At 70.2% G+C, this 57671-nt stretch carries 53 protein-coding genes and 1 pseudogene (2 of these 54 only partly in view); 30 read left to right on the top strand and 24 right to left on the bottom strand.

Features of this window, described 5'->3' with window-relative positions; genetic code table 11:
* The 8 genes in view from ACH54P_RS26685 to nuoN are tightly spaced (at most 11 nt apart) and all read left to right on the top strand, a layout consistent with a single transcriptional unit that may run on beyond the window.
* A protein-coding gene (locus tag ACH54P_RS26685) for an NADH-quinone oxidoreductase subunit G (protein ID WP_489906089.1) crosses the window boundary here: on the top strand, nt 1-1690 show its 3' portion. Its footprint begins 782 nt before the window's first position; only the last 1690 of its 2472 coding nucleotides appear in the window; its start codon lies beyond the left edge, outside the window; the stop codon is at nt 1688-1690.
* The gene (gene nuoH / locus ACH54P_RS26680) at nt 1687-3036 is read left to right on the top strand and encodes an NADH-quinone oxidoreductase subunit NuoH (protein WP_489906088.1); all 1350 of its coding nucleotides are present in this window, start codon (nt 1687-1689) and stop codon (nt 3034-3036) included. The genes ACH54P_RS26685 and nuoH overlap by 4 nt, the downstream gene beginning before the upstream one ends.
* A complete protein-coding gene (nuoI, locus tag ACH54P_RS26675) occupies nt 3023-3589 on the top strand; it encodes an NADH-quinone oxidoreductase subunit NuoI (protein WP_489906087.1) in 567 nt (188 codons plus the stop codon). The genes nuoH and nuoI overlap by 14 nt, the downstream gene beginning before the upstream one ends.
* A complete protein-coding gene (locus ACH54P_RS26670) occupies nt 3586-4449 on the top strand; it encodes an NADH-quinone oxidoreductase subunit J (RefSeq protein WP_489906086.1) in 864 nt (287 codons plus the stop codon). Before nuoI ends, ACH54P_RS26670 begins: the two co-directional genes overlap by 4 nt.
* Entirely contained in the window at nt 4446-4745 is a 300-nt protein-coding gene (nuoK, locus tag ACH54P_RS26665; RefSeq protein ID WP_003081840.1) for an NADH-quinone oxidoreductase subunit NuoK, read from the top strand. The genes ACH54P_RS26670 and nuoK overlap by 4 nt, the downstream gene beginning before the upstream one ends.
* 11 nt (nt 4746-4756) lie before the next feature.
* A complete protein-coding gene (nuoL, locus tag ACH54P_RS26660) occupies nt 4757-6655 on the top strand; it encodes an NADH-quinone oxidoreductase subunit L (protein WP_489906085.1) in 1899 nt (632 codons plus the stop codon).
* A complete protein-coding gene (locus tag ACH54P_RS26655) occupies nt 6655-8205 on the top strand; it encodes an NADH-quinone oxidoreductase subunit M (RefSeq protein WP_489906084.1) in 1551 nt (516 codons plus the stop codon). The genes nuoL and ACH54P_RS26655 overlap by 1 nt, the downstream gene beginning before the upstream one ends.
* 2 nt (nt 8206-8207) lie before the next feature.
* A complete protein-coding gene (gene nuoN, locus ACH54P_RS26650) occupies nt 8208-9779 on the top strand; it encodes an NADH-quinone oxidoreductase subunit NuoN (protein ID WP_489906083.1) in 1572 nt (523 codons plus the stop codon).
* 45 nt (nt 9780-9824) lie between these two features.
* Here nuoN and ACH54P_RS26645 read toward each other — a convergent pair whose 3' ends face one another.
* The 5 genes from ACH54P_RS26645 to ACH54P_RS26625 all read right to left on the bottom strand — a co-directional run bounded on the left by ACH54P_RS26645 (nt 9825) and on the right by ACH54P_RS26625 (nt 13583).
* Entirely contained in the window at nt 9825-10490 is a 666-nt protein-coding gene (locus ACH54P_RS26645; RefSeq protein WP_489906082.1) for an ESX secretion-associated protein EspG, read from the bottom strand.
* Nucleotides 10491-11810: a PPE domain-containing protein gene (locus tag ACH54P_RS26640; protein WP_489906081.1), complete on the bottom strand. Its 1320-nt coding sequence runs from the start codon at nt 11808-11810 to the stop codon at nt 10491-10493.
* Complete coding sequence (locus ACH54P_RS26635) at nt 11810-12400, bottom strand: DUF3558 domain-containing protein (RefSeq protein ID WP_489906080.1); 591 nt, start codon at nt 12398-12400, stop codon at nt 11810-11812. The genes ACH54P_RS26640 and ACH54P_RS26635 overlap by 1 nt, the downstream gene beginning before the upstream one ends.
* Before the next feature lie 32 nt (nt 12401-12432).
* The gene (locus ACH54P_RS26630) at nt 12433-12726 is read right to left on the bottom strand and encodes a hypothetical protein (RefSeq protein ID WP_489906079.1); all 294 of its coding nucleotides are present in this window, start codon (nt 12724-12726) and stop codon (nt 12433-12435) included.
* 221 nt (nt 12727-12947) lie between these two features.
* On the bottom strand, nt 12948-13583 hold the full coding sequence (locus tag ACH54P_RS26625) for a hypothetical protein (RefSeq protein WP_489906078.1): 636 nt from the start codon (nt 13581-13583) through the stop codon (nt 12948-12950).
* A 167-nt stretch (nt 13584-13750) separates the two neighbouring features.
* Here ACH54P_RS26625 and ACH54P_RS26620 point away from each other — a divergent pair, with 167 nt between their 5' ends.
* From ACH54P_RS26620 to ACH54P_RS26610, 3 genes and pseudogenes are all read left to right on the top strand, one after another.
* Nucleotides 13751-14074, top strand: coding sequence for a DUF6204 family protein (locus ACH54P_RS26620; protein ID WP_489906077.1), 324 nt, complete (start codon nt 13751-13753; stop codon nt 14072-14074).
* Between the two features lie 116 nt (nt 14075-14190).
* Nucleotides 14191-15242: pseudogene (locus ACH54P_RS26615) on the top strand (polyprenyl synthetase family protein).
* Nucleotides 15243-15258: 16 nt separating this feature from the next.
* Nucleotides 15259-16521 carry a sunset domain-containing protein gene (locus ACH54P_RS26610; RefSeq protein ID WP_489906076.1) on the top strand — a complete coding sequence of 421 codons (1263 nt, stop codon included), beginning with the start codon at nt 15259-15261 and terminating at the stop codon, nt 16519-16521.
* A gap of 10 nt (nt 16522-16531) precedes the next feature.
* On the opposite strand, the gene ACH54P_RS26605 is transcribed toward ACH54P_RS26610, so the two are convergent.
* From ACH54P_RS26605 to ACH54P_RS26590, 4 genes are all read right to left on the bottom strand, one after another.
* Entirely contained in the window at nt 16532-16870 is a 339-nt protein-coding gene (locus tag ACH54P_RS26605; RefSeq protein ID WP_489906075.1) for a VOC family protein, read from the bottom strand.
* Between the two features lie 93 nt (nt 16871-16963).
* Nucleotides 16964-18028 carry a 2-oxoacid:ferredoxin oxidoreductase subunit beta gene (locus ACH54P_RS26600; RefSeq protein ID WP_489906074.1) on the bottom strand — a complete coding sequence of 355 codons (1065 nt, stop codon included), beginning with the start codon at nt 18026-18028 and terminating at the stop codon, nt 16964-16966.
* Nucleotides 18025-19950 (bottom strand): 2-oxoacid:acceptor oxidoreductase subunit alpha, encoded by a 1926-nt coding sequence (locus ACH54P_RS26595; protein ID WP_489906073.1) that lies wholly within the window; start codon nt 19948-19950, stop codon nt 18025-18027. The genes ACH54P_RS26600 and ACH54P_RS26595 overlap by 4 nt, the downstream gene beginning before the upstream one ends.
* Before the next feature lie 275 nt (nt 19951-20225).
* Nucleotides 20226-20990 carry an enoyl-CoA hydratase gene (locus ACH54P_RS26590; RefSeq protein ID WP_489906072.1) on the bottom strand — a complete coding sequence of 255 codons (765 nt, stop codon included), beginning with the start codon at nt 20988-20990 and terminating at the stop codon, nt 20226-20228.
* Between the two features lie 23 nt (nt 20991-21013).
* Between ACH54P_RS26590 and ACH54P_RS26585 the strand changes: the two genes are divergently transcribed.
* The gene (locus tag ACH54P_RS26585) at nt 21014-21403 is read left to right on the top strand and encodes a hypothetical protein (RefSeq protein WP_489906071.1); all 390 of its coding nucleotides are present in this window, start codon (nt 21014-21016) and stop codon (nt 21401-21403) included.
* An 80-nt stretch (nt 21404-21483) separates the two neighbouring features.
* Here ACH54P_RS26585 and ACH54P_RS26580 read toward each other — a convergent pair whose 3' ends face one another.
* Complete coding sequence (locus ACH54P_RS26580) at nt 21484-21930, bottom strand: Lrp/AsnC family transcriptional regulator (protein WP_026468878.1); 447 nt, start codon at nt 21928-21930, stop codon at nt 21484-21486.
* 74 nt (nt 21931-22004) lie between these two features.
* Between ACH54P_RS26580 and ddaH the strand changes: the two genes are divergently transcribed.
* From ddaH to ACH54P_RS26500, 16 genes are all read left to right on the top strand, one after another.
* The gene (ddaH, locus tag ACH54P_RS26575) at nt 22005-22850 is read left to right on the top strand and encodes a dimethylargininase (protein ID WP_489906070.1); all 846 of its coding nucleotides are present in this window, start codon (nt 22005-22007) and stop codon (nt 22848-22850) included.
* A 79-nt stretch (nt 22851-22929) separates the two neighbouring features.
* Nucleotides 22930-23598, top strand: a complete 669-nt coding sequence (locus ACH54P_RS26570) for a polysaccharide deacetylase family protein (protein WP_489906069.1) — start codon at nt 22930-22932, stop codon at nt 23596-23598.
* Nucleotides 23599-23732: 134 nt separating this feature from the next.
* A complete protein-coding gene (locus ACH54P_RS26565; protein WP_489906068.1) occupies nt 23733-24416 on the top strand; it encodes a glycoside hydrolase family 75 protein in 684 nt (227 codons plus the stop codon).
* Between the two features lie 63 nt (nt 24417-24479).
* Nucleotides 24480-24743, top strand: a complete 264-nt coding sequence (locus ACH54P_RS26560) for a helix-hairpin-helix domain-containing protein (protein ID WP_489906067.1) — start codon at nt 24480-24482, stop codon at nt 24741-24743.
* 174 nt (nt 24744-24917) lie between these two features.
* Nucleotides 24918-26234 (top strand): nucleotide sugar dehydrogenase, encoded by a 1317-nt coding sequence (locus ACH54P_RS26555; RefSeq protein WP_489906066.1) that lies wholly within the window; start codon nt 24918-24920, stop codon nt 26232-26234.
* On the top strand, nt 26224-27405 hold the full coding sequence (locus ACH54P_RS26550) for a glycosyltransferase family 4 protein (RefSeq protein ID WP_489906065.1): 1182 nt from the start codon (nt 26224-26226) through the stop codon (nt 27403-27405). The genes ACH54P_RS26555 and ACH54P_RS26550 overlap by 11 nt, the downstream gene beginning before the upstream one ends.
* A gap of 109 nt (nt 27406-27514) precedes the next feature.
* Nucleotides 27515-28870 (top strand): exopolysaccharide biosynthesis protein, encoded by a 1356-nt coding sequence (locus ACH54P_RS26545; RefSeq protein WP_489906064.1) that lies wholly within the window; start codon nt 27515-27517, stop codon nt 28868-28870.
* Nucleotides 28867-30627 (top strand): Wzz/FepE/Etk N-terminal domain-containing protein, encoded by a 1761-nt coding sequence (locus tag ACH54P_RS26540; protein WP_489906063.1) that lies wholly within the window; start codon nt 28867-28869, stop codon nt 30625-30627. The genes ACH54P_RS26545 and ACH54P_RS26540 overlap by 4 nt, the downstream gene beginning before the upstream one ends.
* A gap of 33 nt (nt 30628-30660) precedes the next feature.
* A complete protein-coding gene (gene asnB / locus ACH54P_RS26535; RefSeq protein ID WP_489906062.1) occupies nt 30661-32571 on the top strand; it encodes an asparagine synthase (glutamine-hydrolyzing) in 1911 nt (636 codons plus the stop codon).
* Nucleotides 32568-34748 (top strand): bi-domain-containing oxidoreductase, encoded by a 2181-nt coding sequence (locus ACH54P_RS26530; protein WP_489906061.1) that lies wholly within the window; start codon nt 32568-32570, stop codon nt 34746-34748. The genes asnB and ACH54P_RS26530 overlap by 4 nt, the downstream gene beginning before the upstream one ends.
* A 103-nt stretch (nt 34749-34851) precedes the next feature.
* The gene (locus tag ACH54P_RS26525) at nt 34852-36912 is read left to right on the top strand and encodes a heparinase II/III family protein (protein WP_489906060.1); all 2061 of its coding nucleotides are present in this window, start codon (nt 34852-34854) and stop codon (nt 36910-36912) included.
* 9 nt (nt 36913-36921) lie between these two features.
* The gene (locus ACH54P_RS26520) at nt 36922-38448 is read left to right on the top strand and encodes a right-handed parallel beta-helix repeat-containing protein (RefSeq protein WP_489906059.1); all 1527 of its coding nucleotides are present in this window, start codon (nt 36922-36924) and stop codon (nt 38446-38448) included.
* 1 nt (nt 38449) lies between these two features.
* Entirely contained in the window at nt 38450-39706 is a 1257-nt protein-coding gene (locus tag ACH54P_RS26515; RefSeq protein ID WP_489906058.1) for an O-antigen ligase domain-containing protein, read from the top strand.
* Nucleotides 39703-40878: a glycosyltransferase gene (locus ACH54P_RS26510; RefSeq protein WP_489906057.1), complete on the top strand. Its 1176-nt coding sequence runs from the start codon at nt 39703-39705 to the stop codon at nt 40876-40878. The genes ACH54P_RS26515 and ACH54P_RS26510 overlap by 4 nt, the downstream gene beginning before the upstream one ends.
* Nucleotides 40875-41522: a phosphatase PAP2 family protein gene (locus ACH54P_RS26505; protein WP_489906056.1), complete on the top strand. Its 648-nt coding sequence runs from the start codon at nt 40875-40877 to the stop codon at nt 41520-41522. Before ACH54P_RS26510 ends, ACH54P_RS26505 begins: the two co-directional genes overlap by 4 nt.
* Nucleotides 41523-41658: 136 nt before the next feature.
* A complete protein-coding gene (locus ACH54P_RS26500; RefSeq protein ID WP_489906055.1) occupies nt 41659-42273 on the top strand; it encodes a maleylpyruvate isomerase family mycothiol-dependent enzyme in 615 nt (204 codons plus the stop codon).
* Here ACH54P_RS26500 and ACH54P_RS26495 read toward each other — a convergent pair.
* The 12 genes from ACH54P_RS26495 to ACH54P_RS26440 form a co-directional block, all read right to left on the bottom strand.
* A complete protein-coding gene (locus ACH54P_RS26495; protein WP_489906054.1) occupies nt 42260-42874 on the bottom strand; it encodes an HAD family hydrolase in 615 nt (204 codons plus the stop codon). The two genes, ACH54P_RS26500 and ACH54P_RS26495, sit on opposite strands and share 14 nt — an antisense overlap.
* A gap of 166 nt (nt 42875-43040) precedes the next feature.
* Nucleotides 43041-44522 carry a right-handed parallel beta-helix repeat-containing protein gene (locus ACH54P_RS26490; RefSeq protein ID WP_489906053.1) on the bottom strand — a complete coding sequence of 494 codons (1482 nt, stop codon included), beginning with the start codon at nt 44520-44522 and terminating at the stop codon, nt 43041-43043.
* 93 nt (nt 44523-44615) lie between these two features.
* Entirely contained in the window at nt 44616-45932 is a 1317-nt protein-coding gene (locus tag ACH54P_RS26485; RefSeq protein ID WP_489906052.1) for a glutamate-1-semialdehyde 2,1-aminomutase, read from the bottom strand.
* Nucleotides 45933-45940: 8 nt separating this feature from the next.
* Complete coding sequence (locus tag ACH54P_RS26480; RefSeq protein ID WP_489906051.1) at nt 45941-46489, bottom strand: dTDP-4-dehydrorhamnose 3,5-epimerase family protein; 549 nt, start codon at nt 46487-46489, stop codon at nt 45941-45943.
* Nucleotides 46486-47670, bottom strand: coding sequence for a polysaccharide pyruvyl transferase family protein (locus ACH54P_RS26475; protein ID WP_489906050.1), 1185 nt, complete (start codon nt 47668-47670; stop codon nt 46486-46488). The genes ACH54P_RS26480 and ACH54P_RS26475 overlap by 4 nt, the downstream gene beginning before the upstream one ends.
* Nucleotides 47667-48611 carry a glycosyltransferase family 2 protein gene (locus ACH54P_RS26470; RefSeq protein ID WP_489906049.1) on the bottom strand — a complete coding sequence of 315 codons (945 nt, stop codon included), beginning with the start codon at nt 48609-48611 and terminating at the stop codon, nt 47667-47669. The genes ACH54P_RS26475 and ACH54P_RS26470 overlap by 4 nt, the downstream gene beginning before the upstream one ends.
* A gap of 7 nt (nt 48612-48618) precedes the next feature.
* Entirely contained in the window at nt 48619-49944 is a 1326-nt protein-coding gene (locus ACH54P_RS26465; protein WP_489906048.1) for a hypothetical protein, read from the bottom strand.
* A 5-nt stretch (nt 49945-49949) separates the two neighbouring features.
* A complete protein-coding gene (locus ACH54P_RS26460) occupies nt 49950-51224 on the bottom strand; it encodes a DUF4910 domain-containing protein (RefSeq protein WP_489906047.1) in 1275 nt (424 codons plus the stop codon).
* A complete protein-coding gene (locus ACH54P_RS26455) occupies nt 51224-52243 on the bottom strand; it encodes an NAD-dependent epimerase/dehydratase family protein (protein WP_489906046.1) in 1020 nt (339 codons plus the stop codon). Before ACH54P_RS26455 ends, ACH54P_RS26460 begins: the two co-directional genes overlap by 1 nt.
* Before the next feature lie 5 nt (nt 52244-52248).
* On the bottom strand, nt 52249-52896 hold the full coding sequence (locus ACH54P_RS26450; protein ID WP_489906045.1) for a PIG-L deacetylase family protein: 648 nt from the start codon (nt 52894-52896) through the stop codon (nt 52249-52251).
* The gene (locus ACH54P_RS26445) at nt 52893-53687 is read right to left on the bottom strand and encodes a sugar phosphate nucleotidyltransferase (RefSeq protein ID WP_489906044.1); all 795 of its coding nucleotides are present in this window, start codon (nt 53685-53687) and stop codon (nt 52893-52895) included. Before ACH54P_RS26445 ends, ACH54P_RS26450 begins: the two co-directional genes overlap by 4 nt.
* 1 nt (nt 53688) lies before the next feature.
* Complete coding sequence (locus ACH54P_RS26440) at nt 53689-54978, bottom strand: class I SAM-dependent methyltransferase (RefSeq protein ID WP_489906043.1); 1290 nt, start codon at nt 54976-54978, stop codon at nt 53689-53691.
* A 197-nt stretch (nt 54979-55175) separates the two neighbouring features.
* On the opposite strand from ACH54P_RS26440, the gene ACH54P_RS26435 reads away from it, so the two are divergent.
* Entirely contained in the window at nt 55176-55544 is a 369-nt protein-coding gene (locus ACH54P_RS26435) for a YrdB family protein (RefSeq protein WP_489906042.1), read from the top strand.
* 42 nt (nt 55545-55586) lie between these two features.
* On the opposite strand, the gene ACH54P_RS26430 is transcribed toward ACH54P_RS26435, so the two are convergent.
* The gene (locus tag ACH54P_RS26430) at nt 55587-56459 is read right to left on the bottom strand and encodes an LLM class F420-dependent oxidoreductase (protein WP_489906041.1); all 873 of its coding nucleotides are present in this window, start codon (nt 56457-56459) and stop codon (nt 55587-55589) included.
* Between the two features lie 40 nt (nt 56460-56499).
* Nucleotides 56500-57468: a YncE family protein gene (locus tag ACH54P_RS26425; protein WP_489906040.1), complete on the bottom strand. Its 969-nt coding sequence runs from the start codon at nt 57466-57468 to the stop codon at nt 56500-56502.
* A 134-nt stretch (nt 57469-57602) separates the two neighbouring features.
* Here ACH54P_RS26425 and htpX point away from each other — a divergent pair, with 134 nt between their 5' ends.
* Nucleotides 57603-57671: the 5' end (the start) of a zinc metalloprotease HtpX gene (gene htpX, locus ACH54P_RS26420; protein ID WP_489906039.1), read on the top strand. 783 nt of this gene lie beyond the right edge of the window; only the first 69 of its 852 coding nucleotides appear in the window; it begins with the start codon at nt 57603-57605; its stop codon lies beyond the right edge, outside the window.

Raw genomic sequence — 57671 nt, 5'->3', positions numbered from 1 at the left:
GCACTGCTCGTCCGGCTGCGCCGAGCGGACCGACTTCCGGCGCGGCAAGGTCCAGCGCAAGCTGGCCGGCGACGACCCCGAGGTCAACGAGGAGTGGATCTGCGACAAGGGCCGCTTCGCCTTCCGCTACACGACGGCCGAAGACCGCATCCGCCGCCCGCTGGTCCGCAACCGCGACACCGGTGAGCTGGAGGAGGCGTCCTGGACCGACGCGCTGCGCATCGCGGCGGCCGGTCTCACCGAAGCCCGCTCGAGCGGCGGCGTCGGTGTCCTGCCCGGTGGCCGGCTGACCGTCGAGGACGCCTACGCGTACTCGAAGTTCGCCCGGGTCGCCCTGCAGACCAACGACGTCGACTTCCGCGCCCGCCCGCATTCGGCCGAGGAGCTCGCGTTCCTCACCTCGCACGTCGTGGGCGTGACGCCGGAGTCCGGCGTCACCTTCGGCGAGATCGAGCGGGCCCGCACGGTGCTGTGCGTGGCGTTCGAGCCCGAGGACGAGGCGCCGATCGTGTTCCTTCGGCTGCGCAAGGCGGCCCGCCGGAACCGCACCCGGGTCGTCCACTTGGGACAGTGGACGACGTCGTCGGTGCGCAAGACGTTCGGCGAGCTGCTCGCCTGCGTCCCCGGCCAGGAGGCCGCGGCCGTCGAGGGCATCGCCAAGCACGCGCCGGACCTCGACGAGGCCCTGCGCGGTGAAGGCGCCGTCGTCCTGGTCGGCGAGCGCGTCGCCGCGATCCCCGGCCTGTTCTCGGCCCTGCACGACCTGGTGGAGCGCACCGGCGTCCGGCTCGCGTGGATCCCGCGCCGCGCCGGTGACCGGGGCGCGCTGGAGACCGGCTGCGTGCCGTCGCTGCTGCCCGGCGGCCGCCGGGTGGGTGACGACGCCGCCCGCGTCGCCGTCGAAAACGCCTGGGGCGTCCCGATCCCGGCCGCGCCGGGCCGCGACGCGACCGACATCCTGCTGGCCGCGTCGGCGGGTGAGCTCGGCGGCCTGGTTGTCGGCGGTGTCGACCCGTTCGACCTGCCGGACCCGGCCCTCGCGCTGCGCGCGTTGACCAGCGCCGGGTTCGTCGTCAGCCTCGAGCTGCGGCACAGCGCGGTGACCGAGCGCGCGGACGTCGTGCTCCCGGTGGCCGCGTCGGACGAGAAGGCCGGCAGCTACCTCAACTGGGAGGGCCGCACCCGCCCGTTCGACGTCACCCTCGAAGGCACCGGCGCCCTGCCGGACTGCCGGGTGCTCGACACCCTCGCCGTCGAGATGGACGCGGACCTGTTCACGCAGACGCCGTCCGCCGCGCGGGCCGACTTCGAGAAGCTCGGCCCGGCCTCGGCGCTGCGCTGGGGTCACGTCCCGGCCGAGGTCGCGGCACCCGCGACCCCGGGTGCCGGGCAGGCGGTTCTGTCGACCTGGCGCCAGCTGATCGACAACGGGTCGCTGCAGGACGGTGAGCCGCACCTGAAGGGCACCCAGCGCACGCCGGTCGCGCGGCTGTCCGCGAAGACCGCCGAAGGGCTCGGCACCACCGTGAAGGTGAGCACCGAACGCGGCTCGATCACGTTGCCGGTCGAGGTCGCCGACCTGCCCGACGGCGTGGTCTGGCTGCCCGGCAACTCCGACGGCTCCGCCGTGGGCAAGACGCTCGGCGCCGGTCACGGCGCCGTGGTGAACCTCGCTGGGGGTGGACAGTGACACCGTTGCTGACTGAGGCGGCCGTCGGGAGCGTGCCCGATGCGGCGACCCGCGCGGCGCTGCTGGCGGACGACCCGTTCTGGCTGATCCTGCTGAAGTCCGTGGTCATCCTGCTGATCGGGCCGATCATGACGATCTTCCTGATCGTCTGGGAGCGCAAGGCGGTCGGCCGGATGCAGAACCGGCCCGGCCCCAACCGGGTCGGCCCGGGCGGCTACCTGCAGTCCCTGGCGGACGCGATCAAGCTGCCGTTCAAGGAACAGATCATCCCGGACACCGCCGACCGCAAGGTGTACTTCCTCGCGCCGGTGCTCTCCGCGGTCCCCGCGCTGATCGCGCTGTCGGCCATCCCGTTCGGGCCGGTCGTGTCGATCTTCGGCGAGCGGACCGTGCTGCAGCTGCTCGACCTGCCGGTCAGCGCGCTGGTGATCCTGGCCTGCTCCTCGATCGGCGTCTACGGCATCGTGCTCGCCGGCTGGTCGTCCGGCTCGCCGTACCCGCTGCTCGGCGGCCTCCGCAGCGCCGCGCAGGTGATCTCCTACGAGATCGCGATGGGCCTGTCGATCGTCGCGGTGATCCTGCAGGCCGGTTCGCTGGACCTGGCCGACATCGTCGCCAAGCAGCAGCCGGTGTGGTTCCTCTACCTGGTCCCGAGCTTCGTGATCTACCTGATCTCGATGGTCGGCGAGACCAACCGCGCCCCGTTCGACCTCCCCGAGGCCGAGTCGGAGCTGGTCGGCGGTTTCCACACCGAGTACAGCTCGATGAAGTTCGCGATGTTCTTCCTCGCCGAGTACGTCAACATGGTGATCGTTTCGGCGTTCGCCACCACGCTGTTCCTCGGCGGCTGGATGGCCCCGTGGCCGCTGTCGCTGATCGGGAACAACGTGCTCAACACCGGCTGGTGGCCGGTGCTGTGGTTCTTCGCGAAGATGTTCGTCCTGCTGTTCGGGTTCATCTGGCTGCGCGGCACGCTTCCCCGCCTGCGCTACGACCAGTTCATGCGCCTGGGCTGGAAGGTCCTGGTCCCGCTGAACCTGGTGTGGATCGTCATGGTGACCTTCGCGAAGGTCATCACCTGGAACACCGCGTCCGTCATCATCGCCGCGGTCGCGATCTTCATCGTCGTCGCCCTGTTCTTCTACGTCCGCGCCGCGGGCCGCGAGGAGGAGAGCGAAAGCGTGCCGGTGACCGGTGGCGGTTTCCCGGTCCCGCCGCTGGACCTCAAGGTCCCGCAGACCACCCCGCGTCAGAAGGCTTTGGCCAAGGCCGAGGCCAAGGCGGCCCGCCGCAAGCCGGCGGCCGTCGGTACCGCAAAGGAAGGAGCGCAAGATGGGGTTTCTTGATCCCGTCAAGGGCTTCGGCGTCACCTTCGGGATGATGTTCAAGAAGGTCGCCACCGAGGAGTACCCGGAGGCCGGCGCACCCGCCGCTCCGCGCTACCACGGCCGGCACCAGCTGAACCGCCACCCGGACGGCCTCGAGAAGTGCGTCGGCTGCGAGCTGTGCGCGTGGGCGTGCCCGGCGGACGCGATCTTCGTCGAGGGCGGTGACAACACCGAGGAGGCCCGGTACTCGCCGGGCGAGCGGTACGGCGCGGACTACCAGATCAACTACCTGCGCTGCATCGGCTGCGGCCTCTGCATCGAGGCGTGCCCGACGCGGTCGCTGACGATGATCAACTTCTACGAGCTGGCCGACGACGACCGTCAGCGGCTGATCTACACGAAGGAAGATCTGCTCGCCCCGCTGCTGCCCGGCATGGAGCAGCCGCCGCACCCGATGCGGCTCGGCGACAACGAGCAGGACTACTACGTGAACGGTCCACAGCTCGAAGCACGCTTCTCAGCTGAGAGCTCATCGACACAGCCGGCTCGCGGCGGGGAGGCGACGAAGTGATCGCCGCACTCCTGGCCCAGACCCCGACCGGGGCCGCCGCGGGCGTCACCACCGGCGAGGCCGTCGCGTTCTGGATCCTCGGCCCGGTCGCCCTGCTCGGCGCGCTCGGCATGATCTTCTCCCGCAACGCCGTCCACTCGGCGCTGTGGCTGGTGCTGACCATGCTGAGCCTGGGCGCGCTGTACATGATCCAGTCGGCGCCGTTCCTCGGCTTCACGCAGATCATCGTCTACACCGGCGCGATCATGATGCTGTTCCTGTTCGTGCTGATGCTGGTCGGCCGGGAGAGCTCCGACTCGGTGGTCGAAGTCCTGCGTGGACAGCGGCTGGCCGCGACCGTGCTCGGCATCGGCCTGGCCGCGCTGCTGGCGACCGGCATCTACCGGGCGCTGGACAACGTCACCCCGGCCACCCCGCTCGACTCGGCCACCCCGGCGGGCGGCGGGCCGAAGGGCCTGGGCCGGCTGATCTTCACCGACTACCTCTTCCCGTTCGAGCTGACGTCGGCGCTGCTCATCACCGCCGCGGTCGGCGCGATGGTGCTGGCCTTCACCGACCGGCACGGCAAGGGCGGGAAGCAGACGCAGAAGGAACTGGTCGTCGCCCGCTTCCGCGGCGAGCACGACCGGCCGTCGCCGCTGCCCGGCCCGGGTGTCTTCGCCACGGCGAACTCGGTGGCCACCCCGGCGCTGCTGCCGGACGGCTCGGTCGCGCCGGAGTCGCTGTCGGTGCTCATCGAGTCCACCTCGGCGATCGAGCTGGCGAAGGAACGCAAGCTCGTCGCCGACGACACGCCGCACCCGGACGCGCACGCGCTGGTCGGCTCCGACTCTTCGGAAACCGAGGGGGAGAAGGCATGACCCCGACGTACTACCTGCTGCTTTCGGCGCTGCTGTTCGCGCTCGGCGCGGTCGGCGTGCTGGTGCGGCGCAACGCGATCGTCGTGTTCATGTGCATCGAGCTGATGCTCAACGCGGTGAACCTGTCGCTGGTCACCTTCGCCCGGATCAACGGCGGGCTCGACGGCCAGATCATGGCGTTCTTCGTCATGGTCGTCGCGGCCGCCGAGGTCGTGGTCGGCCTGGCGATCATCATGGCCATCTTCCGCACCCGGCGCTCGGCCTCGGTCGACGACACCAACCTGCTGAAGTACTAGGAGACCCCCGAGTGACCGCATCATCGTGGCTGCTGGTGGCCCTGCCCGGCCTCGGCGCGCTCATCTTGCTGCTCGCGGGCAAGCGAGCCAAGGCCTGGGGGCACCTGCTCGGCTGTGCCACCGTCACGCTCGCCTTCGTCTACGGGCTGATCCTGTTCTTCACGGCCGACGGCAAGGCCACTGTGGACACGAAGGTCTACTCGTGGATCCCGGTCGGCGCGCTGCAGATCGACTTCGGCCTGCGGATCGACGCGCTGTCGCTGACGTTCGTGCTGCTCATCACCGGCGTCGGCATGCTGATCCACTACTACTCGATCGGCTACATGGCCGACGACGAGGGCCGGTACCGCTTCTTCGCGTACCTGAACCTCTTCGTCGCGTCGATGCTGGTCCTGGTGCTGGGCAACAGCTTCGTGACGCTGTACCTCGGCTGGGAGGGCGTGGGTCTCGCGTCCTACCTGCTCATCGGCTGGTACCAGGGCCGCCCGTCCGCCGCGACCGCGGCGAAGAAGGCGTTCCTGATGAACCGCGTCGGGGACGTCGGGCTCGCGCTGGCGATCTTCATCATGTTCAAGTACGCGGGCTCCACCGGGTACGCGCAGGTCTTCCAGGCGGTCGCCGACGGCAAGTTCTCGCCGGGCGCGATCACCGCGATGGCGGTCCTGCTCCTGCTGGGCGCCTGCGGTAAGTCCGGCCAGTTCCCGCTGCAGGCCTGGCTCCCGGACGCGATGGAGGGCCCGACCCCCGTGTCGGCCCTGATCCACGCCGCAACGATGGTGACGGCGGGCGTCTACCTGGTGGCCCGCTCGAAGGACATCTTCAACGCCACCGAGGACGGCAGGCTGATCGTCACGCTGGTCGGCACGGTGACGCTGCTGCTCGGGTGCGTCATCGGCTGCGCGTACGACGACATCAAGAAGGTGCTCGCGTACTCCACGGTCAGCCAGATCGGCTACATGATGCTGGCCGTCGGGCTCGGGCCCGTCGCGTACGCGCTGGGCATCATGCACCTGGTTGCGCACGGCTTCTTCAAGGCCGGGCTGTTCCTCGGGGCCGGGTCGGTCATGCACGCCATGAACGACGAGGTCGACATGCGGAAGTTCGGCGGCCTCTGGCGGAAGATGCCGATCACCTTCGCCACCTTCGGGCTCGGCTACCTCGCCCTGGTCGGCTTCCCGCTCCTGTCCGGCTTCTGGACCAAGGACGCGATCATCGAAGCGGCGTTCGGCCAGGAAGGCTGGCGCGGCTGGGTCATGGGTGGCGCCGCACTGCTGGGTGCCGGGCTCACGGCCTTCTACATGACCCGCCTGATGATGATGACGTTCTTCGGCAAGGCCCGCTGGAAGGAACTCAAGTCGGCCGACGGCCACGAGTTCCACCCGCACGAGGCCAAGCCGGTCATGTGGGTGCCGATGGTGATCCTGGCGATCGGCTCGGTGTTCGCCGGCGGGCTCTTCACGCTCAACAAGTCCTTCGTGACCTGGCTGGCCCCGGCGGTCGGCGAGGCACCGGAGGAGCACTTCGGGATCAACAAGTGGCTCATGTCCGCGATCGTCGTCGCGATCTCCCTGGTGGGGGCGCTGATCGCGTGGGCGATCTTCCGCCGTGACGTTCCGGTCGAGCAGCCGCAGCGGGTCTCGTTCGTCACCCGCGCGGCGCGGAAGGACCTGTACGGCAACGCCCTCAACGAGACGCTGGTCGCCCGTCCGGGCACCTGGCTTTCGCGGGCGCTGGTGTTCGTCGACAACCGCGGTGTCGACGGCGCGGTCAACGGCCTGGCCGCCGGCCTCGGTGGCGGCTCCGGCCGGCTGAGGCGGCTCCAGACCGGGTTCGTCCGGTCCTACGCGCTGTCGATGCTCGGCGGCACGTTCCTGCTTCTGGCGGCTCTCCTGCTGGTGAGGTTCTCCTGATGACCTGGTTGCTCATCCTCATCCTGGTGCCGCTCGCCGGTTCCCTGGTGCTGGCGTTCCTCAAGGGGAACGACCGTGCCGCGGTGCTGGCCGCGCTGGGCTTCTCGATCCTCGAGTTCCTGCTGATCATCCCGTTCTGGGCGAGCTACTCGCCGTCCGGCGCGCGGCTGCAGATGACGTCGAGCTTCGACTGGATCCCCAGCTTCGGGGTGCACATCGCGTTCGGCACCGACGGCATCTCGCTGATCATGATCGCGGTGATCGCGCTGCTGGTGCCGATCGTCGTCGGCGGGCTCGGCACGCTGGACAAGCTCCCGGCGGGCCGCAGCGCGGGCGGGTTCCTGTCGCTGATCCTGCTGCAGGAGGCGCTCACGATCGGCGTGTTCGCCGCGACCGACGTCTTCCTGTTCTACGTGCTGTTCGAGATCATGCTGATCCCGATGTACTTCCTGATCGGCGGCTACGGCGGCGCGAACCGGCAGTACGCGGCGGTGAAGTTCTTCCTCTACTCGTTCCTCGGCGGCCTGATCATGCTGGCGTCGGCGATCGGGGCGTACTCGCTGGCGAAGGACAAGCTCGGGCACGGCACCTTCGACTGGGCCACGCTGGTCACGGTCGTCCGCGACGCGCCGCTGTCCACGCAGATCTGGCTGTTCCTCGGCTTCTTCCTGGCGTTCGCGATCAAGGCGCCGCTCGTGCCGTTCCACACCTGGCTGCCGGACGCGGCGGGGGAGGCGCCGATCGGCGTCGCCGTCCTGCTGGTCGGCGTGCTCGACAAGGTCGGCACGTTCGGCTTCCTGCGCTACTGCCTGCCGATGTTCCCGGACGCGAGCAAGACGCTGGCGCCGCTGGTGCTGGTGCTCTCGGTGATCGGTGTCCTCTACGGCTCGATCCTCGCGGCGGGCCAGCGGGACATGAAGCGGTTCATCGCCTACGTCTCGATCGCGCACTTCGGCTTCATCTCGCTCGGCATCTTCGCGTTCAACGAGCAGGCGATGGTCGGCTCGGCGACGTACATGCTGAACCACAGCCTCGCGACCGGCATGCTGATCGTGGTGATCGGCCTGGTCGTCGCGCGCGGCGGGTCGACGCGCATTTCGGACTACGGCGGCATGGCGAAGGTGACCCCGCTGCTGGCGGGCATGTTCCTCCTCGCCGGCCTGTCGACGCTTTCGCTGCCGGGCACCAACTCGTTCGTCTCCGAGTTCCTCGTGCTCATCGGGTCCTTTGTGGACCAGCCGGTGTACACGATCCTCGCGACGGTCGGCATGGTCCTGGCCGCGGCGTACGTCCTCTGGCTCTACCAGCGCGTCATGCAGGGCCCGGTCCGCGGTGACGCGCTGATCGGCGTCGGCGGGGGCCCGGGCACGGCGATGGCGCCGGAGCTGGGCGCGAAGAAGGCCATCACGGACCTGAACGGCCGCGAGATCGCGATCCTGGCGCCGCTGGTCGTGCTGATCCTCGTCCTCGGCTTCTACCCGAAGCCGGTGCTCGACACAGTCACCCCGACGGTGCAGCAGACGCTGTCCGCGGTCCAGGGAGGCAAGTAACCGTGCTCGACATCCTCCTGACGCAGGCACCGGAACCGCCGGTGCAGGTGCCGTCGGTCGACTACCCGGCCGTGCTGCCGGTGCTGATCATCTTCGGTGCGGCGTGCGTGAGCGTGCTGGTCGAGGCGTTCGCCCCGAAGCGGTCCCGGTTCGGCACCCAGGTGGGGCTGAGCCTGCTGGCGATCGTCGGCGCGGGCGTCGCGCTGATCGTGTACGCGACCGGCAACGCGCCCGCGGGCGGCGTGAAGACGTTCAGCGGCGCGATCTCGATCGACCGGCCGGCGTTGTTCCTCTGGGGCACACTGCTCGCCCTCGCGGTCGGCGCGGTGCTGCTGATCTCCGATCGCGTCGTCGAGCCGGGCGGCGCGCTGGTCGCGCAGGCCGGCATCCGCCCGGGCACCGTGCAGGACCGGGCGCAGACGGCGACGGTCATGCAGACCGAGGTGTTCCCGCTGACGCTGTTCGCGCTCGGCGGCATGATGGCGTTCTGCGCGTCGAACGACCTGCTGACCATGTTCATCGCGCTGGAAGTGCTTTCGCTGCCGCTGTACCTCATGTGCGGCCTGGCCCGGCGTCGTCGTCTCCTTTCGCAGGAGGCGGCGGTCAAGTACTTCCTGCTCGGCGCGTTCTCGTCGGCGTTCTTCCTCTACGGCCTCGCGCTGCTGTACGGCTACGCGAACTCCGTGAAGCTGGGCGACATCGCCGCCGCGGCGGCCGGCTCGGACCGTTCGGACACACTGCTGTTCGCCGGCCTCGGCCTGCTGGTGGTCGGCCTGCTGTTCAAGGGCTCGGTCGGCCCGTTCCACACCTGGACGCCGGACGTCTACCAGGGCGCGCCGACGCCGGTGACGGCGTTCATGGCGGCGTGCACGAAGGTCGCCGCGTTCGGCGGGATCCTGCGGGTGCTGTCGGTGGCGTTCGGCTCGACCAGCTGGGAGTGGCGCGGCGTCCTCTGGGGCGTGGCGATCATCTCGATGGTGATCGGCGCGGTGCTCGGCCTGACGCAGACCGACGTCAAGCGCATGATCGCGTACTCGTCGATCGCGCACGCGGGCTTCCTGCTCATCGGCGCGATCGCGATGACCGAGGACGGGCTGTCGAGCACGTTGTTCTACCTGCTGTCGTACGGCTTCACGACGCTGGCGGCGTTCGGCGTGATCAGCCTGGTCCGCGACTCTTCGGGCGAGGCGACGCACCTCTCGGCGTGGGCGGGCCTGGCGAAACGCTCGCCGCTGGTGGCCGCGGTGTTCACGTTCCTGCTGCTGGCGCTGGCGGGCATCCCGTTGACGTCCGGGTTCGTCGGCAAGTTCGTGGTGTTCTCGGCGGCGCTGTCCGACGGAATGGCCCCGCTGGTGGTGATCGCGCTGGTGTTCAGCGCGGTGGCGGCGTTCTTCTACCTGCGGGTGATCGTGCTGATGTACTTCTCGGAGCCGGCCGCGGACGGCCCGTCGGTGTCGGTCCCGGGCTTCGGCACGGGAACGGCGATCTTCCTGGGCACGGCGGTCACGCTGGTGCTGGGCTTGGTCCCGGCGTTCGCTCTCTCGTGGGCGGGCTCGGGCGGGTTCGCTTTCTGAGTTCCTGTTGAGGCCGCCACCCCTTTGGCTGGGGTGGCGGCCTTTTTATTTGAGCTTTCGGCCCAGCAGGTCCCCGGGAAGGACGCTGATGTAGCCGTCGGCGAGCGCGATGCCGACGCGTCCGGCGTCGAGATCGAGGTAGCTGACGGTCTTGTCCCCGGCGTAGAGCTGCCCGACGCCGTAGTGGGGCTGCTGGAAGAGGGCATCGAGCTCTTGGGCTTCCCGGCTGCGCTCGGGGGTGTCGTCGAAGATGTCACTGACGTCCCGGGGCGGCTGGAAGTCCTCCTGCGGCAGCGAGAACGGCTTGATGTCCGCGGCCCGGCCCGGCGGAAGGCGCGAGACGAGGGCGTCGGCGGGATGGGTGTCCGGGGAAACACTCTCGAGCTGAACACCATCCCCCCGGCAGACGACAGCGACGGCGGTCCGTCCCCGAACGGCGACGAGGATCCCGATCTGCTCGGTCATGTCCCGGGCGTAGCCGAAGTACTCGGTGGCCGGCTGGTCGAGCAGCTGCAGGACGTCTTCGAACTCGGGCGTGAAGCCGTTTCCCTGGACGAAGCCGTGTTCGCTGAGCTCTTCGAAAGCTTCTCGGTGGACCCGGTTCCGAGCGGACGGCGGGATGTAGCGGAGCCCTTTCGCCAGGACGGGGTGCGGATCGCCGCAACCGACGTCACGCATGGCGGTGAGCAGGGTGTTCAGCGAGATCAGCATCTACTTCTTGGTCCGGTTTTCGCCGATCACCGGCGGCATCGGCTTTTCGATGAAGCCGCCGAAGGTGCCGTCGGGGTCGGGGTTTTGGAGGTAGGGCGCCTTTTTCTTTTCGCGGTCTTCTTCTTTGCCACCGCGTCCGCCGGCGGGGCCGCCCATGGGCATGCCATTGGCGCCTCGAGCGCCGGCGGGGCCGCGGGACTGGCCGGTCAGGCGTTCCTCGGGGAGGTGGGCTCCGGAGCTGTTGCCGGGGGAGCGCAGGCCGGGCTGGTTGGGGCCTCGGGTACCGGGCTGGTCGGTTCCGCTTCCTGGCCGGTACCCGGTTCCCGGCCCGCTTGAGCCGCCCGGTCCGTTCGATCCGCCTGGCCCGTTCGGCCCGTTGGGCCCGCTTGGCCCGAATCCGCTCGAGTAGCCCCCGGTACCGGGCCCGAAGCCGCCGTAGAGGTTGGTCCCGCCCCCGAGATTGTTGATGGGCTGCCCAGTGGGCCCGAACTGATAGCCCCCTTGAGCCGCGGGCGGCATGACGGGCTTGGGGACGTAGCTGTTGGCGTGGGTGCCGTCCGTGTTCCCAGGCGCCTGGACCTGGTTCTGGAGCTGGTTCTGGAATTGGTTCTGCTGGTTCTGCTGGTTTTGCGTCTGACCCGGGATTTGGTCCCGCCCGGATTGAACGGTCTGCCGGTTTTGCGAGGGAATCTGCGTCTGCCGAGGATCCCGCGCCCACTCGCCGGTATCGGTAGGCCCAGCCTTGCTTTGCGCCTTGTCTTGGGTGCTGTCCCGCGATTCGGTCATGGCAATGGGCGCCCCGGAGTCGGCGAGCTGCGCGTACTGGGCGGGCATCTGAACACCATTGCTGGTACTGGCGGAGTGGTAGGCGCCGAAGGCATCGATATTCGCTTGGCTGTCGGCCTGCCAGCTGGTGACCTTGGTGTGGTAGGACCCAGTCCCTTCCCCATTGAGAGCCCGAAGAAGATCATCAGGCTCAATTTCTGGAGGCTGAGCAGGAACCGGCTTGACGGAGTTCTTGGCGGTACCGAAGGCGTCCATCTGAGCGCCGACAGCAGTCTGGGCATTCCGCAGATGAACAGCATCATCAGCAGCAGCCCGAACCAGAGGAGCCGTCGCATCAGCGGCCGAGTCCCCAGCACCCCCCTGCCAACCGGACATGGTCTTGGCCCGAAGAGCACTGATCCGCTGAGCCCGATCAATCATCCGCTGAGTCAACTGATCGGCACTCTCCTGAGCCGCCCCCAGAGACTGAGTGCCCTTACCGCCCGTGATCTGTTCATAGATCTGAGCGGCAGTAAGCGGTCCTTCGGTGACCATCACTTCACCTCGCGAAGATTGCCCAGTACGGAAGCCGCGACATCGTGCGCCGCCACGCAGGGATCCTTTTTGCCCACATTGCCCTCGGAGAGGGCCACCGACACATCGACGATGTCTTGGTTGCTGGTTCCCAGAGCGATCGCGCAGCTACCCTTGGACCGCAGATCGGATTGCCCGTACGCCACGGTCGGGTAGCCGCCGATCGGATCCATGGGAACGAACAAGGGGAACTTCGTTCCTTGCTGCTGGTAGATCGAAGTGAGGCCACGTCGGTTATTGGTGGCGAAAATAACGGAAACGGTGGCCTGACTGACCGATGTGGGATGCCAAAAGCAGCTGGGGCCTGCCGGGTCGTTCGGATCTTCCTTCGGCTCCACACCTGAACCGAGAAGCGCGGCGATCTGTGCGTCGGTGAGCGTCGTACAGGGCCTTTGCTGAAATTTCGTGGTGTCGATCGGTTCGGCGACGCCGGGCACGCCTGCGCCGGGTAATTGCGTGTCCGGGGCGTCGGTCGGAGACGTGCTCGTGTCGGTGGACGAAGGCGTGGCTGTGCCGTTCTGAGTCGTGGTGCAAGCAGCCGTGATCAGCATGATCGCGCCCAGGACAACCAATGAGGGCCGTTTCACAGACTGCCTCCGGCCTGTTTGATCTCTGTCGAGTGTGTGTCTTCGGCGGCAGCGTATTTACCCAGCGCCGCCTGGAACTTCGCAGCCATCGCCCGGCAGTAGGACGCACGCTCATCGAGCGTGTTCGTCAGTGCCGAGCCGGACTGGCGAATCAGTTCCGCGTTGCCGCCGCTGGCGTAGTCAAGACCGGGGCCTTCGGCGGTGGCGATCACACGCGCCCGGCTCAAGTCGTCTTGGAACTCATGTGCCAGGTCGTTCCATTCGCGGACGAGTTCGTGCAGGGTCTCCACGTCGTACTGGAACCCCGCACCGCCCGTACTCTCCCCGTACGAACCCGCCCGTGGCGTGATCCGGTGCGCTGGTGCCCGCCGTGTCCCCGGGTCGTAAACCGGTGGCTCAGACATGAGTCGTCATCAGCTCTCCCCTAGCTTGCAGTGTGCTCCGCCCCGGGCACTCTGCGTATCCGACGGCGAAAACCCTACCAGGGTTCCCGCCGCCGGAAAGGGAACTCCTAGGGCGTCGGGGAGCAGGATGTGTGGCCCAGGATCACCTTGCCGCTGATGCCTGATTCCGGCAGGAAGTCGATGCGGAGCATGGTCAGTCCGATGCTTCCGTCGCCCGGGAGGTTCTGAATGTTGAACACCGCGTTCGCCAGGACCGTTCCGTTCGACTTCTTGATCGGGGACACGTAGCCGACCGGAACGGGGCTCGGCGGGTTCGGCACACCCGACAGGCCGCCGAACGTCCAGTTCGCGTTCGTCTGCGTCTGGGTCGCCGTGCAGGTCACCGTGAACGTCGACAGCTTGACGCGCGGCCCGCCGGCGCTCACCAGTGCCGACAGCTCGAAGTTCTTGCCCGTCGCCGTCGAGGTGGTCGTGGTGGCGTCCGTGTTCGTGCAGGATGACGTGCCGCCGCCGAAGGTGATGCCTGTCTTCGAGACCGGTTGGGCCGTTGCGCTCGTGGGGCCGCTGAGCGAACAGTGACCCTGCGTAGGCACCTTGATCGTCGAGCTGGCCTTCGTGAACTCGGCCGAGCCGATGTTCGCCACGCCCGGTTGCGGGGCGGCCTGTGCCGGCCCGGCCACGGCGAGTCCGGCCACCAGCAGCGTTCCGGCCAGCCCGGCCCGCCTCGCGATGGTGCTGCGCATTTCGCTCTCCTCCTTGCCTGCCGGGAGAGGGTTCTCCCACGCCGTGAATATCCGCCTGCCGGAGACGTCCGTTGCCGCGAAAACCGCAGATCACTCCTTCGAGGATCACGAACCACCCGGTAGTTAATCCCTTCGGTATCCGGATCCGGCGCTATAGGTTCACGCGCATGCCGACCTACCGTGTCCTCGTCCGCGGCAAGTTCGACCGGCCCACCCAGGTCACCCGCGAAAAGCTCCTGGCCGCGGCGACCCCGGACGACCTCGCCGGCCAGCTCTTCAGCGAAGACGGCACGCTCACCTACAGTCACCACCTCGGCGGCTTCAGCTTCCGCGTCGCCGTCGACGTCGCGCCGGGTGACGACGCCACGCAGCGGGCCCACGACCAGGCCGAGCTCATGGCCATGGAACTGCTGGAGCGCGAGGGCTACCCGTACCGCGACCTCACCGTCAGCTCGACCTGCATGGACGACATCCGCGTCAAGCGCCGCTGAGGGTGTCATGTTCATCACCGTTTCCGCTGGACAGCGGGTAAACGACGGCGACGGGTAGCCACTACGCTCAAGGGGCAACCCGACCGGTGCACGAGTAGAGCGGAGCCGACGTGTCTGTGCCTTCCCCAGCCCCCGGGGCGGGATCCCTCCCCGCTGCGCCGGGTGGCGCCCTCGAGGACCTGCGCGCGTCGGTCGGCCTGCAGATCGCCGACGAAGCCCTGCTGCGCGCGATCGCCGGTGGGCTGGCCGAGGTCGAGAAGCTGCTTCGCGAGGTCGTCCGCAGCGACGTCCAGGCCGTCAACGACGCCGCGTTGCACCTGGTCGAGGCGGGGGCAAACGCTTCCGTCCGCTGTTCACGTTGCTGGCCGCGCAGTTCGGCCCCAAGCAGGACGACCACGTCGTGATCGCCGCCGCCGCGGTCGAGCTCGTGCACCTCGCCACGCTCTACCACGACGACGTCATGGACGAGGCCGACATGCGGCGCGGCGCCGAGAGCGTCAACGCCCGCTGGGACAACACCATCGCCATCCTCACCGGCGACTTCCTCTTCGCGCACGCCTCGCGCCTGGTCGCCGACCTCGGCACGGACGCCGCGCGGATCATCGCCGAGACCTTCGGCGAGCTGGTCACCGGCCAGATGCGCGAAACCGTCGGCCCCGGCCCGGGTGACGACGCCGTCGCGCACTACCTCACCGTGATCGCGCAGAAGACCGGCTCGCTGATCGCCACGTCCGGCCGGTTCGGCGGGATGATGTCCGGCGCCGCCGAGGAGCACATCGAGGCGCTGCGCCGGTTCGGCGACATCATCGGCACCGCGTTCCAGATCTCCGACGACATCATCGACATCGCCTCGCCGTCCGACGAGCTCGGCAAGGCGCAGGGCACCGACCTGCGCGAAGGCGTCCGGACGCTGCCCATGCTGTACGCGCTCGCCGACCCCGGGACCGACCCCCGGCTGGTCGAGCTGCTGTCCGGCCCGATCGCCGACGACGCCCTCGTCCAGGAGGCGCTCGAGCTGCTGCGCGCGAGTACCGGACTCGAACGCGCACGCGTCACCCTTTCCGACTACGCTCAGCGCGCGCGAGCCGAGCTCACCGCGCTCCCCGCGTCACCCGCCCGGGACGCGTGCGAGTCGGTCGCCGACTACCTGGTCGCGCGCACGCACTAAACAGGGGCAGGGATAGATGTCCATATTCGGACAGGTTTGGCTGTGGAGCCTCGCCGCGTTCTTCGTCGGGGTTCTCCTCACCTGGCTGGTGCTCGTGCTGCCGCTCCGCAAGAGCGTCCGCAAACTGGAGAGCGCGCTGGCGCAGGCCCACGCCGACGCCGCGCGCACGCCCGCGAACGCCGCCGGGCTGGCCGCGCCGGGGACCGAGGTCTTCGCGCGCCCGGAGCCGCGGCCCGAGCCCGAGTCGTCCCGCCAGGAGACGTCCTACCCGGGCACGCTGGTCGCCGCGCCGCCGATCCACCGCGACGGCGTCCACGACGACATCGACCAGGACTTCGCCGAGCTGGATTCCCAGGTGCCGTCACGGATGCCGCCGGCGCCCGAGACCGAGCCCGTCTACCGGCCGGAGCCGGAGCCGGAGCCGGAGTCCACGGACGACAACCCGTACCGGGCCGCGGCCACGCAGTTCCTGACCCCGGTGGGCGAAGCCGAGCCGGAGGACGCCTTCCGCGCCGGCCCGGCGGAGTACCTGGACCCGGACGAGGAAGCCGAGCCCGAGGTGCCGGCGTTCTCGCGCCTGGAACAGAAGGCCGAACCGGACACCGGCGGTTCGCTGTTCCAGCCCCCGGCCGAGGCCCACGCGCCCGCGCCGGACTGGTTCGACCACGAGCCGCCGGCCGAGCGGTCGGCGTTCGAGGAGCCGGTCGAGCGCACGCGCTACATCGGCGAACACCCCGGCTCGGTGCGGAACGAAGAGCCCGAAGAGGTCGAGGCACCGGCCTACGCGTTCGGCGGTGACGACGCCGGGGCCAACGGCGAGCTGGACGTGCCGCCGGAGACCCCGGCCGAGGCGACGCAGGTACTGCCGAAGCGGCAGCCGCGCGAGGGCGTGCGGGGCGGATTCGAGGCCCCGCAGCCGATCCAGCCGTCGATGCGCACGGTCGAGCGCCGCGAGCCCGACCTGTCCGGCGCGCACAGCGGCTCGCTGTTCGAGCCGTCGGTGCAGCCGAACAAGGCGGCCGCCGCGGTTTCGGCCCCCGAGCCGCCGCCCGCGCGTCAGGTGGCGGGCGACTCGGTCCCGCCCGGCCCGTTCGGCCCCGGTTCGGCGATGCCGCGCCCGGGTGGCGGGGCGCCCAGTGACGGCTTCGCGGTGAAGGCGAGCGTCACGGCTTTGCGGTACTGCACGGAGGAATCGGCGCAGTTCCCGAAGATGGTGGCCGAGGTCTGGTTCCGCACCGCGGAGGACGCCGAGCGCGTCGGGTTCCGGCCGCTCACCTGAGTTCCACCGGTCAACCGGCCTGGAACAGGACCAGCGCGGCGCCGCCGGGATCGGTGACCACCACCAGGGAGCCGAACGGCAGATCGGTGCGCTCGCGCACCAGGGTTCCGCCCAGCTCCACCGCCTTCGCGGCCGCGACGTCCACATCGGACACCGGTGCGTAGGGGAGCCACTGCGGCGCGCGGTTGTCGTCCGGGGCCAGTTCCGTGAGGCCGCCCCAGGGCGTGCCGTCCGCCGTCAGCAGGGTTCCGGACGCCTGCCAGCCGAGCAGTTCCGCGAAGAACCGCCTGCTGCCGTCCACATCGGACGTCCGGACGTCGAAGAACACGAAAGGTGATTCAGGTCGCATGTACTAGAACTTAGGACATCTGTCCCAACTCTGGCAACCCCAAAAGAGAAGGCCGCCATGCACCGGGCATGGCGGCCTTCGAGGAGCGAAAAACTACGCGACCGTCCAGGTGTCCTTGCCGCGCAGGAGGCCCTGCAGGTCGGGCTGGCGGGCTTCGCGGGCCTGCTCGACCTGGGCGCGGGCGCCGTCGTCGTACGTCGGGCGCTCGACCTGGCGGAGGATGCCCGTCGGGACGTGGTTGAGGTTCTGGTCGCCGAGCCGCGACAGCGCGAACGCGTACGACGTGTCGGTGATCGACGGGTCGTGCACCACCACGTTGTCCTCGCCGATGTCCGCGACCTTGGCGACGTCCAGGCCGCCCCAGTCACCGCGCTTGACGCCGAACTCCTGGTTCGGGCCGAAGCGGATCGGCTCGCCGGCGCGCAGCGGGATCAGCCGGGCGGCGGCCTCGTCGGCGTCCTTGAGGACGTCGAACGCGCCGTCGTTGAAGATCGGGCAGTTCTGGTAGATCTCCACCAGCGCCGACCCGCGGTGCTCCGCCGCGGCCTGCAGGACCTCGGTGAGGCCCTTGCGGTCGGAGTCCATGGCCCGGCCCACGAACGACGCCTCCGCGCCGATCGCCAGCGACAGCGGGTTGAACGGCGTGTCCACCGAACCCATCGGTGTCGACTTCGTGACCATGCCCTGCCCGGACGTCGGCGAGTACTGGCCCTTGGTCAGCCCGTAGATCCGGTTGTTGAACAGCAGGATCTTGATGTTCACGTTGCGCCGCAGCGCGTGGATCAGGTGGTTGCCACCGATGGACAGCGCGTCGCCGTCCCCGGTGACGACCCACACCGACAGGTCCGGCCGCGTGGTGGCCAGCCCGGTCGCGATCGACGGCGCGCGGCCGTGGATCGAGTGCATGCCGTAGGTGTTCAGGTAGTACGGGAAGCGCGACGAGCAGCCGATGCCCGAGACGAACACGATGTTCTCGCGCTTGAGGCCGAGCGTCGGCAGGAACGACTGGACCGAGTTCAGCACGACGTAGTCGCCGCACCCGGGGCACCAGCGGACCTCCTGGTCCGACTTGTAGTCCTTGGCCTTCTGCGGCTCGTCGGTGGTGGGCACGAGGTCCAGGCCACCGAGAGTGGGGAGCCCGATATCGATTGCGGTCACTTCGCCGCCTCCGTAGCAATGCCGGTGATGATCTCCGAGAACAGGTTCTGCAGCTCTTCCGCCTTGAACGCCATCCCGGCGACCTTGGTGTGCGAGTGGACGTCCACCAGGTACTTCGCCCGCAGCAGCAGGGACAGCTGGCCGAGGTTCATCTCCGGCACCACGACCTTGTCGTAGCTGCGCAGCACGTCGCCGAGGTTGGCCGGCAGCGGGTTGAGGTGCCGCAGGTGCGCCTGCGCGATCGGCATGCCGAGCTTGCGCACGCGGCGGCAGGCCGCACCGATCGGGCCGAACGACGAGCCCCAGCCGAGCGCGAGCACCCGGGCCCTGCCGCCGCTCGGGTCGTCGACGACGAGGTCGGGGACGTCGATGCCGTCGATCTTGGCCTGCCGCAGCCGGACCATCTTGTCGTGGTTGGCCGGGTCGTAGGAGATGTGGCCGGTCCGGTCGGCCTTCTCCAGCCCGCCGATGCGGTGCTGCAGGCCGGGCGTGCCCGGGATCGCCCAGGCGCGGGCGAGGGTCTCGGGGTCGCGGACGTACGGCCAGAACTCGCCGGAGTCGTTGTCGGAATTGGGCTCCGACGCGAACTCGACCCGCAGGTCCGGCAGCGTCCCGACGTCCGGGATCAGCCACGGCTCGGAGCCGTTGGCGATCGCGCCGTCCGACAGCAGCAGCACCGGCGTGCGGTACTTCAGCGCGATCCGGGTCGCCTCGAGCGCGGCGTCGAAGCAGTCCGCCGGCGACAGCGGCGCGACGATCGGCACCGGCGACTCGCCGTTGCGGCCGAACATCGCCTGCAGCAGGTCGGCCTGCTCGGTCTTGGTCGGCAGCCCGGTCGACGGGCCACCGCGCTGGACGTCGATGACGACCAGCGGCAGTTCCATCATCACGCCGAGGCCGATGGTCTCGGACTTCAGCGCGACACCCGGCCCGGACGTCGAGGTGACGCCGAGCGCGCCGCCGTAGGACGCGCCGAGCGCGGCGCCGATGCCGGCGATCTCGTCTTCGGCCTGGAAGGTGATGATGCCGAAGTTCTTGTGCTTGGACAGCTCGTGGAGGATGTCCGACGCCGGGGTGATCGGGTACGTGCCGAGCAGGATCTGCAGCCCGGACTGCTGGCCGGCGGCCACGATGCCGTAGGCGAGCGCGGTGTTGCCGGTGATCTGCCGGTAGGTGCCCTGCGCGAGCTTCGCCGGCGCGACCTCGAACGTCGTCGCGAACGACTCGGTGGTCTCGCCGTAGTTCCAGCCCGCGCGGAAGGCGAGGATGTTGGCCTCGGCGATCTCCGGCTTCTTCGCGAACTTCTCGCGCAGGAACCGCTCGGTGCCCTCGGTGGGCCGGTGGTACATCCACGACAGCAGGCCGAGCGCGAACATGTTCTTGCAGCGCTCGGCGTCCTTCTTGCCGAGGCCGGTGTCGGCGAGCGCGCCCTGGGTCAGCGTCGACATGGCGACCCGGTGGACCTGGTAGGCCTCGAGCGTGTCGTCTTCGAGGGGGTCGGTCGCGTAGCCGACCTTCGTCAGGTTCCGCTTGATGAAGTCGTCGGTGTTGAGGATGATCGTCCCGCCGTGCGGGACGTCGCCGAGGTTCGCCTTGAGCGCGGCGGGGTTCATCGCCACCAGCACGTCCGGCCGGTCGCCGGGGGTGAGGATGTCGTAGTCGGCGAAGTGCACCTGGAACGACGAGACGCCGGGGATCGTGCCCTGTGGTGCGCGGATCTCGGCGGGGAAGTTCGGCATCGTCGACAGGTCGTTGCCGAACGCGGCGGCCTCGGACGTGAAGCGGTCACCGGTCAGCTGCATGCCGTCACCCGAGTCGCCCGCGAACCGGATGACCACCCGGTCCAGCTTGCTGACCTCGGTCGGCCTGGTCGCGGCGAGCGAGCCGTGACCAGCGCCGTTGCCGTTCGCACTCGTGCTCATGGGTCAGGGATTCCCTCTCTCCCGACGTTGCGGCCTTCGGTTCGCCTGCCCGGTGCCGTGACAGGCGGATCACCAGGCCCTACCACGAGGTTAGCTCGCGGCTGACGTCCATGTTCCCGCGCGTCCCGGCTCGCGGACGACCTCAGTGCTGCGCTACCGGACCCCTGCGGAGTCCCCCGTGCTGGTCGGGCAAATACGTGTTACCGATGGTAACGGTTAACGCGCGGCCCCTGTTGTGATGCGCGTCTCCCCGTGGTGACGTCCACCTGCTGGGATCAGGAACGCGAGCGGATCCGCGCCCGCATCGCCTCGAGCCGTTCGGCGAACGCCGGCGACGCCAGGGACGCCAGCTGCGGCTCGATCTCGACGTCGACGGCGTCGGCGTGCGCGGCCAGCGACGCGGTCGTGCGGAGGCTGCGCTTGGTGGCCAGCAGCGCTTCGCGCGGCGCGGCGACCGCGGGCGCCGCCAGCTCGCGGGCCGCGGCCAGCAGGTCGTCGTGGTCGCCGTCGACCACCCGCAGGGCCAGCCCGGCGCGTACGGCCGCTTCGGCGTCCAGGGGCTGCCCGAACAACGTCATGGCGGCGGCTTGCTGCGGCCCGGCCAGCCGCTGCGTCATCCACGTCATGCCGCCGCCCGGGTGCAGCCCGAGCTCGAGGAAGCGGGCGACGAACTTCGCCCGCGGCCCGGCCAGCCGGACGTCGGCGGCGAGGGCGAGGTTCAGCCCGGCGCCGACGGCCGCGCCGCCGACCGCCGCGATGGTCGGGAGCGCGCACCGGGCCACGGCGAGGAAGCCTTCGTAGATGGCCCGCAGACCGCGTTCGTCGGCCTGACCCAGCGCGGTCAGGTCGGCGCCGGCGCAGAACGCCGGCGGCGTACCGGTGACGACGACGGCGTGCACGGACTCGTCCCGCTCCGCCGCATCGACGGCGGCCGCGAGCTGCGCGGACCGGTCGAGGGTGAGCGCGTTGCGGCTGCCGGGCGCGTCGACGGTCAGCAGCGCGATGCCGCCGGAGTGCTCGCTGACGATGCTGTCGGTCATCGGTTCAGGGTATTAGTGGAGTCATGGGGGAACTGCTCGGAGTGCTGGTCAAGGGAACCATCGTGCTGCTCGGGAACCTGCTGACGATGATCGACATGGCCGAGCTGTTCGGCGGCCGGCGCCGCAAGGCCCGGCAGGCGGCCCTGGCCCGCGGCGAGCGGGTGGCGTTCCCGTGCGTGCTGCGCGACGAACAACTGACGGACGGCCGCGAGCGGCGCGGACGGCTGGTCGTGGGCGACGGGCCGGTGCGGTGGGTGGCGCCGGGGGAGGACCCGGCGGTGTTCGACCCGGGCGAGCTGACGATGCAGGCGGTCGACCAGCAGTCGGTGACGTTCCACGCGGCGGGTGGGCGGACCGAGCTGCGGCTGCACCCGGACGAGGCCCCCGCGGTCCTGAAGGCACTGGGCGGCTGAAGGGGCTGGGCGGCTGAAGGCGCCGGAACTGTCGGTCCCCGCGGATACGCTGGAAGACGGGGGCCAGAGGCCCGCCCACGTCACTCTTCCGGCGTCGGCGGCCGTTCCAGCAGGCGGGACAGCACGACCGTCGACACCGTCCGGTCCACGATCTCGAGCCCGCGCAACCGCTCCAACGCCGTCTCCAGGTGGTGGATGTCCGCGGCCCGCAGGTGGACGATGGCGTCCGCCGCGCCCGAGACCGTGTACGCCGCCACCACCTCCGGCAGCGGCTCCAGCCGCGCGCGGATCCGGGCCGGGGTGATGTTGCCCTGGCACGTGACCTCGACGAACGCCTCCGTGCCCCAACCCAGCGCCTCCGGGTCGACCACCGCCGTGAAGCCGCGGAGGATGCCCGTTTCGAGGAGGCGGTCGACCCGCCGCTTCACCGCCGGCGCGGACAGGCCGACGACCTTCCCGATCTCCGCGTAGCTGGAGCGCGCGTTCGCCACGAGACACGAAACGATTCGCTGGTCGATGGTGTTCACACGCAACATCTAGCACAGATATGCGCAGCGAACAGCGATTGATTGCGATATTAGGCGCCCCTTACCCTGCAATCATGCAGGGATCATCACCGATGCGCGTACCGACCACTCGCCGATACCTGATGTGCCCGCCGCGCTTCTTCGCGGTGGACTACGTGATCAACCCCTGGATGGACCCGACCCAGCCGGTCAGCGCCGACGTCGCCGTCGCGCAGTGGACCGAGCTGCGCGACACCTACCGCCGCCTCGGCCACACCGTCGAGGAGATCGACCCCCAGCCCGGCCTGCCCGACATGGTCTTCGCCGCCAACTCCGGCACCGTCGTCGACGGCCGCGTGCTCGGCTCGCGGTTCCGCGCCCCGCAGCGCGCCGCCGAGGCCGAGCACTTCCGCCGCTGGTTCGTCGAGCACGGCTACCGCGACATCACCATGCCGGAGAAGGTCAACGAAGCCGAGGGCGACTTCGCCTGGACCGGCGCCCTGCTGCTCGCCGGCACCGGCTTCCGCACCGACCCGGCCGCGCACGCCGAGGCCCAGGAGGTCCTCGGCGTCCCGGTCGTCTCGCTGCACCTGGTCGACCCGCGCTACTACCACCTCGACACGGCGCTCTTCGTGCTCGCCGAGGCGACCGACACCCAGCGCGCGCAGATCGTCTACTACCCCGAGGCGTTCTCGGCGGGCTCGCGCCGCGTGCTGGAGCGGCTCTTCCCGGACGCCGTGCTCGCCACGAAGGAAGACGCCGAGTGCTTCGGCCTCAACGGCGTGTCCGACGGCCGGAACGTCGTCCTGCCCGTCGAGGCGACCCGGCTGGGTGCGCTGCTCGAGGCGCGCGGGTACGAGCCGGTCTACGTCGACATCTCCGAGCTGCGGAAGGCCGGCGGCGGCCCGAAGTGCTGCACGCTGGAAATCCGGAAGGGCTGAATTCCGCCGAAACCTGTAACTCACCCGTTTGCCACCGCGATTGACCGGGCGACAACCCGACTACTCGCGGTGGCAGGCGGTGGGAGTGGTGACGGTGATCCTCGCCGTGCACGGGATAGGCCGCCCGGCTCGCCAGCTCGAGCCCGGCGAGGACGAGCACTGGCTGACGCTCGAGCAGTTCGAGCGCGTGCTCGAGGTCGCCGGCGAGCGCGAAGACGTCCACCTGACCTTCGACGACGGCAACGAGTCCGACGTCGAGCTCGCGCTGCCGCGGCTCGTCGAGCGCGGGCTGACGGCGGAGTTCTTCCCGCTCGCCGGCCGCCTCGGGCAGCGCGGCTACCTCGATCGCGACGGCCTGCGCGAGCTCGCGCGGGCCGGGATGGAGATCGGCTCGCACGGCTGGGAGCCCCGCGACTGGCGGCGGCTCGACGACCGCCACGCCCGCCGGGAGCTGACCGACGCGCCGAAGCTGCTCGGCGACCTGTGCGGCCGGCCGGTGCGGCGGTACTCGCTGCCGTTCGGCGCCTACGACCGGCGCGTGCTCGCGCGGCTGCGGCAGGCCGGCGCCACCCGCGTCTACACGAGCGACGGCGGCGCGGCCCGCCGGGACGGCTGGCTGCAGGCGCGCACCGAGCTCCGGCACGACGTCGACGAGGTCTGGCTCGACAGCGTCCTGACGGCGTCGCCGGGGGTGTACCGCCGAGCGGGAAGCTGGGCGAGGCGGTTGTTCCGCCGCGGCGACCGTTGAGCAGCCTTTTCGTCAAATCCGCGGCGATGATGGGAAATTCCCCGACCGGGAGGTCTTGAACGCGCTCCCGCGCGGGTGCATCCTGGTGCCCCGCCGCCGTAAGGAAAGTTTCCTAACTAAAGGGAGCACCAGGAATGCGGAAGCTGATCCTGCTCGCGACACTGGCGCTGACCGCGGCCGTGATGCCTTCGGCCCTCGCGTCGGCGTCACCGGCACCGGCCACCGTCGAAGCCGGCCCGACCGCGGCGCAACTGCTGTCCAAGACCACCGGCTGCAAGCAGATTTCGAACGGCAAGTACAAGACCGACGAAGACGCCTCGGGCAAGACGGTCGCCGTCTGCGACGCCAACGGCGCGGTGTTCTGGAAAGCCGACATGGACATCGACTGCGACGGCCAGCGCACCACGCAGTGCAACGAGAACACCGACTGCTGCTTCCAGGACGACACGGCGTTCCACCAGTCCGACGGCAAGCCGCTCAACGCCGCCAAGCTGCCCTACATCGTGGTGCCCAGCTCCAGCAGCATCTGGAAGTACACGTCGTCCGGCCTGAAGGGCGGCGGCTCCTGCGCGGTCGTCTACAACGGCAAGGTCGAGTACGCGGTCATCGGCGACACCGGGCCGTCGCAGATCATCGGTGAGGCCTCCTACGCGACGGCGAAGGACCTCGGCATCAACCCGGACCCCTCCAACGGCGGCACCGACTCCGGGGTGACGTACATCTGCTTCAAGAACTCGACGGTCTCGCCGATCGAGAACCACGGCAACGCGGTGAGCAAGGGGCAAAGCCTCGCCAGCACCTTCGTGAACAACAACTGATCCGCGCGGTCCGGGGCCGATCCGTTCAAGACCGGATCGGCCCCGGACTGCTGTGCTGGGGTCATGAGCCGAGAACTGCTGAAGCTGGCCAACATCGGCCCGGCGATGGTCCGCGACCTCGCCCGGCTCGGGATCACCGAGCCGGCGCACCTGGCCGGGCGCGACCCCGTCGAGCTGTACGAACGCCTCTGCGCGACCGACGGGCACCGGCACGACCCGTGCGTGCTCGACACCTTCATGTCGGCGGTCGACCAGGCCGATGGGGCGCCGCCCCGGCCGTGGTGGACCTACACCGCGGAACGGAAACGCCTGCTGGCGACCCGCTGACCGGAACCGCGTGAACCGCGTTGCCCGGCCACGCTTTTCGAGACGCGATTCTTACCGGAAAACCGTTGCGCCTCACGGCCGTCTCACGCTTTCCCCCGTTCGCCGTCCCGGCGGTAACGATCCAGGGGTGGCCGCCGACCAACGAGAGGGTCGCGCGGAAAGCGGAGGTTTGGCGTGAAGATCAGCGTCTTCGGGCTCGGTTACGTGGGCTGTGTCTCCGCCGCGTGCCTGGCGGGGCAAGGACACCGGGTGGTCGGCGTGGACGTCAACCCGGTCAAGATCGAGCTGATCACCCAGGGCAACGCCCCGGTGGTCGAGGAGCGGATCGGCGAACTGACCGCCGAAGTCGTCGCGAGCGGGGCACTGAGAGCCACGACCGACGTCGCGGAAGCCGTCGCCGACAGTGAGATTTCGCTGATCTGCGTCGGCACGCCGTCGGCGCCGAACGGCAGTCTCTCCACCGTCTACCTCGAGCGCGTCGCCGAGGAAATCGGCGAGGCGCTCGCGAAGAAGAGCGAGCGGCACACCGTCGTCTTCCGCAGCACGATGCTGCCCGGCACCTGCCTCGACCTGCTGGTTCCCATCCTGGAGAAGGCGTCGGGCCGGACCGCGGGCGTCGACTTCGGCGTCGCGGTGAACCCGGAGTTCCTGCGCGAGGGCAGCAGCGTCCGCGACTTCTTCGACCCGCCGAAGACCGTGATCGGCGAGATCGACACGGCCAGCGGTGACGCCGTCGCGGCGCTCTACGAAGGCCTGCCCGGCGCCGTCTTCCGCGTGCCGATCCCGGTCGCGGAGATGACGAAGTACGCCGACAACTCCTTCCACGGCCTGAAGATCGGCTTCGCGAACGAGCTCGGCTCGATCTGCCGCGCGCTCGGCCTCGACTCGCACCAGGTGATCGACGTCTTCCTCGCCGACACCAAGCTCAACATCAGCCCGGCCTACCTCAAGCCCGGGTTCGCGTTCGGCGGCTCGTGCCTGCCGAAGGACCTGCGCGGGCTGGTCTACGCCGCGCACCGCGCCGACGTCAACGTGCCGATCCTGTCGCACGTGCTCGCGTCCAACGACGAGCACCTGCAGCGGGCGTTCGACCTGGTCGCGCGCACCGGCAAGCGCAAGGTCGGGCTGTTCGGGCTGTCGTTCAAGCCGGGCACCGACGACCTGCGTGAGTCCCCGCTGGTCGAGCTGGCCGAGAAGCTGCTCGGCAAGGGCTACGACCTGAAGATCTACGACGCGAACGTCAGCCTTTCGCGGCTGATGGGCGCGAACCGCGAGTACATCGAGGGCCGGCTGCCGCACCTCGGCCAGTTGCTGGCCGGGTCCGTCGAAGAAGTCATGGACCACGCCGACGTCGTCGTCGTCGGCTGCAAGGACCCGGACGTGCTGGCGGCCCTGCCGCACGGCGGCGACCGCGTCCTCATCGACCTCGTCCGCCTGCCCGACGCCGCGACGCGTCGCCTTGAAGAGGGATACGCCGGCCTTGCCTGGTAAAGCGCTCATCCTCGTCGAAAACCTCTCCGTTCCCTTCGACCGGCGGGTCTGGCAGGAGTCCACGACCCTGCGCGACGCCGGGTGGGAAGTCCACGTGATCTGCCCGCAGGGCACGAAACGCGACACCGAGGCCGAGGCCGTCGTCGACGGCGTCCACATCCACCGGTACCCCCTGAAGGCGGCGACCGGCGGCCCCGCCGGCTACCTGCAGGAGTACGGCAGCGCGCTGTGGCACACCCTGCGGCTGGCCCGCAAGGTCGGGCCGGTCGACGTCGTGCACGCCTGCAACCCGCCGGACCTGCTCTACCTGGTCGCGAAGTACCTCAAGCGGCAGGGCGCGAAGTTCATCTTCGACCAGCACGACCTGTGCCCCGAGCTGTACCTGTCGCGCTTCGACCGCGGGCAGGACCTCCTCTACCGCGGGGTCTGCGCGCTCGAGCGCGCCACATACCGCGCCGCCGACGTCGTCATCTCGACGAACGAGAGCTACAAGCAGGTCGCCCGGATCCGTGGTGGCAAGAAGCCCGAGGACGTCTTCGTGGTGCGCAGCGCCCCGGTTGTCGAGCGGTTCCACGAGGTGCCGGCCGAGCCCGGGCTGAAGAAGGGCAAGCCCTACCTGCTCGCCTACCTCGGCGTGATGGGCCCGCAGGACGGCGTCGACTACGCCCTGCGCGCACTGGCGAAGCTGCGTGACGAGGTCGGGCGCACCGACTGGCACGCGGTGTTCGTCGGCTCCGGCGACGCCTTCGACGACATGGTCGCGCTCTCGGCGAAGCTCGGGCTGGCCAACCAGGTCGAGTTCACCGGCCGGATTTCCGACGAGGACCTCGTCCGCTACCTGTCCTCCGCCGACGTCTGCCTGTCGCCGGACCCGCTGAACCCGCTCAACGACGTCTCCACGATGAACAAGGTCATGGAGTACATGGCGATGAGCAAGCCGATCGTCTCGTTCGAGCTGCGCGAGGCGCGGGTTTCGGCGGGCGACGCGGCCGTCTACGCCCCGGCGAACGACGAGTCGGCGTTCGCGAAGCTCGTGGCCCAGCTGCTCGACGACCCGGAGGAGCGGGTCAGGATGGGCAAGCTCGGGCAGGCCAGGGTCGCCGGTGCGCTGTCGTGGGAGAACTCGGCCAAGAACCTGCTCGCCGCGTATGAGCACGCTGTGAAGTCCTGATCGCCGTTCGGTCAAGAAGTCACCGGACGTGTAACCAATGCTCCCGGTCCGACGACGGTTCGGGTAACCGGCCGATCCACTGAATCCGTTCGGCGTACCCGTCTCAGGAATGGAGATCCCGCCGTTGACTGACGACACGGTGCGCCTGGCCCTGATCGGGCAGGTTCTTCGACGACGATGGCGGCTGCTGGCCGCCCTCACCGTCCTGGGCGCGGCGGTGGGCGCCGCCGCGTCGGTGCTGTTCTCACCCGGGTACCAGACGACGTCGAGCGTGCTGCTCCAGGGACCACGGCAGGCGGACGAGCTGCTCACCCAGGTCGACGTCGCGACCAGCTCGGTCGTCCTCGACCGCGCGGCCGCCGTGCTGCCGTGGCGGCCGACCGGCGCCGAGCTGAAGAAGCAGGTCACCGCGTCGGTGGCGAACGGCAACGTCGTGTCCATCACCGCCTCGGCCGACACCGCCGAGCACGCCCAGCAGCTCGCCGACCAGGTTGCGCAGCAGTACGTGAAGTTCTCCGGGCAGCTGGCGAGCAACTCCGCGGACGCCTCGGTGCAGCTGGCCCAGGAGCAGCGCGAGTCCCTGCGCCAGCAGGTGCAGCTGACGACGCAGAAGATCAGTGACCTCGCCAAGACCGTCGGCGGCGACCTCACCGTCGAGAGCGTCCAGGTCCGCACGCAGCTCGAAGGCCTGCGGACGTCGCTGGAGCAGGCCATCAACGACCTCAACCAGGCCGACCTCGCGACCGGCATCGGCAACACCGTGGTGCTCGGTCCCTCGCAGCGCCCGACCGGTCCCGCCGCTCCGACGATGACGCAGCTCGTCGCCGGCGGCGCGCTGCTGTTCTTCCTCGCCGGGGTGCTCGGCCACCTGTTCGCCGCCCGCGCCGACCGGCGGCTGCGGGGCGAGCCCGAGATCGCGTCCGCGCTCGGCTCGCCGATCCTCGCGGGCGTCGACGTCACGACGCCGCAGGGCGACCGCGTCCCGGCGTCCGGTTTCGCCGGCAAGCTGCGACGGCTGCTCGGCAGCGACCGGCCGTGGGTGCAGCCGCCCGTCGCGACCTCGGCCGACGCGGTCAACCGCGACATCCGCTACCGCCGGGTGCTGGCCCGGCTGGCCACCGGCCCCACCGACGTCCTGGTGCTGGTCGCCGACGACGACGAGACGGGTGGCCTGGCCGCCGGGCAGCTCGCCGCGCTGGCCGACCGGCTGTCCGTGCCGCTGCGGATCTTCGAGTTCTCGGCCGGCCGGCCCACCGTGCCGGACGCCGGCCGCGACTCCGGGGTCCTGGTGGTGCTCAGCACCGGCACCCGCACCGCGTGGGAGCTCGTCCGGCTCGCCGAAGCCTGCGCCGACGCGGGCCAGGAAGTCGTCGGCGCCGTCCTCACCCATCCGGTCCGGCCGGCGGAGCCCGCGGCCGAACCCGCGGCGGAAGCCCCCGAGAAAGCCCTGGCAGGTTCGGCGTGACGACTGCATCGCAAACCCAGACCGCGCCGCTGCTCGACCTCCAGCGCCTCTTCGTCGCGATCCGCCGCCGCAAGCGCTTCTGGCTGGCGACCGCGCTGCTCGGGCTGATCGCGGGCGCGCTCGCCGCGGTCCTGCTGCCGGCGCCGCCGACCGCGGTCGCCAAGGTGATCGTGGTCCACCAGGACGACTCGCCGACCGACAGCGGCACGCTGATGCGCACCGACGTCGCGGTGCTGCAGACGACCCAGATCGCCGAAAACGCGTTGAAGAAACTGGGCAGCACCGAAGCACCCGAAGAGTTCATGAAGAACTACGCGGGTCTGGGTCTGACGAACAACGTCATGCAGATCACCGTCAAGGCCAAGAGCAATGAAGAGGCCGTGGCGCAGGCGAAGGCGCTGGCCGACACGTTCATCGCCGACCACGTGCAGCGCAGCCAGGCCGCCGCGGCCGCGCAGTCCAAGGCCATCCTCGACCAGCGCAAGAACGCCCAGGACGAGCTGACCAAGGTCGACCAGCAGATCGCCGACGAGACCGACAAGGGCCGCAACGCGAACGCCAGCACCCTCGAAGGGCTCTACGGTCGCCGCGCCGCGCTCGCGTCCCAGATCTCCGACTTCGACGCCCGCGCCCAGCAGGCCGGTATCGGCAGCCCGCAGGTCGCCGCGGGGACCCAGATCGTCGACTCGCCCCGCGTGCTGCCGAAGGCGTTCCTCAAGACCGCCGCGACCAATGCCGGTATCGGCTTCGCGCTGGGCCTGGCCCTCGGGCTCGCGCTCGTCGCCGTGGGCGCGGTGTCGCGCGACCGGCCGGTGCTGCGCCGCGAGATTTCCCACCACCTCGGCGCGTCCGTGATCGCCCAGCTGCCTTCGAAGCGCCGGGGCCCGGCTCGGCTGTGGCAGCGTTCCCGCGCCGTCTCCGAGCGCCGTCGCGTCGCCACGACGCTGGTCCGCGCGATCAAGAAGGACCGCCCCCAGGTGTCGCTGCTGGAGCTCGGCGCGCCGAAGGTCGCCGCCGCCCTCGCCCTCGACATCGCCGGGGAACTGGCCGCGGACGGCAAGGCGAGCGTCGTCGACGACCTGCCCGGCGAAGACGTCCGCAAGCTGGCGGCCGAGACGAGCAGCGACGTCGTCGTGCTCGGCGCCGGCGACCCGGACGCCGAGCCGGAGGAGCGCCGCGTCGGCGTCGGCACGGTGTCCCCGGGTACGGCGTGGACCGACCTGGAGCACCTCGGCGCGGAGACCGTGCTGGTCGTCAAGGCCGGGCACGCGAACACGCTGTGGCTGCACACGGTCGCGCGGCAGCTCGCCGACCAGCGGATCCCGATCATCGGCGTCGTGCTGGTCGACCCGGACCCGCGCGACAAGTCCGACGGCACGCTCTGGGACGGCCTGCACACGGCGCTGCGCGGCCGCGCCAAGCTGACGCCCCAGCCCGTCCCCGTCGAGCCCGAGGACCGCATCGACGAGCTGGTCGCCCGGGTCGCCGAGCGCGTCGCCGTGGCGGAGCCGCCGACGCGCCGCTTCAGCCCGGTCCCCGCGGCCCTCGCCCGGCCGGTGCCGCCCCGGCCGCCGCAGAAGTTCCCGGAACCCGGCACCGTGAGCGTCCCGGACCACCTGGACGCGCCGACGAAGAAGTTCGCCCCGGTCAAGCCGCCGAAGCGGCCGACGCCGTTCAAGCGCGACCACGGCGAGCCGGCGCACAAGGGCGAGCTGACCGCCGACCTCGAGCCCGAAAAGAGCGCGGAGGTCTCCTGACCCGCGCCGCGACCGAAGGGGAACCCACTCGAGATGTGCGGCATCGCAGGTACCTACCTCTGGCCGGACGGCGGGCCGCTCACCGACCGCCTGACCAAGACGCTGGCCCACCGCGGGCCGGACGGCTCCGGCCGCTACGAGCACCGCGCCGGCGCCGGGGACGTCCACCTCGGTCACCGCCGGCTGTCGATCATCGACCTGTCGGAGACCGGCGCCCAGCCGATGGTCCTCGACGGCCTCGCGCTGAGCTACAACGGCGAGCTGTACAACGCTCCCGAGCTGCGGGCCGAGCTGGCCGCGGCCGGCGTGCGCTTCCGCGGGACGTCCGACACCGAGGTGCTGCTGCAGGCGTGGCGGCGCTGGGGCACGGACTGCCTGCCCAAGCTGCGCGGGATGTTCGCCTTCGCCCTGTTCGAGGAGGGCACCGGCGAGCTGTTCCTGGTCCGCGACCAGCTGGGCATCAAGCCGCTGTTCTTCGTGCAGCGCGCCGGTGGCGTCGCCTTCGCGTCGGAGCTCAAGGCCCTCGCCGGCGAGCTCGGCGGGTCGCTGCAGGTCGACAACGCCGCGCTCATCGCGTCGCTGCTCTACTACTGGGTGCCGGACAGCCGGTGCGCCTACCAGGGCGCGGAGAAGCTGGCGCCGGGCACGTGGCTGCGCTGCCGCCCGGACGGCCAGGTCGACCGCGGCCGGTTCTGGTCGCTGCGGGAGGTCGCCGAGGAGGGCGCGGCTTTCGACGGCGAGGTCGACCTGCACGAGGTGATCGCCGAGTCGACCGCGAAGCACCTGCTGTCGGACGTTCCGGTGGCGACGTTCCTCTCGGGCGGCCTGGACTCCAGCTACCTGACGGCGCTGGCCGCGCGGTCGCAGCCCGGGATCTCCGCCTACACCATCGGCTTCCGCGCCGAGGACGCCAAGTTCGAGGCGATGCCGGACGACCTTCGCTATGCGCGGATCGTGGCGGAGAAGTTCGGCGTCGACCTGCACGAGATCGAGATCGCGCCGCAGGTGCTCGACCTGCTGCCGAAGATGACCTACCACCTCGACGAGCCGATCGGCGACCCGGCGGCGATCAACTCGTTCCTGATCTGCTCGGCCGCGCGTGACGCCGGCGTCAAGGTGATGCTGTCCGGGATGGGTGCCGACGAGCTGTTCGCCGGCTACCGCAAGCACCTCGCGAACCTGATCGCGCTGCGCTACCACAAGGTGCCGGGCGCGGTCCGGCGTCCGGTGGAGTCCATTGTGGACCGCCTGCCGGTGGCGTCGGCCAAGCGCGGGTACCGGTCGGTGCGGTTCGCGAAGCGGTTCCTGTCCTTCGCCGGCCTGCCCGAGGAGACGGCGTTCCGGCGCAGCTACACGATGTACGACCGCGCGGAGCTCGTTTCGCTGCTGAACCCGGACTTCGCCCCGCTGGTCGACGACGTCCTGACCGAGCACGCCGACACGTACAACGACCAGGCCCTGGACGACTTCGTCAACCGCATGTGCCTGGCCGACTCGCGGCTGTTCCTGCCCGGGCTGAACCTGGCCTACACCGACCGCTCGACGATGGCCGCGTCGACGGAGGTGCGCACGCCGTTCGTCGACGTCGAGGTCGTGCGGGCGGCGTTCAAGATCCCCGGGAACAAGAAGATCGTCGGCCGCGCCGGCAAGGTGGCACTGAAGAACGCGGCGCTGAACATCCTGCCCGGCGAGATCGTGCACCGGCCGAAGGGCCTGTTCAGCGCGCCGCTGCGGGCCTGGATGAGCCGCGACCTGGCGCCGCTGGTGCGCGAAGTCGTCAACGAAGGGGTGCTCGTTTCGTCGGGCTTCCTGCAGCGCGAGGCGCTGCAGCGCATGGTCGCCGAGGACGCCGCCGGTCAGGAAGACCGCGGCAAGCACCTCTGGCACGTCTTGACTCTTGAGTATTGGTACCGGAACGCGATGTCTGGAGCGGGAGCGAAGTGAAGCAGGTAGTCCAGAACTACAAGAGCGGTGAACTGGCGCTGCTGGAAGTACCCGAGCCCGCCTGCAAGCCGGGTGGCGTGCTGGTGCGGACGGTGTACTCGCTGATCTCCACCGGCACCGAGATGATGAAGGTGTCCGAAGCGAGCATGTCCCTGGTGGGCAAGGCGAAGGCCCGCCCGGACCAGGTCGCGAAGGTCATGCAGAGCGTCGCCACCAACGGCCTCTCGGCGACCTACCGCAAGGTGACGTCCAAACTGGACTCCTACACCCCGCTGGGCTACTCGCTGTGCGGCATCGTCGAGCAGGTCGGCGACGGCATCACCGACGTCGCCGTGGGTGACCTCGTGGCCTGCGCGGGCAACGAGCACGCCCTGCACTCCGAGCTGAACTGGGTGCCCAAGAACCTCTACTCCCGCGTGCCCGCCGGCGTCGACCCGCGGCACGCGGCGTTCGGCACCGTCGGGTCGATCGCCATGCAGGGCGTCCGCCGCGGCGAACCGCAGATCGGCGACGTCGCCCTGGTCATCGGGCTCGGCCTGATCGGCCAGCTCGTCGTGCAGCTGCTGGCGTCGTCCGGCGTGCGCGTCGTCGGCGTCGACCCCGACCCGGAGCGCTGCAAGCTCGCCGAGAGCCTCGGCGCGCTGACCTGCGCACATCCGGCGTCCGGCATCGTCGACACCGCGGTGGCCGAGCTGACGCACGGCGCGGGCGTCGACCAGACCTACCTCGCCGCCGGCGGCAACACGAACGACCCGGTGGAGCTGGCCGCGAAGCTGTCGCGCGACCGCGGCCGCGTCATCGACATCGGCAAGTGCAAGCTCGACCTGCCGTGGAACGCCTACTACGAGAAGGAACTGGACGTCCGGTTCTCGCGGTCCTACGGGCCGGGCCGCTACGACCCGTCGTACGAGCTCGAAGGCCGCGACTACCCGATCGGCCAGGTCCGCTGGACCGAACGCCGCAACCTCGAGTGCGTCCTCGACCTGATCGCGCGCGACCGCCTCGACGTCGAGCCGCTGATCACGCACGTCTCGGACTTCTCCTCGGCGGTCTCGACGTACAAGGCGTTGAACGACGGTGAGCTGAAGGCCGTCGCGGTGCTGTTCCGCTACCCGGACGCGGTCGCTCGGACGGAGCCCGTGGTCACGTCCGCGCGGGTCGCGGTGGCGTCGTCGCCGGCTGCCGCTGCGCTTCCGGCGGGGCAGCCGGTGCGCCTGGGCTTCATCGGGGCGGGCAACTACGCGTCGTCGATGCTGCTGCCGCACCTGGTCGAGCGCGCCGACGTCCAGCTCAAGCACGTCGCGACGACGTCGGCACTGTCCGGTGCCAACGCGCGGCGCAAGTTCGGCTTCGCGGCGGCGTCGACCGACATCGACGACGTCCTCGGCGACTCGTCGATCGACGCGGTGTTCGTCGTGACCCGGCACAGCTCGCACGCCGAGCTGACCCGGCAGGCGCTGCTCGCGGGCAAGGCGGTGTTCGTCGAGAAGCCGCTGGCGCTCTCTGCCGAGGAATTGCAGAAGGTCCTCGACGCGATCGAGGAGTCCGGCAACGACCGGCTCCAGGTCGGCTTCAACCGCCGGTTCGCCCCGCTGCTGCACGAGGCCCGCGACCAGTTCGGCCCGCGCGTCGGCCCGGCGACGGTCCGGTACCTCGTCAACGCGGGCCGCCTCGACCACGGCAGCTGGTACAACCAGACCGCCACGGAGGGTTCGCGCTTCGCCGGCGAAGGCGGTCACTTCATCGACACGGTGAGCTGGCTGCTCGACGCCGACCCGGTCTCGGTGTACGCCACCGGCGACCTCCAGGTGACCCTCGGCTACCCGGACGGCTCGACGGCGGTCATCACCTACGCCGAGACCGGCTCGTCGGGCTTCCCGAAGGAAACCCTGGACATCGTCGCCGACGGCAAGGTCCTCAAGTTCGACGACTTCGTCCGCGCATCGGTGTACTCGCGCAAGAAGTGGGCCAGCTCGCGAATCCCCAAGGGCCGCGACAAGGGCCAGGCCGCCGAGGTCGACGCGTTCCTGTCGGCGATCCGCACGGGCGGCCCGATGCCGATCTCGCTGAAGTCCCTGGCCGCGACGACGCTGGCGACGTTGGCCGCCCAGACGAGCGTCGCGAACGCGGCGCCGGTCCGGATCGAGCTGCCGACCAAGGCGGGTGTCCAGGCGTGACGAGCGTGGCGCCGGTCGGGCGGGAGCTACTGCCGAGGAGGCCCGGCATGACGCGGGCGGTGCCGGTTCGGCCGGAGCTGCCGCGGAAGGCAGGTGCCCGGACATGATGGGTCCTGGCTGGTACCTGCGCCGGCTGTCCCGGATGGGGCCGGCGGAGGTCGTCGGCCGTGCGCGGCATGCCGTCGTCCAGCGGCAGTGGCGGAGCGCGCTGCCCACGCCGCCTGACTGGCCGTCGCACCCGCGCTTCACGGCCGCCCTGCCTGCCGGCGTCGTCGACAAGGTGTCCGGTGAGGCCGTCAAGCGGCTGCTGGCCACCGCCGACGAGCTGATGGCCGGCCGCGCCGAGTACTTCGGCGTGGTCCGGGACGACCTCGTGTCGCCGGACTGGTTCCTCGACCCGAAGACCGGCCGCCGCGCGCCGTCGGATGTGTACGCCTTCGACGTCCCGTACCGGTCGGAGGACACGGTCGGCGACATCAAGCAGATCTGGGAGCCGTCGCGCCACCAGCACCTCACTGTGCTGGCCGCGGCGTACGCCCTGACCGGCAACGCGGATTACGCCTCGCGCGTGGCTTCGCACCTGCGCTCGTGGTGGGCGGAGAACCCGCCTATGCGCGGGCCGCACTGGGTGAGCGGCATCGAGCTGGGCATCCGGCTGCTGTCGTGGGTCTGGACGCGCCGTCTGCTCGACGCCTGGGACGGCGTCTCGGCGTTGTTCGAGGACAACCCGGACTTCCAGCTCCAGCTGTGGCACCACCAGAACTGGCTCGCGACGTTGCGCAGCCACGGCTCGTCGGCGAACAACCACGTCATCGCCGAAGACGCCGGGCTGCTGGCCGCGGCGTGCGCGTTCGGCTGGTTCCCCGAGTCGGCGGGCTGGCGGGCTTCGGCGATGCGCTCGCTGGACGTCCAGCTCGGCCGCAACACCTTCCCCTCGGGGTTGAACGCGGAACTGGCGTCGGAGTACCACGGGCTGGTGCTGGAACTGGGCCTGGCCGCGGCGGTGGAGGCAGACGCCGCGGGCACGCCGGTGCCGGACACCACCTGGGACGTCCTGCTCCGGATGACCGACGCGCTGGCGTCCATTGTGGACAACCGGCTCCGGCCGCCGCGGCAGGGCGACGCCGACGACGGCTTCGGCCTGATCGTCGACGGTCTCGAGACCGACCGCTGGGCGTCCTTGCTGGCCACCGGCGAGGCGCTGTTCGGCCGGCCGGACTGGTGGCCGGCCGTGCCCGGCGACGACGTCCGCACCCCGCTGCTGGCTTCTCTCGCTTCGCGCACTCCGCGGGCTTCCGGCGTTCGCCCCGGCCGTCGTCCGGCGCACCTGCGCGACGCGGGCCTGACGATCCTGCGGTCCGGCCCCGTCTGGGTCCGCTGCGACGGCGGTCCGCACGGCTTCCTGTCGATCGCCGCGCACGCCCACGCCGACGCGCTGTCGGTGGAGGTCCGCCACGACGGCGTCGACGTCCTCGCCGACCCGGGCACGTTCTGCTACCACGGCGAGCCGCGGTGGCGGTCGTACTTCCGCTCGACGGTGGGCCACAACACGCTCGAGCTGGGCGGACGCGACCAGTCGGTGTCCGGCGGGCCGTTCCTGTGGACCCGGCACGCGGTGACGAAGGTGCTCGAGGTCCACACCCCGGACAACGGCCCCGCCACCTGGTCGGCCGCCCACGACGGCTACGCCCCGACGGTGCACCGCCGCACGGTCGAGCTCGACGGCGAGGTGCTGAAGATCGTCGACGAGGTCCTCGGCGAACCGGGCCCGGCGCGCCTGGTGTTCCACCTGGGCCCCTCGGTGACGGCAATGTTGGACGAGAACGTCGCCCGTCTCCGCTGGCCGGCGGCGCCCGCTCCCGCGGCGACCGACACCGAAGGCCGCCGGCCTGGTTCCGCCGCCGCGCAGGGCCTCCGGTCGGCTGCGTCCGACCCGGCCGATCCTCTTGTCGGCCGGGTGTCCGGTTCCCTCACCAGTGGCGGCGGAGCGGTGCGCACCGCCGTGCTGGAACTGCCGCCCGAGTTGTCGTGGACCGTGCACCGGGGCGAGACCGACCCGCCGCTCGGCTGGTACTCCGCCGGCTTCGGCCGCAGGGAACCCTCGACCACGCTCGTCGGCTCCGGGACTTCCGGACATTTCACCTCCCTGCTCCACTTCAGTTAGGACCCGCCCGTGACCGCCCGCCGCTTTCGATACCACCGCGCCGCTCCGCTGCTCGGTGTCCTCCTCACGGTGGCGGCGTGCTCGGGTGGTCCGGACGCCGACAGCGGGCCGGCCCAGGCGACCCCGGCCCCCAGCGGGTCGGTCGCGGCGGTGTGCGACAAGGAGCCGGCCGGTCCGACGACGGCCCCGGCGGCCGCGGTCATCGTCGACCCCGCCGTGCCGGGCGACCTGGCGGTGAAGACGCGCTCGGCCGGCCCGGGCACGACGTTCTGGCTCAAACCGGGCAAGCACATCCTCGGCGACGACAAGTACGACCAGGTGTCCCCGAAGGACGGCGACGTCTACATCGGCGCCCCGGGTGCGATCGTCGACGGCCGCAAGATCAACCAGTACGCCTTCACCGGCCACGCGGTGAACGTCAAGATCACCTACGTGACCGTGCAGGGCTTCTCCGCGCCCCACGACGAAGGCGTCGTCAACCACGACTCCGGCGACGGCTGGGTGATCGAGCACTCGACGATCCAGGACAACGACGGCGCCGGCCTGATGGCCGGCGCGCGCCAGCAGGTGCGCGGCAACTGCCTGCGCCGCAACGGCCAGTACGGGATGAACGCCTACTCCGGCAGCAACCCGCTCACCGCGCTGGTCGTGGAGGGCAACGAGATTGCCGGCAACAACACCGGCGACTGGGAAGCGAAGATCGACGGCTGCGGCTGCAGCGGCGGCATCAAGTTCTGGCAGGTCGACGGCGCCGACGTGCGCGGCAACTGGGTGCACGACAACCACGGCACCGGGCTGTGGGCCGACACGAACAACAACGACTTCCTCATCGAGGGCAACCTCATCGAGAACAACGACAGCGCCGCGCTGATCTACGAAATCAGCTACAACGCGATCATCCGCGACAACACGATCCGGAAGAACAACTGGACCGACGGCCGCAGGTACGCCGACAAGGCCGACAACTTCCCGACGTCGGCGATCTACATCTCCGAGTCCGGCGGCGAGCCGCGCGTCAAGGCCCGCACCGCGAAGATCGAGATCTCCCGCAACTACCTGGAGAACAACTGGTCCGGGATCACGTTGTGGGAGAACGCCGACCGGTACTGCAACAGCCCGGCGAACACCTCGTCCGGCGACTGCACCCGGCTGGTGCCGGACGTGAAGCAGTGCGCGGCCCCGGCGATCACGACCGCGCCGTTGCTCAGCGACTGCCGCTGGAAGACCCAGCACGTCGACATCCACGACAACAAGTTCGTCCTGGACGCGGCCGTGGTCGGCTGCCAGGCCTCGTGCGGCCGGATGGGCCTGCTCTCGAACTTCGGCACCTACCCGGACTGGTCGCCCTATAAGGCCGAAGCGGTGCAGGAAGCGATCACGTTCAAGCAGGACAACCGCTGGCACGACAACAGCTACACCGGTCCGTGGACCTTCATCGCCTACACGACCGACCGCGTCCTCGAGATCGGCGAGTGGGAAGGCTCGCCGTACTCGCAGGACACCGGGAGCACCTTCACCGCACAGGGCGGGGGCTGACATGACGGCGCACACCGGAACGCCGGCGGGCATCCGCGGCGACGCCTCGACTGAACCCCTGTCCGCCACGCCGAAGTGGGCGGGCGTGGCGTGGGCCCTGCTGATCCTCAACACGCTCGGGTCGACCGGCGCGAAGACGGTCCTCCCGCTGCCGCGGTCGGTCAGCCAGCTCGTCACCATGGGCGCGCTGATGACGGCGTTCGTCATCGCGCTGGTGCTGAACAAGCACCTGCGGATCCGGCCGAGCGCGTACTTGCTGCTGCTGACGTTGCTGCTGGTGTCGAGCATTCTGTCCAGCGCCGACCTGCAGGAGGGCGCCGGCGCGTTGTTCCGGTGCTTCCGGCTCACGGTGTTCGTCTCCACGCTCTGGTTGCTGACCCGTTGGTGGGACGGCGGGTTCGGCTTCGTCCGCTCCCACATCCGCACCTACGCCGTCGTGCTCGCGTCGGTGGCGATCGGCCTGGTGATCTCGCCCGGCAACGCGATGCCCGAGGAGTACGGCGGCCGCCTGTCGGGCGCGATCTGGCCGCTCACCCCACCGCAGATCGGCCAGTACGCGGCCGTCATCTCCGGGCTGACGCTCCTCCTCTGGTTCGGCCGCCGCACGACGTGGCGCAGTGCGCTGAGCATCGTCGTGCCGGTGCTGGCGCTGCTGTTGCTCACGCACACCCGCACGGCGACGCTCGGCCTGGTCGCCGGCCTCGCGGTCGCCTTCCTGTCGATGGTCCTGACCAGCGCCCGCGCCCGGAAGGTGTTCGCGTGGACGGTCGGCGTCGGCGGGGTCACCGGCGTGGTGCTCGCCGGTGCGCTCCAGGCGTGGTTCCTCCGCGGGCAGAGCGCGGACAACTTCTCCAGCCTGACCGGCCGCGCGAAGGTGTGGGACGCGCTGCTGGAGGCCCCGCGGACGACGTCGGAGTACATCTTCGGGGTCGGGCTGACGGACAAGTCCTACGACGGCCTCCCGATCGACAACAGCTGGCTCGCGATCTACCACGAGCAGGGGTTCGTCGGGATCGCGCTGGTGGCGGGGTTCCTCCTCACGTTGGTCGTGGTGGCCGTGCTGCGGCCGCCGTCGCTGGCTCGGGCGTGCGCGATCTTCCTGATCACCTATTGCATTTCGGCCTCCTACACCGAAGCCGGTCTCGGCGACGCGTCGCCGTACCTGCTCCACCTGGCGTTGGCCGCGTCGCTGCTGGTCCGCGGGGTGCCGCAGTCCGACGAAGAAGCATTCATCCCGGCGAAGGGGACAAGCGCGTGAAGGTGCTCGTGGTGCACAACCGGTACCGGTCCGAGCAGCCCAGCGGTGAGAACAACGTCGTCGACGCCGAGGTCTCGCTGCTCGCCGACGGCGGGCACCAGGTGTCACTGTTCGAGCGCCGCAGCGACGACATCGCGGAGATGCCGCTGCCCCGCAAGGCCGCGGTGCCGCTGATGGTGCCGTGGAACCCGGTGGTGCGGAAGGAGCTCGCCGCCCGGCTGCGGGCGTCGCGCCCGGACGTCGTGCACATCCACAACACGTTCCCGCTGCTGTCGCCGTCGGTGGTCGCCGCCTGCGCGGACGCGGGGGTGCCCGCGGTCGCGACGCTGCACAACTACACGATGGTCTGCCCGCCGGGCACGCTCCACCGCGACGGCCACATCTGCACCGAGTGCGTCGGCGGCTCACCGCTGCCCGCCGTGAAGCACGGCTGCTACCGCGGTTCGAGCGCGGCCACGCTGCCGATGGCGGCGAGCATGATCGCGAACCGGCGCCGGTGGTGGACGGGCGTGGCCCGGTTCTTCTGCATTTCGGCGGCTCAACGTGACCTCCTCGTGTCGGCCGGGATGCCCGGCGAGCGGATGGCGGTGAAGCACAACTTCGTCACCGACCCCGGCGTCCGCCGCACCGGCGACGGGACGCACGTGCTGTTCCTCGGCCGCATCACCGAGGAGAAGGGGGTCGGCCTGCTGATGCGGGCCTGGGACCGCCTCGGCGGCGCTCTCGGCGTGCCGCTGGTCATCGCCGGCACCGGTCCGATGCAGGACCAGGTCGCCACCTGGGCGGCCGGCCGCTCCGATGTCTCGTACGTCGGCTTGCAGAACAAGGCGGAGTGCCGCGCGCTGACCGCGGACGCGATCGCGGTGGTGGCGCCCTCGACGTGGCTGGAGGCCTTCGGCCTGGTGGTGGTCGAGGCGATGGCGGCCGGTGTACCGACGGTCGCGGCGGCGCACGGCGCGTTCCCCGAGCTCGTCGAGGACGGTGTCACCGGCCTCCTGCACGCGCCGAACGACGAGGCCTCGCTCGCGGACCGGCTGCGCGAGGTGGTCGGGGACCGCAACCGCGAGATGGGCGACGCGGCCCGCGTCCGGTACGAGAAGGACTTCACGCCCGCGGTCGGCCTGGACCGGCTGATCACCGGGTACCAGGCGGCGATCGAGGCGCGCGGGTGAGGCAGCTCGTCCGGACGGCGCCCGCCGCCCTGCCCGCGGTGGTGCGAGCCCCGCTGGCGATGTCGGGCGCGCTGGCGACAGCGGTGCTCGTCGCGCTCGGCATCCTCCACTTCCACGACGCCGGGCTGACGGGCATCGACGCGGCCGTGCTGCCGTCGATCGACGGTGTCCAGCCGCCGTGGCGGTACGTCGCACTGGTCATCGACTTCGGCGGCGAACCGCTGGGGTCGGTGATCCTCATCGCGGTGCTCGCGGTGGTGTGCGTCTTGGCTCACCGCGTTCGGACGGCCGTGCTGACGGTGCTCGGCGTCGTGGTCACGGTGGCGGTGACGACGGCGCTGAAGCCGATCGTCGGCCGCACCATCCACGGGGAGTTCCTGTCCTACCCGAGCGGCCACACGGCTTTGGCGACGGCGCTCGCGCTGGTCATCGCCTTTCTGGTGATCGACCGCCTGGCTCTGGGGCGCGTGGCCGCGCTGGCGCTCGCCCTGGGCCTGGCCCTGGTCGCCGGCGTGGCGATGGGCTGGGCCGAGGTGGCCTTGGGAGCGCACTACCCGACGGATGCCGTGGGCGGGTTCTGCGCCGCGCTGGCTTCGGTCCCGGCCAGCGCGTGGCTGCTGGACCGCGTCGCCGAGCGGCTCTGAGAGCCGGGCCGGTCCGGGGATTCCGGTATCGCGTTGGGCGGGGCTGTGCTGGGTGCGCGTTGTCCGTTGAGTTGCGGTGTCGGTCTTGGCGAAGGCTGTTCGTCGGTGGGGTGACCTACCCGCGAAGGAGAGCCCGATGATCCAGGACCTGATCGCCGCCGAGCGGAGTGAGCTTGCTGTGGTGCTTGAGGCGCTGTCGCCCGCCGACTGGGATGCGCCGACCTTGTGTGCCGGGTGGCGCGTGCCCGAGGTTGTCGCCCACGTGACGATGCCCTTCCGGTACTCGACCGGCCGGTTCGTGCGTGAACTGCTGAAGTCCGGCGGCCGCTTCAACCCCATGGCCGACCGCGTGGCCCGCCGAGACGCGGCGGAGCTTTCGCGCGAAGCACTCGTCGCCTCGCTGCGCGACAACGCCGACCACCCGTGGCGGCCGCCGGGTGGCGGGCCGGAGGGCGCGCTGAGCCACGACGTGATCCACGGCCTGGACATCACCACCGCCCTGAACCTGGACCGCCGGGTGCCCGGGGACCGCCTGGAGGTGATCCTGAGCGCGATGAAGCCGAAGCAGGTCAGGTACTTCGGCGCGGACCTGACCGGCGTCTCCCTGCGCGCCGACGACCTCGGCTGGTCGTACGGCACCGGCGCGCCGCTCACCGGCGCGGCGCAGGATTTGCTCTTGGTGCTGTGCAATCGGCGGTTGCCCGCCGGCCGTCTTCGGGGTGAGCCGAGCTCGCGCTTCACCATGGTCTGAGTTCCTTCCGAAGAGCATCCATTGTGGATAGCTGTGGCGTGCCGAACCGCAGGGCCTGGAGTCCGGCGGCTCGTGCGGCCAGGACGTTCTTCTCCCGGTCGTCGATGAGCAGGATCCGGTCGGGTACCACGTCGAGCCGCCGGCACAGGACGGCGAAGGCTTCGGGGTCGGGCTTGCGCACCCCGATGTCCCCGCTGATGAACCAGTCGGTGATGTACTCGGCGAGCCCGAACCGCTCACGCAGCAGCTGGGACCACTCGCTGACGTCGTTGCTCAGGCAGGCCAGCCGTACGCCGGTGGTGTCGAGCTCGGCGAGGACGGCGATCACGCCTTCGGTGAGGCGGTGGTTCCGGCAGTACTCGTCGTCCGACGCGCCGGTAGCGCCGGTCGCCGCCCAGAAGTCCGCTGACGACAGCTTGCCGAGGCTGCATTCCCGGTACAGCTGGGCGATTTCGCGCCGGTCGAGCACGCAGCCGTGGCTGCGGAGGTAGGGCACCAGCAGCTCGGCTTCGTCGTCGGCGCACGAGTAGAGGACGCCCATGGCGTCGAAGACCACGACGTCGATCGCGTCGCGGTGGAGGGCTGCGGGGGTGGTGGCCATGTCTCCGACGGTACCGAACACCCGTGCGAACGCCATCGCTGAATCGGGTGACTTGCGGGTGTCCGGAAACTTCCGTTCGCAACTTTTCCCTTTGACAGCAAGGGAAATCGGAGGCCGCGACGCGAGCCGCGGTGAAAAGTGTCGGACCCCGTCGGCAAGCTCCCGATCAGCAGCCGGCGGTCCCGCCGTCGAACGAAGAACACTCGTCCTGCGAGTAGGGCCCTGCCCGCCAGCCCGCAGGGTCGACCGTCTTGGAGGTGTCATGCACGACGAAGGTCCACGGCCCGGCATAGGAGTTGTCGTGCCACCGGTTGGCCTGCCGGAAGGTGATCGCGTCCTCGATCACGGTCCCCTTGTAGGGAGACCAGTCCGGGAACGTCCCGTAGTTCGACAGCAGCGCCATCCGCCCGCACAGGCCCGTGCAGCCCACCCGTCCAGGATCGAACCGGAAGGTGTTCCCGTGAATCTCCACGCGCTGGGTCTTCCAGCGGCAGTCGTCGTAGGCCGGTGGCTTCTCGATCACGCCCGGCGCGCACGAAGACTTCGACGTCACCTTGGTGCAGTAGCCCGAAGACGTGTTCGCCGGGCTTTCACAGAAGCGGTCGGCGTTCTCCCACAGCGTGATCCCGGCCCAGTTGTCCTCGAAGGTGTTCCCGCCGATGTCAACGGCGGACGTCCGCGCCGGCACGCGGGGCTCGCCGCCCGATTCCGACAGGTACACCGTCGCCACCGGGAAGTTGTCGCCGCGCGACGCGAACGCGCGGCCCTGCACCAGGGCGTTGCGGCGGAACGTGTTGCCGCGCAGGACGAGGTTGTAGCTGGTCTCGTAGAACAACGCCTCGGAGTCGTTGGCCTCGAACAGGTTGTCCTCGACGACGAAGTCGTTGTTGTTCGTGTCGGCCCACAGGCCGGCGCCGTGGTTGCCGTGGACCCAGTTGCCGCGGACGTCGGCCCCGTTCACGGCCCAGAACTTGGCGCCGCCGCTGCACCCGCAGCCCGGCACCTTGGCCTCCCAGTCGCCGGTGTTGTTGCCGGTGATCTCGTTGCCCTCCAGCACGAGCCCGGTGATGCCGTCGCCGTCCTGGTACGCGTTGAGCCCGTACTGGCCGTTGTTCCGCAGGCAGCTGTGCCGCACGACCTGGCCCGCGCCGGCCATCATCCCCGCGCCCGCGTTGTCCTCGATGGTGGTGTTCTCGATGAGCCAGCCGTCGCCGGAGTCGTGGTTGACCACGCCCTGGTCCTGGAGCGCGGCGAACCCGCGGATGGTGAGCCCCCGGAGCTGGACGTCGCGGGCCCGCTGGGTGAAGGCCGCGCGGTTGACGCCGCGGCCGTCGACGACGGCGCCCGGCGCGCCGAGGTACACGTCGCCGTCCTTCGGGGTGACCTGGCCGAACTCGTCGGTCCCGAGCGTGTGGGTGCCGGGCCGGAGCCAGAACGTCGTGCCAGGCGGGTTCGCCGCCGTCTTGGCCGGGAGGTCGCCGTCGACGCCCGGATCGACGGTGACGGCGCCGGCGGGCGGCTGCTGGTGCTCGGCGGGCTGGTGACCACACACCGGCGCGGGCCCGTCGGCGGCCCGCGCGACCACCGGGCAGGCCACGGCGATCAGGAGCGAGCAAGCACCGACGAGAACCGCACGAGATCTGCCCATGGAAGGAAGTTACGCACGACCGGGCCGGAAAACAGTCACCCTCAAGTGTCCTCATCGGACCCAAGGGGTGAATCCGGCCCGATCGGGCGGGGGTCAGGCGTGCTTGCGGAACACGGGCCGCACCGGGCGGCCGCCCATCCACGGCGTCGGGTCCTGGGCGTCGAGGGCCTTCCGGTACACCGTGCAGGCCTGCGCGACCACGTCGATGGTCTTGTCGATGTCCGCTTCGGTGAGCGCGGCACTGACCACGAAGGACGGTCCGAGCACGCCGCCGCTGATCAGCTCGCGCAGGAACAGCGTCCGATACGGCTGCGACGGCGCGCCCTGCTCGTCGAGCGTGCCGAAGACCAGGTTGCTGGCCCGGCCGCGGACGACCACGTGCTCGCCGACGCCGACGTCGGCCGCCACCTCGCGGACGCCGGTGGCGAGCCGGTTGCCGAGGGCGTGCATGCGGCTGATGACGTCCTCGTCGCGGTAGACGTCCATGACCGCCATCGCGGCGGCCAGCGAGTGGGTTTCGGCGCCGTGGGTGGTCGAGAGCAGGAACACGCGCTCCCGGTCGGTGCGCAGCCCGCCGAGCTCCATCAGGTCCCGCTTGCCGGCGAGCGCGGAGACGGCGAAGCCGTTGCCGAGCGCCTTGCCGAACGTCGAGAGGTCCGGCGTGACGCCGTAGAGACCCTGGGCGCCGTGGGCGGACCACCGGAAGCCGGTGATCATCTCGTCGAAGATCAGCACGACGCCGTACCGGGTGGTGAGCTCCCGCAGGCCCTGCAGGTACCCCGGCGGCGGCTCGACCGCCGCCGCGGCCTCCAGGATCATGCACGCGATCTCGCCGTCGTGGCGCTGCAGCAGCTCCTCCGCGGCCTGCAGGTCGCCGTACGGGAAGGACACCGTCGCCTCGGTCGTCTCGTCCGGGATGCCCGCGTTCATCGGGGTGGTGCCGATGAACCAGTCGTCGGTCGAGAAGAAGGCGTGGTCGGCGCACTTGGCGACGAGCTTGCGGCCGGTGGCGGCGCGGGCCAGCCGGACCGCGGCCGTCGTGGCGTCGGAGCCGTTCTTGGTGAACTTCACCATGTCGGCCGTCGGCACGTTCTCGAGGAACCGCTCGGCGGCTTCGGCCTCGATGATCGACGGGCGGATGAAGTTGCTGCCCTTGCCGAGCTCGTTCCGGACCGCGTCGAGAACCCGGGGGTGAGCGTGGCCGAGACTGACCGCGCGCAGCCCCGCGCCGTACTCGACGTACTCGTTGCCGTCGACGTCCCAGACGTGGCCGCCGAGGCCGTGCGAGATGACCGGGGCCATCCCTTCGGGATACTGGTCCGAGCCCTTGGCGTACGTGTGCGCACCGCCCGGGATGACCCGGTGCAGCCGCTCGTTCGCCGTCGTGGAGCGGGGCAGGTTCGTTCCCATGTCGTGGCTCACCTCGTTGCTTTCAACGCCTCTCCGAGAGACGGCGCGCGTTCGTCTCGGTCACTGACCATTGTGACCGACAGTGGCCATGAAATGTCCAATTCAGGGTCTTTGTACGAAATCGTGATGTCTTCGGCCGGGTCGTGGGCGCGATCGATACGGTACGCAACATCCGAGGGATCCGTGAGTGACTGGAATCCGTGGGCACAGCCCGCGGGGATGTACACGGAAACCTGCGTTTCGCCGGAAAGTTCGAATGTTTTGATGTTCCGGAATGTCGGCGAATCCGGTCGGAGATCCACCACGACGTCGAAGACGGCGCCGTGCGAGCACCGCACCAGCTTGGCTTCGCCGGCGCCGCCGCGCAGGTGCATTCCGCGGACGACTCCCTTGCGGGAACGGGAAAGGCTGTCCTGGACGAAGCCGTCCGGGTCGATGCCCACCGACGCGACGACCTCGCGGTCGAACGTCCGGCTGAAGAACCCGCGCTGGTCGGCGTGCGGCGTCGGCTCGAACAGGTACGCGCCGTCGATCTCGGGTACCGGAATGGCCTTCATCGCCCACCCCCGAAGAGGGCCGCCGAAAGGGCGGCGAACTGGTCCTTGAGCCGTTGCGCGTTCATCGCGTTCCGTTCCAGGAGCGTCTGGCGCAGTTCCGCCGAGCGGTTCTCCAGCTCGGTGAACTGCTCGACGAGCCGGTCGAAGTCGACGGTCTTCGCCCGCTGGGTGAAGCCGCCGAGGCCCATCTCCGCCATGAGCACGTCGTTCTTCGGCGCGTAACCGATCGCTACGGTCGGTTTCGCGACCTTCAGGGCGCAGAGCACGTTGTGGTAGCGCGTGGCCACCACGCGGTCCACCGCCGCCATCTCGTGCATCAGCTCGTCCAAGGTCTCCGCCGAGGCCGCCGTCACCAGCGGGGAAGCGGTCTTTTCGAGAATCTCGTCGACGACCTGCCGGTCGATCCGGTCACCGATGAACAGCCGGACGGGTCTGTCCTGGTCAACGAGCCAGCCGACGAAACGGTTCATCGTGTCCACGTAGTGGCGGTAGATGGAGTCGCCGTCGGCGCGGTCGTCGTTGCCGCCGTAGTAGGCCATCACGCCGACGCCGACGGTGCCCGGCTTCCCGCCGCCCTCCGGCGTGGGGAGGGAGAAGGCGAGGTCGGGGTAGACCTCGTCGCGGCTGGTGTCGACGCCCATGGCGCGCATGGCGTCACGGGAGAGGTCGTCGCGGTAGGAGCGGTAGGCGGCGAGGCGGCCCACCCAGCGGACCAGCGTCCGCGTGGCCCGGGCGCTGATCTCGTTGGCGCCGACGCAGACGAGCGCCACCTTGGTGCCGAAGAGGCGCCCGGTGGCGGAGAGGAGGAAGAGCGAATACGGGAAACCCCAGGGACGCAACGGAAGCGTCGCTTCGAGGACGCCCATGCCGGGCACGATGACGACGTCCTGCTTCCGGACCCAGGCCGCGGTGCGCGCGATGTCGACGAGCTTGCCGAGGCCCTTGAGGGCGATCGAGCGCAGGCCGGAGGCCGTCTCGTACTCGGACTGGTTCCAGTGCAGCGGGGTGGCGTCGAGGCCGTATCGCTCGCGGACGAGCTCCGGGCCGCCGACGAGGGCGCTCAGCACGGCGTCCGGGTATTCGGCGCGCAGGTAGCCGAGCACGGCTTCGAGGGAACCGTCGTTGCCGAGGTTCCCCGAGCCGAGCAGGCCGAACACGCCGACGCGCGGACCACGCTTCACGCGAGCCTGCCTTCCCGGCCGGCCACGATCTCGTTGACCGTGGCGACGTCGGAGGCGGTCGGCGCGCGGTCCTCGACGCGCTCGCCGTGGCCGGAGCGGGCCCGGTTGGTCAGCCAGCCGGCGAGGTGCCCGAAGCACTCGCGCTTGTCGGCGGCCGAGATCGGCGCGCGGCGGATCAGGTCCGCGAACCCGAACACGTACTCGCCGAGCAGGCGGACGGTGGGGTTCCGGAGCCGGTTCGCGCGCCGCGGGTCCAGATTCGCGCACCGGCTCCGGATGGTCGGGTTGGCCCGTTCCGCGCGGCCCGGGTGGTCGCGGCGGAAGTACAGCAGCTCGGGCACCTGGTGGAACGGCCCCTGCAGGGCGAGCTCGGCCGAGTACGTCCGGTCGGCGTGGTGGTAGCTGTCGAGCGGCTTGACGCGGCGGAGGACGTCGGAGCGGATGACGCCGTAGAAGTCGTCGCCGCCGGGCTCGAACAGGATGCTGCGGAAGCGGTCCGGCGCGTGCCGGGACGCCGTGTTCAGCGTGTACTCGAGCGGCTGGACGATGCGGCCGTCGCCGTCGATGATCGCCTGGTCGCAGTGGGCGAGGACGATGTCCGGGCGCTCGTCGAGGGCCTCGACGCACCGCTTGAGCAGGTCGCGCGCGTACAGGTCGTCGTGGGAGACCCACTTGAACAGCTCGGTGCGGGCGACGTCGAACACGAAGTTGTGGTTCGGCGTCGCACCGATGTTCTTCGGCTGCCGGACGTAGCGGATCCGGGAGTCCTTCTCGGCGTAGCGGCGGCAGATCTCGTCGGTGCCGTCGGTGGAGGCGTTGTCCGAGATGATCAGCTCGAAGTCTTCGTAGATCTGGCCGAGCAGGGCTTCCAGCGACTCGGCGAGGTACTCCTCGCCGTTGTACACCGGGAGGCCGAGGCTCAGCCGCGGGACGGTGGTCATGGAGTCCTCATTCCTTGATCGGCTCTTTGATCGGCTCGAACACCACGGTGGGCTCGTCGGCGCCCGGCGGCACGTAGTCGCGCAGCCCGAGCCGCAGCTGCAGCCACCAGACGACGGAGCCGCTGAGCGTCGCGGTCGCGACGCCCCACGCGGATCCGGCCGCACCGCCGAGGAAGGCGCCGGCGATGCCGAACGTGACGTAGAACAGGGAGGCGATCAGCTGGGACCGCAGGCTCCTGGGTGCGGCGCCCAGTGCGCGCAGCCCGGCCGCGGCGCCCGTCGCGAAGCTCGCGCCGACGACGGCGAGGGTCACCGGCAGGATCAGCGGGGACGACGAGTCCCACACCGAACCCATCACCCACCGGCCGGCGCTGTCGGGGAGCAGGATCAGCAGGCCGAGGCCCCAGCACAGCGCGGCGGCGGCCTGGCCGCCACCGAGGATCACGCAGAAGTGCTTCAGCCGGTGCGGCGCCCGCTGAAGCACCCGCGCGCCCTCGGCGACGGTGACCAGGGACAGCCCCATGAGCAGGGCCAGGAACGGGCCGAGCAGCTGTTCGGCGCCGCGGACCGCGCCGACGGCGGTGATACCGGCGATGGCGCCGAGGCCGTACGCCCGCAGCTGCGACGCGCCGCTGTTGCTGACGTTCTCGACGAGATAGCGGACGCTCAGGTCGCGCTGCCGCCGGAACCAGCCCACGGCTTCGCGGGGGTGGGGGAGGATCCCGGTCTGGAACCAGCCGTACGCGGCCGCGGCCGCGCCCGAAAGGCCCCAGGCCAGCACGAACGCGACCACCGTGTGGACCTGGGCGGCGACGTACAGCGCCGGGATCAGGGCCACGCCCCACACGCAGTCGTTGACGAAGGCCTTCTTGCCCGCGCCGCGGGCGAAGAACGCGAACCGCCAGGCGTCCTGCAGGAGCAGGCCCGGCAGCACGACGGCGAGCGCGACGAACGCGTTGCCGAGCGGGCCGCCCGCGGCCAGCCCGGCGACCAGGCTGATCACGCCGGTCACGCAGCCGACGCCGATCGCGGTGCCGGACGCGCTCGCCACGCCGGCGCGCCAGCGGTCGTCCGGGACGGCGCTGAACCGCACCATCAGCGGGTCGGTGGCCAGGCCGCGCGAGACGTTGAGCACCACGCCGTAGGTCACCCAGGCGAGGCTGAAGATGCCGAACGCGAAGGTGCCGAGCGAGCGGGCCACGTACAGCCCGACGGCGAAGTTGGTCAGGCTGGACACCGCCTGGTCGCCGAGTCCCCAGCTCAACCGTCCGGCCATCGCGCGAACCGCGCCCGACCGGAGGATCGAGCGCGGGACGCGGCGATGCCTGGCCACGTCGCTCACTCCTTGACCAGGCCGGCGTCGTGCAGGGCACGCGCCGCGACGTCGACGATGTCGAAGGGGAGCCCGGCGCGCTCGGCGATGTCCAGGAGGCTGTGGTCGCCGTCGGAGAGGTTGAGCACCCACAGCATCGCCATCTGGGCCTGCTTGGCGTCGCTGCGGCCGCCGAGCGAGTCGTACAGCCCGCGCTTGCCGAGCTGCGGCTCGCCGTACGGGCTGAGGTTGACGTACCGGCGGTTGCGGTCCAGGACGCCGAACGCGTCGCGAAGGGCACCGAGCGTGTCCTCCATGGCCGCCGGCGAGACGAAACCCGGGTTGTCGGCGGAGGTGTGGTACTCGGGGTAGCCCGCGTACGGCGTCCGCGTCAGCGAGCCGACGCCCAGGTTGAAGCCCGGCGAGCAGAACTGGCGCTCGTCATAGCCATACGGCGAGAAGTCGACAACGCGGTGTTCGCGCGACCGCAGCACGTGCTGCACGACCCGGTCGATCTCGGCGTCGCCGCGGCGGGACTTCTTGTACGTCAACGCGCCCGGGTCGCCCGCGCAGGCCAGCACGAGCCCATGGCGAACCTTCTCGATCCGCGAGGCGTTGCGGGCCAGCCAGGTGATCGAGCCGATCGTGCCCGGCATGAACAGGAACCGGTACGTGTAATAGGGATCAACCAGCTGCTGCGCCAGCGAGATCGCCACCGCGATGCCGGCGAGGTTGTCGTTGGCCAGCGACGGGTGGCAGACGTGGCAGGAGACGATGACCTCGTCGGTGACGCGGCCGGGGACGACGTGTTCGCCGTAGGTGAGCGAGCCGTCTTCCAGGGTCGAGTCGATGACGACGTCGTACTCGCCGTCGGGCAGCGCGTCGAGCTTCTCCTGCGCGAGGCAGAATCCCCAGGCCGGGGCGTAGTAGCTGGTCCGGTAGGGCACCCACGACGGCTGGTCCGGCAGCGTGTGCAGGTGCTCCCGCAGCTCGCTCAGCGGCATCCGCCGCGACACCGGGACGCTGTACCCGACGACGTGCAGGTTCGACTCCTGGAAGTCGATGACCCGCTCGCCCGACGGAGACGCGACGTACGCGTCCCGGATGTTCCACTCCTGCGGGATCGTCCAGTCCAGCACGGCCGTGCCCGTCGGGACTTCGTGCCGCTCGAGCGCGATGTGTTCGCCGATGATGTCCAGGGTCTGCCGCACACCGTCGCCGGTGATGCTGCGGCAGATCGGGTACAGCCGCTCGACCAGGGCGTGCAGCTCCGCCCCCGTCCGCAGCTGCGGGCCCGCCACTACGCCCGCCGCAGGGTGTCGTCGACGCGGCCCGCTTCGCCCTCGCTGCGCAGCCAGGCCAGCCTGGTGAACAGCTGCTCGAACGACTCCCGGGTCAGCCCGAACTTGCGGTAGGCCTCGATGAGCTCGACGGCGCCGTCCTTGACCGACCACTCGCAGGTGAACCCGGGGATCGCCGCGCGGAAGCGCGAGAAGTCGACGCGGTAGGACCGCGGGTCGGCGCCCGCTTCGCCGGTGATGTTCAGCGTCGAGCCCGGCACGGCCTCGACGACTTCCTGGGCGATCTCGGCGACGGTGACGTTGTTGTCCTCGGTGCCGATGTTGAACGCCTTGTTGTGCACGGCCTCCTTGGGCGCGGTCAGCGCGGCGGCGAACGCGCGCGCGATGTCCTGGGCGTGCACCAGCGGCCGCCACGGCGTGCCGTCGGAGAGCACCAGCACCTCGCCGGACAGGTGCGCGTGCGCGGTCAGGTTGTTCAGCACGATGTCGCCGCGCAGCCGGGGCGAGTAGCCGAACGCGGTCGCGTTGCGCATGTAGACCGGGGTGAAGTCGTCGTCGGCGAGCTCGTGGACGTCGGCCTCGACGCGCACCTTCGACTCGGCGTACGGCGTCACCGGCCGCAGCGGCGCGTCCTCGTCGACGAGGTTGTCGCCGCCCGCGCCGTACACCGAGCAGGTCGACGCGTACAGGAACCGCTGGACGCCGGCGTCCTTCGCCAGCTTCGCGAGCTTCACCGACGCGTGGTGGTTGATGTCGTAGGTCAGCTCCGGCGCGAGCGAGCCCAGCGGGTCGTTCGACAGCGCGGCCAGGTGGATCACCGCGTCGACGCCGGCGACGTGGGACGCGGAGACGTCCCGGAGGTCGACGACGTGCCCGGCCGGGTCGGTCGGCGCGGGTCCGAGCAGGCAGTCCTCGAACAGCCCGGAGTCGAGGCCGACGACCTCGTGGCCGGCGGCGGCGAGCACCGGAGCCATCACCGTCCCCAGGTAGCCCTTGTGCCCCGTCAGCAACACCCGCATCGGATTCAACCCTTCAGGTCGAGAGTGAGTTTCTTGGCGAAAAACGCTTCGGCGTACTTCGCGGCGGCTTCGATGCCGCGGATCCGCGCCAGCCCGAGGAAGGCCTCGCGGTCGTACCACGCGCGGTGCCGCTGCGACGCGTAGTGCTCCTGCAGCAGCCGGACCTTCTCTTCGGCGACGTCGTCGTCGAGCGGCTGGTAGACCGAGGGGGCGCCGAGGTCGCCGTCCCACTTGACGATCTCGTAGCCCAGCGCGAGGTGGTCGCGGAACGTCGTCGGCACCAGCTTCGCGAGCCCGCGGTGGTCCTGGTGGGCGTCGTCGGTGCGCGGCGCCAGGATGAGGTCCGGATCGGTCCGCCGCCGCAGGTCCTCGAGGGCGTTCTTGGCTTCTTCCCAGTGCGCCGGGAACCGCCCGTCCGGCAGTTTCAGCACCGTGACGTCGAGCTCGGCGCCCGGGCAGAACGCCGCGAGCGCCGCCCGCTCCTCGTCCTCGCGCGGCGTGCCGCCCCCGGACAGGACCAGCGCGTCGACCTTCAGCCCCGGCCGCGACGCGCACAGCGTGAGCAGCGTGCCGCCGGCGCCGATCGCGATGTCGTCGCAGTGCGCGCCGAGGGCCACGACGCCGCCGAGCCGTCCCGGCCGGAGCCCGATCACGCCGTGCTCACCGCGGGCAGGTGCTCCCAGAGCGCCCACGGCCGACGACCGTGGGTGTAGGCGTCGTCCAGCGCCGCCCGCTCCTTCACCGTGTCGGTCGGCTTCCAGAACCCGCGGTACGGGTAGGCCAGCAGGCGGCCGCGCTTGGCGAGCTCGCCGCAGCCGTCGGCGACCAGGTCGCCGTTCTCGGGGATGTGCTCGAACACTTCCTGCCGCAGCACGAAGTACCCGCCGTTCTCCCACAGCGGCATTTCGCTCACCGCGGTGATCGAGCCGACCCTGCCGCCTTCGTCCATTTCCACGCAGTGGAACGACGACTGCGGCGGGACGACCATCATCGACGCGCCCGCGTCGGAGTTCGAGAACCGCTCGATCATGTCGGGCAGCGGGACGTCGGAAAGGACGTCGGCGTAATTCGCGAGGAACATTTCGTCGCCGTCGAGGTAGTCGCGCACGCGGCGGAGCCGCTCACCGATCGGCGACTCGATCCCGGTCTGCACGAAGGTGATCGTCCAGTCCGCGATGTCGGTCGACAGCAGCTCCGGCTTCCCGTTCCGGAGGATGAAGTCGTTCGACGCCGTTTCCTCGTAGCTCAGGAAGAAGTTCTTGATGTGCGCCGCGCCGTAGCCGAGGCACAGGATGAATTCGGTGTGGCCGAAATGCGCGTAGTACCGCATCACGTGCCAGATGAGCGGTCTCGGACCGACCATCGCCATCGGCTTCGGGACGTCGTCCGCGGCGCCGTTGCGCATCCGCATCCCGTAACCACCGCAGAAGAGAACGACCTTCACTTCACGACACCTCGACGATTTCCAGGCGGGGAATGGGGAACACGAGCTTTCCGCCCCAGGCACCCACGAACGACAGCTGTTCGGTCAGTTCCTCCCGGAGGTTCCACGGGAGGACGAGCACGTAGTCGGGCCGGTCCGCTTCGATCCGCTCCGGCGGCAGCACCGGGATGCGCGTGCCCGGGGTGAACCGGCCGTGCTTGTACGGATTGCGGTCGACCGTGTACTGCAGCAAGTCGGTCCGGATGCCGCAGTGGTTCAGCAGGGTGTTGCCCTTGCCCGGGGCGCCGTAGCCGACGACGGTCTTGCCGTCGCCCCGCGCCTCGATGAGGAACTTCAGCAGGTCCAGCCGCACGCGGGTGACGCGCTCGGCGAACTCGGTGTACCCGGACAGCTCGTGCAGCCCGGCGGCCTTTTCACGCTCCAGGACGTCCGTCATCCGCTCGCTGGGTTCGCCCGCTGTGACAACCGGGGCTCCGCCCCGGGCCGGGGGCTCCGCCGCCCGGAACCCCCGGAAAGCCTCGGCCGGGCGCGCCCACAGCCGGATCGACCCGCCGTGCGTCGGCAGCAGTTCGACGTCGACCACGGTCAGCCCGCCGGTCGCGAGGGCCCGGCGCGCGGATTCGACCGTGTAGTACTGGAAGTGCTCGTGGTAGATCGTGTCGTACTGGTTCTCCTCGATCAGCGTGAGCAGGTGCTGGACCTCGATGGAGACCCAGCCGTCGTCGGCGACGAGGGCGCGCAGGCCCTTGGTGAAGCCGAGGACGTCGGGGATGTGCGCGTAGACGTTGTTCGCGGCCACGAGGTCGGCCGGTCCGTGCTCTTCGCGCACGCGAAGGCCGGTTTCCTCGGAGAGGAACGCCGTCAGGGTGGGCACGCCGGCGTCGCGCGCCGCCTGCCCGACGTTCACCGAAGGTTCCACGCCCAGACACCGGATGCCGTGCCCGACGACGTGCTTGAGCAGGTAACCGTCGTTGCTGGCGACCTCCACGACGAACGACTTCTCGCCGAGCCCGAGCCGGTCGACCGCGCCGTCGACGAACCGCTTCGCGTGCTCGACCCACGACGTCGAGAAGGACGAGAAGTACGCGTACTCGGTGAAGGTGTCGTCGGGGTCGATCAGCGGCGGGATCTGGGCGAGCCAGCAGTCGGTGCAGACCTTCAGGTGGAGCGGGAAGGTGGCTTCCGGCTCGTCGAGCTGCTCGGCCGTCAAGAATCGCTCACACGGGGGAGTCGCGCCGAGGTCCACGACACTGGCCGTGTTTGTCGAACCGCAGAGTCGACATGTGGTCATCTACCAGGCTCCTTGGCTCGCGGTCGCGATCTGCGTTAGACACGTCGACCGGCGCCGGAAGGTCGTTACACCGACGCGGGGCGGCCTCGTGGACCGATTCATAACCGCAACATCACGACAGCGTGTGGTGCGGATCACGGACAGTGCTCTCCCGGATCCGTAACGTCCACAGTGGACGTGGGCCCTAGGCTGGTCCGATGACTTCGGAGCCGACTCCCCGCCTGAGCGGGGTCGCGGGTGTGGTGCTGACGGTCCGCTTCCTGACCGAGCTGGTGCTGCTGGCCGGCCTGGCGGTGGCGGGGGCCCACCTCGGCGGCGGGCCGGCGCTGAACATCGTGTACGCGATCTTGCTGCCCGCGGCGGCGGCCGCGCTCTGGGGGACGTTCATCGCCCCGCGGGCCCGCCGCCGCCTCCCGGAACCGGCCCGCTTCCTCGTGGAGTTCGTGCTCTTCGCGGTGACCGGCGTGGTGCTCGCGCTGGTGGGCTGGCTGGTCGCGGGGATCGTGCTGGCCGTCGCCGGCATCGGCGTCGCGGCGCTGACCAGGCGGTTCGCCAAAGACGGCTGAGGCCTCCCCGCCGTCGGCGGGAAGGCCTCCGGGAACCGCAGGTCAGAACTTGTCGGCGGCGGGGATGACGTCGGTGCCGAACTTCTCGAGGACCGCCGGGTTGTGGACGTGCGGCACCATGCCGAGGGCGACCTGGATGCCGAGCCCGTTCAGCCGCTCCAGCTCGGTCAGCAGCTCGCCGGCCTTCGAGCCGTCTTCCCCGATGTCGAGGATGTGGTAGACGGTCTTGGTGATCGAGTCGTAGTCGCGGCCCTCGTTCTCGCAGTGCTGCCTGAGCACGTCGAGCTTGTGCTCCAGGTCCGGGCTGTTGAACAGGTTGCACGCGTCGGCGTACTTCGCGACGAACTTGAGCGTCTTCTTCTCACCACCGCCGCCGATCATGATCAACGGACGCGGCTTCTGGAGCGCCTGCGGCACGTTGAGCAGCCGCGCGGCGTCGAAGTGCTTGCTCTTGAACGGCGCGTCGCCGTCGGCCCACATCTGGAGCACGTACTGGAGGTTCTCCTCCAGCAGCTCGAACCGTTCGGCGACGGGCGGGAAGGGGAAGCCCAGCCCGCGGGACTCCTCCTCGTTCCAGCCCGCGCCGATGCCGAGGATCGCGCGGCCGCCGGACAGCACGTCCAGCGTCGTGATCGCCTTGGCCAGCAGGCCGGGGTGCCGGTAGAGGACGCCGGTGACGACGGTCAGCAGCTTGGCGCGCTCGGTGTGCGCCGCGATGAAGCCGAGGGTCGTGTACGCCTCGAGCATGTCGTTTTCGACGGGGCCGACCCCGCCGATCTGGAAGAAGTGGTCCATCACGGCGATGGAGTCGAAGCCCGCGGCGTCGGCGGTGCGGACGACGGCGGCCAGGTCGGCGCCCAGTGCGGACGCCCCGTTCGGCCAGGTGAAGTCGGGGATCTGCAGTCCGAGTTTCATAACTTCCGACCGTATACCTGGAGTTGCCCCAGCTGCCCGGTCAGAAATCGCGGATCACGGAAACCCTGCCGTGCAAGGGATCCGTGACGTACACCGCGCGCGTGCGCTGGTCGACGGCGACGTCGCCGGGGTTGACGCCCAGCGACAGCTCGCCGGACAGCGTGCCGGCCGTGCCGTCGATCCGGCTCAGCCCGTTCTGCCCGCCGTTGGTGTAGACGGTGTTCGTGCCCTGGTGCACGGCCAGCGCGGACGATTCGCTGCGCAGCAGCACGGTCTTGCGCTCGGTGCGCGTCGCGCCGTCCACAATGGACATGTGGTGGATGCCGGAGTTCGCGACGTACACCGCGCCGCTCGCGTGGTGCACGGCGACGGCGGTGGGGTTGTGCCCGACCGGCACCGAGGCGACGAACTTCCCGGTGTCGATCGAGAACACCTCGACCGAGTCCGTGGCCGTGCCGGCGCAGTAGGTCAGCTTGCGGCCGGGGTCGACGGCGATCCCGCCGAGACCCGGCTTCGGGCCCGGCACGAGCGCCGCCAGCGTGCAGCTCACGCCGTCGAGCACGGCGAGGGTGCCGGTGGCGCCGCTGACCGCGTAGACGCGGTTGGCCTGCTCGTCGACCGCCAGCGCGGACGCGCCGGCGCCCGCGCCGATCACGCTCACCAGGTCGTGGGACCGCCCGTCCAGCACCACGACGGTGCCCGCCGGCGGGTTCGCGACGTAGATCCGGCCGGCCTTCGCGTCGACGGCGATGCCGCCGGGCTCCCCGCCGACGCGGATCACCTCGGCGACCGAGGCGCTGCGCGGGTCGAGGACGGAAACGGTCCCGGCCTGCGGATCCGTGACGTACCCGAGCCCCGTGACGGGGTTCACCGCGATCGCGGAGGGGGACCCGCCGACGTCGATCGACCGGACGTCCGCGGCGCGCGCGACCCCGGGCAGGGCCAGGGCCCCGGCACCGGCCGTCACCAGCGCGAACAGGGTCCGCCGGCGTAGCTGGCGACCTTGCATCGGCGCCTCCGCTCGTGATCGACTCGCCTTCCGAGCGTAACCCGCGCGATGATCACGTGAAGGAACTTCGCGTCCCCCGATCGCGTTGTTTCCACTGGGTAACCCACCTGAAGAGCGGACGGAGGCGAGCGCGCGTGCACGGGCACCAGAACGGGTTGAAGACGGCATTGCTGCTCGGCCTGCTGTCGGCGATCATCATCGCG

The sequence above is a fragment of the Amycolatopsis sp. N2S4-7 genome (genome assembly GCF_058119595.1).
The sequence above is the reverse complement of the archived record's forward strand: the minus strand, read 5'-3'. Positions and strand labels throughout refer to the sequence as shown.

Coding starts and splice junctions, on each gene's coding strand:
- nuoI (WP_489906087.1), top strand. CDS start 3,023: ATGGGGTTTCTTGATCCCGTCAAGGGCTTCGGCGTCACCTTCGGGATG.
- nuoK (WP_003081840.1), top strand. CDS start 4,446: ATGACCCCGACGTACTACCTGCTGCTTTCGGCGCTGCTGTTCGCGCTC.
- ACH54P_RS26655 (WP_489906084.1), top strand. CDS start 6,655: ATGACCTGGTTGCTCATCCTCATCCTGGTGCCGCTCGCCGGTTCCCTG.
- ACH54P_RS26645 (WP_489906082.1), bottom strand. CDS start 10,490: ATGCTGATCTCGCTGAACACCCTGCTCACCGCCATGCGTGACGTCGGT.
- ACH54P_RS26640 (WP_489906081.1), bottom strand. CDS start 11,810: ATGGTCACCGAAGGACCGCTTACTGCCGCTCAGATCTATGAACAGATC.
- ACH54P_RS26635 (WP_489906080.1), bottom strand. CDS start 12,400: ATGCTGATCACGGCTGCTTGCACCACGACTCAGAACGGCACAGCCACG.
- ACH54P_RS26625 (WP_489906078.1), bottom strand. CDS start 13,583: ATGCGCAGCACCATCGCGAGGCGGGCCGGGCTGGCCGGAACGCTGCTG.
- ACH54P_RS26620 (WP_489906077.1), top strand. CDS start 13,751: ATGCCGACCTACCGTGTCCTCGTCCGCGGCAAGTTCGACCGGCCCACC.
- ACH54P_RS26610 (WP_489906076.1), top strand. CDS start 15,259: ATGTCCATATTCGGACAGGTTTGGCTGTGGAGCCTCGCCGCGTTCTTC.
- ACH54P_RS26605 (WP_489906075.1), bottom strand. CDS start 16,870: ATGCGACCTGAATCACCTTTCGTGTTCTTCGACGTCCGGACGTCCGAT.
- ACH54P_RS26595 (WP_489906073.1), bottom strand. CDS start 19,950: ATGAGCACGAGTGCGAACGGCAACGGCGCTGGTCACGGCTCGCTCGCC.
- ACH54P_RS26590 (WP_489906072.1), bottom strand. CDS start 20,990: ATGACCGACAGCATCGTCAGCGAGCACTCCGGCGGCATCGCGCTGCTG.
- ACH54P_RS26585 (WP_489906071.1), top strand. CDS start 21,014: ATGGGGGAACTGCTCGGAGTGCTGGTCAAGGGAACCATCGTGCTGCTC.
- ddaH (WP_489906070.1), top strand. CDS start 22,005: ATGCAGGGATCATCACCGATGCGCGTACCGACCACTCGCCGATACCTG.
- ACH54P_RS26565 (WP_489906068.1), top strand. CDS start 23,733: ATGCGGAAGCTGATCCTGCTCGCGACACTGGCGCTGACCGCGGCCGTG.
- ACH54P_RS26560 (WP_489906067.1), top strand. CDS start 24,480: ATGAGCCGAGAACTGCTGAAGCTGGCCAACATCGGCCCGGCGATGGTC.
- ACH54P_RS26545 (WP_489906064.1), top strand. CDS start 27,515: ATGGAGATCCCGCCGTTGACTGACGACACGGTGCGCCTGGCCCTGATC.
- asnB (WP_489906062.1), top strand. CDS start 30,661: ATGTGCGGCATCGCAGGTACCTACCTCTGGCCGGACGGCGGGCCGCTC.
- ACH54P_RS26525 (WP_489906060.1), top strand. CDS start 34,852: ATGATGGGTCCTGGCTGGTACCTGCGCCGGCTGTCCCGGATGGGGCCG.
- ACH54P_RS26515 (WP_489906058.1), top strand. CDS start 38,450: ATGACGGCGCACACCGGAACGCCGGCGGGCATCCGCGGCGACGCCTCG.
- ACH54P_RS26500 (WP_489906055.1), top strand. CDS start 41,659: ATGATCCAGGACCTGATCGCCGCCGAGCGGAGTGAGCTTGCTGTGGTG.
- ACH54P_RS26495 (WP_489906054.1), bottom strand. CDS start 42,874: ATGGCCACCACCCCCGCAGCCCTCCACCGCGACGCGATCGACGTCGTG.
- ACH54P_RS26490 (WP_489906053.1), bottom strand. CDS start 44,522: ATGGGCAGATCTCGTGCGGTTCTCGTCGGTGCTTGCTCGCTCCTGATC.
- ACH54P_RS26485 (WP_489906052.1), bottom strand. CDS start 45,932: ATGGGAACGAACCTGCCCCGCTCCACGACGGCGAACGAGCGGCTGCAC.
- ACH54P_RS26480 (WP_489906051.1), bottom strand. CDS start 46,489: ATGAAGGCCATTCCGGTACCCGAGATCGACGGCGCGTACCTGTTCGAG.
- ACH54P_RS26470 (WP_489906049.1), bottom strand. CDS start 48,611: ATGACCACCGTCCCGCGGCTGAGCCTCGGCCTCCCGGTGTACAACGGC.
- ACH54P_RS26455 (WP_489906046.1), bottom strand. CDS start 52,243: ATGCGGGTGTTGCTGACGGGGCACAAGGGCTACCTGGGGACGGTGATG.
- ACH54P_RS26440 (WP_489906043.1), bottom strand. CDS start 54,978: ATGACCACATGTCGACTCTGCGGTTCGACAAACACGGCCAGTGTCGTG.
- ACH54P_RS26435 (WP_489906042.1), top strand. CDS start 55,176: ATGACTTCGGAGCCGACTCCCCGCCTGAGCGGGGTCGCGGGTGTGGTG.
- ACH54P_RS26430 (WP_489906041.1), bottom strand. CDS start 56,459: ATGAAACTCGGACTGCAGATCCCCGACTTCACCTGGCCGAACGGGGCG.
- ACH54P_RS26425 (WP_489906040.1), bottom strand. CDS start 57,468: ATGCAAGGTCGCCAGCTACGCCGGCGGACCCTGTTCGCGCTGGTGACG.